55 protein-coding genes (1 of these 55 only partly in view) are annotated in these 56661 nt (G+C 70.5%); 47 read left to right on the top strand and 8 right to left on the bottom strand.

What is annotated here, in order from left to right:
• From ACFC1W_RS12635 to dapF, 15 genes are all read left to right on the top strand, one after another.
• Nucleotides 1-799, top strand: the final stretch of a protein-coding gene (locus ACFC1W_RS12635) for a ribonuclease J (RefSeq protein ID WP_241113087.1). 878 nt of this gene lie to the left of the window's left edge; 799 of the gene's 1677 nt are visible here — the last part of the coding sequence; its start codon lies beyond the left edge, outside the window; it ends in the stop codon at nt 797-799.
• A 74-nt stretch (nt 800-873) separates the two neighbouring features.
• A complete protein-coding gene (locus tag ACFC1W_RS12630; RefSeq protein ID WP_375993028.1) occupies nt 874-1371 on the top strand; it encodes a GNAT family N-acetyltransferase in 498 nt (165 codons plus the stop codon).
• Between the two features lie 64 nt (nt 1372-1435).
• The gene (locus ACFC1W_RS12625; protein WP_375993026.1) at nt 1436-4123 is read left to right on the top strand and encodes a DNA translocase FtsK 4TM domain-containing protein; all 2688 of its coding nucleotides are present in this window, start codon (nt 1436-1438) and stop codon (nt 4121-4123) included.
• Between the two features lie 53 nt (nt 4124-4176).
• Nucleotides 4177-4749 carry a CDP-diacylglycerol--glycerol-3-phosphate 3-phosphatidyltransferase gene (gene pgsA, locus ACFC1W_RS12620; RefSeq protein ID WP_375993023.1) on the top strand — a complete coding sequence of 191 codons (573 nt, stop codon included), beginning with the start codon at nt 4177-4179 and terminating at the stop codon, nt 4747-4749.
• Complete coding sequence (locus tag ACFC1W_RS12615; protein WP_375993020.1) at nt 4746-5222, top strand: CinA family protein; 477 nt, start codon at nt 4746-4748, stop codon at nt 5220-5222. Before pgsA ends, ACFC1W_RS12615 begins: the two co-directional genes overlap by 4 nt.
• A gap of 144 nt (nt 5223-5366) precedes the next feature.
• On the top strand, nt 5367-5675 hold the full coding sequence (locus tag ACFC1W_RS12610) for a helix-turn-helix domain-containing protein (RefSeq protein ID WP_191763071.1): 309 nt from the start codon (nt 5367-5369) through the stop codon (nt 5673-5675).
• Between the two features lie 21 nt (nt 5676-5696).
• Nucleotides 5697-5921 carry a DUF3046 domain-containing protein gene (locus ACFC1W_RS12605; RefSeq protein WP_375993017.1) on the top strand — a complete coding sequence of 75 codons (225 nt, stop codon included), beginning with the start codon at nt 5697-5699 and terminating at the stop codon, nt 5919-5921.
• A 384-nt stretch (nt 5922-6305) separates the two neighbouring features.
• Entirely contained in the window at nt 6306-7355 is a 1050-nt protein-coding gene (gene recA, locus ACFC1W_RS12600; RefSeq protein ID WP_191763067.1) for a recombinase RecA, read from the top strand.
• 1 nt (nt 7356) lies between these two features.
• Nucleotides 7357-8103 (top strand): regulatory protein RecX, encoded by a 747-nt coding sequence (locus ACFC1W_RS12595; protein WP_375993013.1) that lies wholly within the window; start codon nt 7357-7359, stop codon nt 8101-8103.
• A gap of 107 nt (nt 8104-8210) precedes the next feature.
• The gene (locus ACFC1W_RS12590) at nt 8211-9131 is read left to right on the top strand and encodes an ABC transporter ATP-binding protein (protein ID WP_375993011.1); all 921 of its coding nucleotides are present in this window, start codon (nt 8211-8213) and stop codon (nt 9129-9131) included.
• Entirely contained in the window at nt 9128-10006 is an 879-nt protein-coding gene (locus ACFC1W_RS12585) for an ABC transporter permease (protein WP_375993009.1), read from the top strand. Before ACFC1W_RS12590 ends, ACFC1W_RS12585 begins: the two co-directional genes overlap by 4 nt.
• A gap of 59 nt (nt 10007-10065) precedes the next feature.
• Nucleotides 10066-11616, top strand: a complete 1551-nt coding sequence (miaB, locus tag ACFC1W_RS12580; protein ID WP_375993007.1) for a tRNA (N6-isopentenyl adenosine(37)-C2)-methylthiotransferase MiaB — start codon at nt 10066-10068, stop codon at nt 11614-11616.
• Complete coding sequence (gene miaA, locus ACFC1W_RS12575) at nt 11613-12548, top strand: tRNA (adenosine(37)-N6)-dimethylallyltransferase MiaA (protein WP_375993004.1); 936 nt, start codon at nt 11613-11615, stop codon at nt 12546-12548. Before miaB ends, miaA begins: the two co-directional genes overlap by 4 nt.
• Nucleotides 12545-12967 carry a GNAT family acetyltransferase gene (locus ACFC1W_RS12570; protein ID WP_375993001.1) on the top strand — a complete coding sequence of 141 codons (423 nt, stop codon included), beginning with the start codon at nt 12545-12547 and terminating at the stop codon, nt 12965-12967. Before miaA ends, ACFC1W_RS12570 begins: the two co-directional genes overlap by 4 nt.
• Before the next feature lie 30 nt (nt 12968-12997).
• Nucleotides 12998-13870, top strand: coding sequence for a diaminopimelate epimerase (gene dapF / locus ACFC1W_RS12565; protein WP_375992998.1), 873 nt, complete (start codon nt 12998-13000; stop codon nt 13868-13870).
• A gap of 6 nt (nt 13871-13876) precedes the next feature.
• Here dapF and ACFC1W_RS12560 read toward each other — a convergent pair whose 3' ends face one another.
• Nucleotides 13877-14518 (bottom strand): class I SAM-dependent methyltransferase, encoded by a 642-nt coding sequence (locus tag ACFC1W_RS12560; protein WP_375992995.1) that lies wholly within the window; start codon nt 14516-14518, stop codon nt 13877-13879.
• A 91-nt stretch (nt 14519-14609) separates the two neighbouring features.
• Between ACFC1W_RS12560 and hflX the strand changes: the two genes are divergently transcribed.
• The gene (hflX, locus tag ACFC1W_RS12555; protein ID WP_375992992.1) at nt 14610-16127 is read left to right on the top strand and encodes a GTPase HflX; all 1518 of its coding nucleotides are present in this window, start codon (nt 14610-14612) and stop codon (nt 16125-16127) included.
• A gap of 62 nt (nt 16128-16189) precedes the next feature.
• Here the strand turns inward: hflX and ACFC1W_RS12550 are convergent, their stop codons facing one another.
• The gene (locus ACFC1W_RS12550) at nt 16190-18112 is read right to left on the bottom strand and encodes a S9 family peptidase (protein WP_375992989.1); all 1923 of its coding nucleotides are present in this window, start codon (nt 18110-18112) and stop codon (nt 16190-16192) included.
• 247 nt (nt 18113-18359) lie between these two features.
• Here ACFC1W_RS12550 and ACFC1W_RS12545 point away from each other — a divergent pair, with 247 nt between their 5' ends.
• Together ACFC1W_RS12545 and metE are read left to right on the top strand one after the other, a co-directional pair.
• Nucleotides 18360-19319 carry a methylenetetrahydrofolate reductase gene (locus ACFC1W_RS12545; RefSeq protein WP_375992987.1) on the top strand — a complete coding sequence of 320 codons (960 nt, stop codon included), beginning with the start codon at nt 18360-18362 and terminating at the stop codon, nt 19317-19319.
• Nucleotides 19316-21652 carry a 5-methyltetrahydropteroyltriglutamate--homocysteine S-methyltransferase gene (gene metE, locus ACFC1W_RS12540; RefSeq protein WP_375992984.1) on the top strand — a complete coding sequence of 779 codons (2337 nt, stop codon included), beginning with the start codon at nt 19316-19318 and terminating at the stop codon, nt 21650-21652. Before ACFC1W_RS12545 ends, metE begins: the two co-directional genes overlap by 4 nt.
• Here metE and ACFC1W_RS12535 read toward each other — a convergent pair.
• Complete coding sequence (locus ACFC1W_RS12535) at nt 21649-23079, bottom strand: hypothetical protein (protein ID WP_375992982.1); 1431 nt, start codon at nt 23077-23079, stop codon at nt 21649-21651. The genes metE and ACFC1W_RS12535 overlap by 4 nt on opposite strands.
• Before the next feature lie 57 nt (nt 23080-23136).
• Nucleotides 23137-23817, bottom strand: a complete 681-nt coding sequence (gene lexA, locus ACFC1W_RS12530; RefSeq protein ID WP_241113069.1) for a transcriptional repressor LexA — start codon at nt 23815-23817, stop codon at nt 23137-23139.
• Nucleotides 23818-24089: 272 nt separating this feature from the next.
• Between lexA and ACFC1W_RS12525 the strand changes: the two genes are divergently transcribed.
• The 7 genes from ACFC1W_RS12525 (at nt 24090) to ACFC1W_RS12495 (ending at nt 29986) form a co-directional block, all read left to right on the top strand.
• Nucleotides 24090-24476, top strand: a complete 387-nt coding sequence (locus ACFC1W_RS12525; protein WP_375992979.1) for a LysM peptidoglycan-binding domain-containing protein — start codon at nt 24090-24092, stop codon at nt 24474-24476.
• A gap of 115 nt (nt 24477-24591) precedes the next feature.
• Nucleotides 24592-25677 (top strand): histidinol-phosphate transaminase, encoded by a 1086-nt coding sequence (locus ACFC1W_RS12520; protein WP_375992976.1) that lies wholly within the window; start codon nt 24592-24594, stop codon nt 25675-25677.
• Nucleotides 25674-26282 carry an imidazoleglycerol-phosphate dehydratase HisB gene (gene hisB, locus ACFC1W_RS12515; RefSeq protein WP_375992973.1) on the top strand — a complete coding sequence of 203 codons (609 nt, stop codon included), beginning with the start codon at nt 25674-25676 and terminating at the stop codon, nt 26280-26282. Before ACFC1W_RS12520 ends, hisB begins: the two co-directional genes overlap by 4 nt.
• Complete coding sequence (gene hisH, locus ACFC1W_RS12510) at nt 26279-26929, top strand: imidazole glycerol phosphate synthase subunit HisH (protein WP_375992970.1); 651 nt, start codon at nt 26279-26281, stop codon at nt 26927-26929. Before hisB ends, hisH begins: the two co-directional genes overlap by 4 nt.
• A 55-nt stretch (nt 26930-26984) precedes the next feature.
• Nucleotides 26985-27731, top strand: a complete 747-nt coding sequence (gene priA / locus ACFC1W_RS12505; protein WP_241113064.1) for a bifunctional 1-(5-phosphoribosyl)-5-((5-phosphoribosylamino)methylideneamino)imidazole-4-carboxamide isomerase/phosphoribosylanthranilate isomerase PriA — start codon at nt 26985-26987, stop codon at nt 27729-27731.
• Nucleotides 27715-28518 carry an SseB family protein gene (locus tag ACFC1W_RS12500; RefSeq protein WP_375992968.1) on the top strand — a complete coding sequence of 268 codons (804 nt, stop codon included), beginning with the start codon at nt 27715-27717 and terminating at the stop codon, nt 28516-28518. The genes priA and ACFC1W_RS12500 overlap by 17 nt, the downstream gene beginning before the upstream one ends.
• A 79-nt stretch (nt 28519-28597) precedes the next feature.
• A complete protein-coding gene (locus ACFC1W_RS12495; protein ID WP_375992965.1) occupies nt 28598-29986 on the top strand; it encodes a pyridoxal phosphate-dependent decarboxylase family protein in 1389 nt (462 codons plus the stop codon).
• Between the two features lie 15 nt (nt 29987-30001).
• Here the strand turns inward: ACFC1W_RS12495 and ACFC1W_RS12490 are convergent, their stop codons facing one another.
• The gene (locus tag ACFC1W_RS12490; RefSeq protein WP_375993975.1) at nt 30002-30379 is read right to left on the bottom strand and encodes a DUF1844 domain-containing protein; all 378 of its coding nucleotides are present in this window, start codon (nt 30377-30379) and stop codon (nt 30002-30004) included.
• A gap of 204 nt (nt 30380-30583) precedes the next feature.
• On the opposite strand from ACFC1W_RS12490, the gene infC reads away from it, so the two are divergent.
• The 10 genes from infC to pheT all read left to right on the top strand — a co-directional run bounded on the left by infC (nt 30584) and on the right by pheT (nt 40100).
• Nucleotides 30584-31291, top strand: a complete 708-nt coding sequence (gene infC, locus ACFC1W_RS12485; protein ID WP_241113060.1) for a translation initiation factor IF-3 — start codon at nt 30584-30586, stop codon at nt 31289-31291.
• Nucleotides 31292-31359: 68 nt separating this feature from the next.
• Nucleotides 31360-31554 carry a 50S ribosomal protein L35 gene (gene rpmI, locus ACFC1W_RS12480; protein WP_191763019.1) on the top strand — a complete coding sequence of 65 codons (195 nt, stop codon included), beginning with the start codon at nt 31360-31362 and terminating at the stop codon, nt 31552-31554.
• 29 nt (nt 31555-31583) lie between these two features.
• The gene (rplT, locus tag ACFC1W_RS12475; RefSeq protein WP_191763017.1) at nt 31584-31967 is read left to right on the top strand and encodes a 50S ribosomal protein L20; all 384 of its coding nucleotides are present in this window, start codon (nt 31584-31586) and stop codon (nt 31965-31967) included.
• Nucleotides 31968-32069: 102 nt separating this feature from the next.
• The gene (locus ACFC1W_RS12470) at nt 32070-32870 is read left to right on the top strand and encodes a TrmH family RNA methyltransferase (RefSeq protein ID WP_375992961.1); all 801 of its coding nucleotides are present in this window, start codon (nt 32070-32072) and stop codon (nt 32868-32870) included.
• An 88-nt stretch (nt 32871-32958) separates the two neighbouring features.
• On the top strand, nt 32959-33750 hold the full coding sequence (locus ACFC1W_RS12465) for an amino acid ABC transporter ATP-binding protein (RefSeq protein ID WP_375992958.1): 792 nt from the start codon (nt 32959-32961) through the stop codon (nt 33748-33750).
• A 123-nt stretch (nt 33751-33873) separates the two neighbouring features.
• Nucleotides 33874-34788 (top strand): glutamate ABC transporter substrate-binding protein, encoded by a 915-nt coding sequence (locus tag ACFC1W_RS12460; protein WP_375992956.1) that lies wholly within the window; start codon nt 33874-33876, stop codon nt 34786-34788.
• Between the two features lie 71 nt (nt 34789-34859).
• The gene (locus ACFC1W_RS12455; RefSeq protein ID WP_375993972.1) at nt 34860-35516 is read left to right on the top strand and encodes an amino acid ABC transporter permease; all 657 of its coding nucleotides are present in this window, start codon (nt 34860-34862) and stop codon (nt 35514-35516) included.
• Nucleotides 35517-35574: 58 nt separating this feature from the next.
• Nucleotides 35575-36477, top strand: a complete 903-nt coding sequence (locus ACFC1W_RS12450) for an amino acid ABC transporter permease (RefSeq protein ID WP_375992953.1) — start codon at nt 35575-35577, stop codon at nt 36475-36477.
• Nucleotides 36478-36528: 51 nt separating this feature from the next.
• Complete coding sequence (gene pheS / locus ACFC1W_RS12445; protein WP_375992950.1) at nt 36529-37569, top strand: phenylalanine--tRNA ligase subunit alpha; 1041 nt, start codon at nt 36529-36531, stop codon at nt 37567-37569.
• Entirely contained in the window at nt 37569-40100 is a 2532-nt protein-coding gene (gene pheT, locus ACFC1W_RS12440) for a phenylalanine--tRNA ligase subunit beta (protein ID WP_375992948.1), read from the top strand. The genes pheS and pheT overlap by 1 nt, the downstream gene beginning before the upstream one ends.
• A 146-nt stretch (nt 40101-40246) precedes the next feature.
• Here the strand turns inward: pheT and ACFC1W_RS12435 are convergent, their stop codons facing one another.
• Nucleotides 40247-41377 carry an AAA family ATPase gene (locus ACFC1W_RS12435; protein WP_375992945.1) on the bottom strand — a complete coding sequence of 377 codons (1131 nt, stop codon included), beginning with the start codon at nt 41375-41377 and terminating at the stop codon, nt 40247-40249.
• A gap of 364 nt (nt 41378-41741) precedes the next feature.
• Between ACFC1W_RS12435 and ACFC1W_RS12430 the strand changes: the two genes are divergently transcribed.
• The 8 genes from ACFC1W_RS12430 (at nt 41742) to argH (ending at nt 51005) form a co-directional block, all read left to right on the top strand.
• Nucleotides 41742-42719 carry an NAD-dependent epimerase/dehydratase family protein gene (locus tag ACFC1W_RS12430; RefSeq protein WP_375992942.1) on the top strand — a complete coding sequence of 326 codons (978 nt, stop codon included), beginning with the start codon at nt 41742-41744 and terminating at the stop codon, nt 42717-42719.
• A gap of 343 nt (nt 42720-43062) precedes the next feature.
• Complete coding sequence (gene argC / locus ACFC1W_RS12425; RefSeq protein WP_375992940.1) at nt 43063-44112, top strand: N-acetyl-gamma-glutamyl-phosphate reductase; 1050 nt, start codon at nt 43063-43065, stop codon at nt 44110-44112.
• 55 nt (nt 44113-44167) lie between these two features.
• Entirely contained in the window at nt 44168-45325 is a 1158-nt protein-coding gene (gene argJ / locus ACFC1W_RS12420) for a bifunctional glutamate N-acetyltransferase/amino-acid acetyltransferase ArgJ (protein WP_375992937.1), read from the top strand.
• The gene (gene argB / locus ACFC1W_RS12415; protein ID WP_241113049.1) at nt 45322-46221 is read left to right on the top strand and encodes an acetylglutamate kinase; all 900 of its coding nucleotides are present in this window, start codon (nt 45322-45324) and stop codon (nt 46219-46221) included. Before argJ ends, argB begins: the two co-directional genes overlap by 4 nt.
• Nucleotides 46218-47432 (top strand): acetylornithine transaminase, encoded by a 1215-nt coding sequence (locus ACFC1W_RS12410; RefSeq protein WP_375992934.1) that lies wholly within the window; start codon nt 46218-46220, stop codon nt 47430-47432. The genes argB and ACFC1W_RS12410 overlap by 4 nt, the downstream gene beginning before the upstream one ends.
• Nucleotides 47429-48352 carry an ornithine carbamoyltransferase gene (argF, locus tag ACFC1W_RS12405; protein ID WP_375992932.1) on the top strand — a complete coding sequence of 308 codons (924 nt, stop codon included), beginning with the start codon at nt 47429-47431 and terminating at the stop codon, nt 48350-48352. Before ACFC1W_RS12410 ends, argF begins: the two co-directional genes overlap by 4 nt.
• A gap of 10 nt (nt 48353-48362) precedes the next feature.
• Complete coding sequence (locus tag ACFC1W_RS12400) at nt 48363-49565, top strand: heparan-alpha-glucosaminide N-acetyltransferase domain-containing protein (protein ID WP_375992930.1); 1203 nt, start codon at nt 48363-48365, stop codon at nt 49563-49565.
• A gap of 9 nt (nt 49566-49574) precedes the next feature.
• Nucleotides 49575-51005, top strand: a complete 1431-nt coding sequence (gene argH, locus ACFC1W_RS12395; RefSeq protein WP_375992928.1) for an argininosuccinate lyase — start codon at nt 49575-49577, stop codon at nt 51003-51005.
• A gap of 16 nt (nt 51006-51021) precedes the next feature.
• Here argH and ACFC1W_RS12390 read toward each other — a convergent pair whose 3' ends face one another.
• Together ACFC1W_RS12390 and ACFC1W_RS12385 are read right to left on the bottom strand one after the other, a co-directional pair.
• Nucleotides 51022-51621 carry a hypothetical protein gene (locus ACFC1W_RS12390; RefSeq protein WP_375992925.1) on the bottom strand — a complete coding sequence of 200 codons (600 nt, stop codon included), beginning with the start codon at nt 51619-51621 and terminating at the stop codon, nt 51022-51024.
• Nucleotides 51622-51766: 145 nt separating this feature from the next.
• Nucleotides 51767-52363 (bottom strand): DNA-binding protein, encoded by a 597-nt coding sequence (locus ACFC1W_RS12385; protein ID WP_375992924.1) that lies wholly within the window; start codon nt 52361-52363, stop codon nt 51767-51769.
• Nucleotides 52364-52519: 156 nt separating this feature from the next.
• Here ACFC1W_RS12385 and ACFC1W_RS12380 point away from each other — a divergent pair, with 156 nt between their 5' ends.
• The 4 genes from ACFC1W_RS12380 (at nt 52520) to ACFC1W_RS12365 (ending at nt 56086) form a co-directional block, all read left to right on the top strand.
• Nucleotides 52520-52870, top strand: coding sequence for a VOC family protein (locus tag ACFC1W_RS12380; protein WP_375992921.1), 351 nt, complete (start codon nt 52520-52522; stop codon nt 52868-52870).
• A 73-nt stretch (nt 52871-52943) separates the two neighbouring features.
• Nucleotides 52944-53891: an aldo/keto reductase gene (locus ACFC1W_RS12375; protein WP_375992918.1), complete on the top strand. Its 948-nt coding sequence runs from the start codon at nt 52944-52946 to the stop codon at nt 53889-53891.
• 38 nt (nt 53892-53929) lie between these two features.
• The gene (tyrS, locus tag ACFC1W_RS12370; protein ID WP_375992915.1) at nt 53930-55231 is read left to right on the top strand and encodes a tyrosine--tRNA ligase; all 1302 of its coding nucleotides are present in this window, start codon (nt 53930-53932) and stop codon (nt 55229-55231) included.
• 12 nt (nt 55232-55243) lie between these two features.
• The gene (locus tag ACFC1W_RS12365) at nt 55244-56086 is read left to right on the top strand and encodes a DUF4184 family protein (RefSeq protein WP_375992913.1); all 843 of its coding nucleotides are present in this window, start codon (nt 55244-55246) and stop codon (nt 56084-56086) included.
• Nucleotides 56087-56661 lie beyond the last annotated feature (575 nt).

Below are 56661 nucleotides of genomic sequence, written 5' to 3'. Positions count from 1 at the left end.
CGATCTGCCCGACGACCGCATCGTCTACATGTCGACGGGCTCGCAGGGCGAGCCGATGGCGGTCCTCAGCCGCATGGCCAACCTCGACCACGCGATCGAGCCCGGCCCCGGTGACACCGTGATCCTCGCCTCGAGCCTCATCCCCGGCAATGAGAACGCCGTCTACCGCGTGATCGACGGGCTGACCAAGCTCGGCGCGAACGTCGTGCACAAGGGCAACGCGAAGGTGCACGTGTCGGGCCATGCCGCCGCCGGCGAGCTGCTCTACTGCTACAACATCCTCAAGCCGAGGAACGTGCTCCCCATCCACGGCGAGTACCGCCACCTCATGGCCAACGCCCGACTCGCCCAGGACACCGGCATCGATCCCGACCGTACGATCCTCGCCGAGAACGGCACCGTCATCGACCTCAAGAACGGCGACGTGCAGGTCGCCGGTCAGCTGGACCTGGGCTTCGTCTACGTCGACGGGTCGACGGTGGGGGAGATCACCGACGCCGACCTCAAGGATCGCCGCATCCTGGGCGAGGAGGGCTTCATCTCGGTCATCGTCGTCGTGGACGCGTCGACGGGCAACATCATCTCCGGGCCCGAGATCCACGCTCGCGGCTTCGCCGAGGATGATTCCGTGTTCGACGCGGTCAAGCCCAAGATCGCCGCGGCGCTCGCCGAGGCGGCGAAGTCGGGTGTGCGCGACTCGCACGCTCTGTCGCAGGTCGTCCGCCGCACCATCGGCCGCTGGGTGAACCAGTCGCTGCGTCGCCGGCCGATGATCGTGCCGCTCGTCATCGAGGCGTGAACGACGAGCGGATGTCGCGTCCCGTGCCGCAGGGGCGGGACGAAGCATCCGCTCACCATCGCTAAACTCGCGTCATGCCACCCGCTGCCTTCCGCGTTCGCGAAGCCACGCAGGCGGACGGCACGTTCCTGGGCGACATGGTCGTCGAAGCGGCGAACTGGAGGCCGGGCGCGGCGCGGCCGAAGCACCAGCTGATCACCGACTCCGAGCACAGCCGCTACGTCACGGGGTGGAAGCAGCCGGGCGATGCCGGTTTCGTCGCGGTCGACGCGAACGACGAGCCGATCGGCGCCGCCTGGTACCGGATGCTGCCGCGCACGGACCCCGGATTCGGCTACGTCGGCACCGGCGTGCCCGAACTCATCATCGGCGTGCGACCGATCTGGCGCGCGCACGGCGTCGGCCGCGCCCTCCTGCAGCGGCTGTGCGATCACGCGCGGGCGCAGGGCTTCGCCCGCATCAGCCTGAGCGTGGAGCGCGGCAATTTCGCGACGACGCTGTACCGCAGCGAGGGCTTCGCGGTGACCTCCGCCGGCCACGGCCGCGACACGATGGTCAAGCGCCTGCGCTGATCGACCGGCCCGCTCCGCCGCGTGGTTCCGCGGAAAAGTCGGCGGTGCCGCTTACCGTGGGGGGATGGCCAGGAGCACCACCCCGACCAAGAACGGCCGCACGCCTGCGCGCGGGTCGTCCTCGTCGCGCGCCAAGAAGCCCGAACCGGCGCCGAGGCGGTACGTCGGCGACGCCGAGAAGCCGCCCGTCATCGTGCGCGCGTGGCTGGGGCTGGCTCACGCCACGGGTGCGCTGTTCCGGGCGTTCGGGCCCGAGACGCTCGAGAAGGACCAGCGCCGCGACGGCTTCCCGTTCCTGCTGGTGCTCCTCGCCGTCGCAGGTGCCGTCAACGAGTGGTTCTTCATCGGCAGCGACGTCGCGGCGACGATCAGCGCCTACTCCGTCGGCGGGCTCATCGGCCGAGAGGCGTTCATCCTGCCGGTGCTCCTGCTGTTCCTCGCGGGCTGGATGTTCCGGCACCCGTCGTCGGTGCACGACAACGGCCGCATCGGCATCGGGTTCGGCCTGCTGATCGTCACGATCGCGGGCTTCTGCCACGTCGCCGGCGGCCGTCCCCAGCCGAGGCAGGGGCTGCCGGCGCTCAGCGAGGCCGGCGGACTGTTCGGCTGGATGGTGGGCGAGCCTCTCGCCTTCGTCCTCACCGACGTCGGCGCCTACGTCGCGCTCTCGCTGCTGGCCGTGCTCAGTGTGCTGATCATCACCAAGACTCCGCCGAACCGCATCGGCCGCCGCCTGGGCGAGCTCTACGCGTGGATGTTCGACGCCGAGCCGCGCACCGCGCAGACCGACGCGGATGCCGCAGCATCCGTCTCCGACGACGACGGCGCCGATCCCGCCCTGCCGTGGTGGCGGCGCAACAGGACCGGACGCGAGCAGGATCCCGAGGGCACCCTCGGGTCCGACGACCTCACGGCGCTCCTGACGCCGGGAGCCGTGCAGGGCGGCTTCGACCAGGTGCTCGAGCCGCCGGCTCCGCGGGTTCCGCCGGTCGCGGCCGACGCACTCACCGAGGTCATCGATCCCTCCGTCGTCGCCGCGGCGTCGAAGGCGTCGAGCACCTCGCTCCGCGACGACAGCGTCGATCCGCTCGAAGACGGCGTCCTGCCCGGGCTGACGGGAATCGGCTCGGATGCCTCGCCTGCGGCGCCCAGCGCGCCCTATCGGCTGCCGTCGGTCAACGCCCTCGCCCAGGGCACGCCCCACGTGGCGCGGTCGCAGGCCAACGACGACACCGTCAAGGCGATCACGAGCGTGCTGGAGCAGTTCTCCGTCGATGCGCGCGTCACCGGGTTCTCGCGCGGACCCACGGTCACGCAGTACGAGATCGCGCTCGGCCCCGGGGTGAAGGTGGAGCGCATCACCGCGCTCACCAACAACATCGCGTACGCCGTCGCCTCGAACGAGGTGCGCATCCTCGCGCCTATCCCGGGCAAGAGCGCGATCGGCGTCGAGATCCCCAACACCGACCGCGAGATCGTCACCCTCGGCGACGTGCTGCGCTCGCAGAACGCACAGCAGTCGACGCACCCCATGACGATCGGCGTCGGCAAGGACGTCGGCGGCGGCTACGTCGTGGCCAACCTCGCCAAGATGCCGCACCTCCTGGTCGCCGGCTCGACAGGCTCGGGAAAGTCGAGCTTCGTGAACTCGATGATCACGAGCCTGCTGATGCGTGCGAAGCCCGCCGACGTGCGCATGGTGCTCATCGACCCCAAGCGCGTCGAGCTCACCTCGTACGCGGGCGTGCCGCATCTCATCACGCCCATCATCACGAACCCCAAGAAGGCGGCTGAGGCGCTGCAGTGGGTCGTGAAGGAGATGGACATGCGGTACGACGACCTCGCGTCGTTCGGCTTCCGTCACATCGACGACTTCAACAAGGCGGTCGTGGCGGGGGAGATCACGCTTCCTGCGGGCAGCGAGCGCGTGCTCAAGCCGTACCCATACCTGCTGGTCGTGGTCGACGAGCTCGCCGACCTCATGATGGTGGCTCCGCGCGACGTCGAGGACTCGATCGTGCGCATCACGCAGCTGGCCCGTGCCAGCGGCATCCACCTCGTGCTGGCCACGCAGCGGCCGTCGGTCGACGTCGTGACCGGCCTCATCAAGGCCAACGTCCCGTCGCGCCTCGCGTTCGCGGTGACAAGTGTCACCGACTCGCGCGTCATCCTCGATCAGCCCGGCGCCGACCGTCTGATCGGTCAGGGTGACGGCCTGTTCCTTCCGATGGGGGCGTCGAAGGCGCTGCGCGTCCAGGGTGCCTGGGTCAGCGAGCAGGAGATCGAGAAGGTCGTCAAGCACGTCACGGCCCAGGCGCGCCCCGAGTACCGCAACGATGTGCAGGTGGCGGCCGAGAAGAAGGAGATCGACGCCGACATCGGTGACGACCTCGAGCTGCTGCTGGCGGCGGCGGAGCAGATCGTGTCGACGCAGTTCGGCTCGACCTCGATGCTGCAGCGCAAGCTCCGCGTCGGGTTCGCCAAGGCCGGACGCCTGATGGACCTCCTCGAGTCCCGCGAGATCGTCGGCCCGTCCGAGGGCTCGAAGGCGCGCGACGTCCTCGTCACCCCCGACCAGCTGCCCGCTGTGCTCGCCCGCCTGCGCGGCGACGACGTGCCCGAGGCGCCCGCCGCGGCAGGCCCCGCGGCCGACCCGTACGGGGCCGATGCCGTCGACGCCCAGTTCGACGGCTACCCGGTCGTCGAGAGCGAGGGCGACGAGGATGCGTGGGGCCTGACCGGCCGCGAGTGATCGGCGTCGCCCGGCGCACGGGCCGCGCCGTCCGGCGGCGATAGGCTCGGCGCATGGCGATCCCGAGACAGCTCCCCAACACGATCACGATCGTGCGCATCCTGTGCGCGCCGGTGTTCCTGTGGATGCTGCTGGCAGACGGTGGGTCGGACGGCCCACTTCGCTGGTGGGCCGCGGTGCTCTTCATCGTCGCGATCGCCACCGACGGCGTCGACGGCTATCTCGCGCGCAGGCACCACATCGTCACCGACCTGGGCAAGCTCCTCGATCCGATCGCCGACAAGGTGCTCACCGGGTTCGCCTTCATCGGGCTGTCGATCCTCGCGGAGCTGCCGTGGTGGATCACGATCATCGTGCTCATCCGCGAGGTCGGCATCACAGTGCATCGACTCATCGTCGCGAGCGATCACGTCGTCGCGGCGGCGTGGATGGGGAAGCTGAAGACGCTCGCGCAGGGGATCGCCCTTTCGCTCGCGCTGCTGCCGCTGTGGACGCTCGTCGGAGAATGGATCTTCTGGGTCAACGGCATCACGATGACCATCGCCGTGCTGCTGACGATCGCCAGCGGCATCGACTACGTGGTCACCGAGGCGCGCGGCGCACGAAAGGCCAAGGGATCGGCGTGACGCTCGCCTCCGACGTCCTCGACGCGCTGGGTCGCCGGGGCTGGACGATCGGCACGGCGGAGTCCCTCACCGGTGGGCTGGTCGTCGCCTCCCTCGTCGACGTGCCCGGTGCTTCCCTGCACGTGCGCGGCGGCGTGGTGGCCTACGCCACCGATGTGAAGGCCAGTGCGCTCGGTGTCGATGCGGCGCTCCTCGCCGACGCCGGACCGGTCGATGCGAGAGTTGCGCAGCAGCTCGCCGCCGGCGCGCGGCGGGTGCTCGGCGCCGACGTGGGCGTGGCCACGACCGGAGTCGCGGGGCCTGATCCGCAGGGCGACCACCCCGTGGGCACGGTGTTCGTCGCGGTCGAGACGCCGGAGGGGAGCGCTGTGTCGGCCTTCCTCCTGGAAGGATCCCGGGCCGACATCCGGACCGAGTCGGTCCGCCGGGCTCTCGAACTCGTGCTCGCGGAGCTGAGCGCGACCGGTCGATGACGTCGGAAATACACCGGGTTTCTTCTCGGTTACATTCGGTGATTCCCACCCATTCCCCAGTTCGCGGGATTAGATTGGCATCATCCGGTGCGGTACTGTTATCCACCCCGGACAGCGGAATCACAAGTGAGGAGGGGGCCCACCATGATCCTGGTACGTCAAGAGATCGGCGAAGTGCTTCGTGATTTCCGCCAGCAGAAGGGTCGCACCCTCCGTCAGGTCGCGAGCCGCGCGAGCGTCGCCCTGGGCTATCTGAGCGAGGTGGAGCGCGGTCAGAAAGAAGCCTCCAGCGAGATCCTCGCGTCCGTGGCCGAGGCGCTGGACGTCCCCATCTCGACCATCATGCGCGAGGTCGGCGATCGAATCTCCGTGCTCGAGGGTCTGCAGACCTTCCCCGACGTCGTGCCCGACGACCTGGTCGCCGCGGTCGACGCCGAGCTGTCGCTGCGCTGAGCGCTTCGGGTTCTCCGACGCATGAGGCGCAGTGAGTTCGAACGCGCCGTGCGCGATGAGTTCGGCAGCCGCGGGAGCGCGCTGATCGCGGATCTGGTGCTCTCCGGCGTCGGCTCGCGCACGGCAGCGGAGGCTCTCGGCGCCGGCGTGCCACCGCGCGAGGTCTGGCTCGCCCTGTGCGAGGAGACGGACGTGCCCGCCGATCGCCGTTATGGCGTCGGACGCCTCGAGCCCAAGCGCCGCTGACCCTTCGCGGGCACCCCGCTTCGCGGCGTGTTGTCGCCCTTCGATACGCCGTGCTTCGCTCGGCTACTCAGGAACCGGCAGGTGCCGCTTCGCGGCGTGTCATCGCCCTTCGATACGCCGTGCTTCGCTCGGCTACTCAGGAACCGGCAGGTGCCGCTTCGCGGCGTGTTGTCGAATGTCTGTTCGATACCGGCGTAGGCTCCTGCACAGCAGGTGTCGAAGGATGTCTGTCCACGTCGGCGGATGAGCGAAGACGGATGTCGGAGCCCAGCCCTAGCGTGAACAGCGTCGAACGACACCTCACGCCTTGTCGCAGCATCCATCCCACCGGGGCCGGATCGCGACAGCCTACAGGCGACGGAACGCGAGCAGAAAGAGCACGTCATGCCCTCAGCAGTTGACCGCGAGAAGGCCCTCGAGTCGGCCCTCGCCCAGATCGACCGGCAGTTCGGAAAGGGCTCGGTCATGCGGCTGGGCAGCGACGAGCGCGCACCCGTCGAGGTCGTCCCCACCGGGTCGATCGCCCTCGACGTCGCGCTCGGCATCGGCGGGCTTCCCCGCGGCCGCATCATCGAGATCTACGGCCCGGAGTCGTCGGGTAAGACGACGCTCACGCTTCACGCCATCGCGAACGTGCAGCGTGCCGGCGGCATCGCCGCCTTCATCGACGCTGAGCATGCGCTCGATCCCGACTACGCGCAGAAGCTCGGCGTCGACATCGACTCGCTGCTCGTGTCGCAGCCCGACACGGGTGAGCAGGCGCTCGAGATCGCCGACATGCTCGTGCGCTCGGGTGCGATCGACCTCGTCGTGATCGACTCCGTCGCGGCCCTGGTGCCGAAGGCCGAGATCGAGGGCGAGATGGGTGACTCCCACGTCGGTCTGCAGGCGCGTCTCATGTCGCAGGCGCTCCGCAAGCTCACCGGTGGCCTGAACCAGACCAACACCACCATGATCTTCATCAACCAGCTGCGTGAGAAGATCGGCGTCTTCTTCGGCTCGCCCGAGACCACCGCCGGTGGAAAGGCGCTGAAGTTCTACGCTTCGGTCCGCCTCGACATCCGCCGCATCGAGACCCTGAAGGACGGCACCGACGCAGTCGGAAACCGCACGCGCGTCAAGGTCGTGAAGAACAAGATGGCCCCGCCGTTCAAGCAGGCCGAGTTCGACATCCTCTACGGCGTCGGCATCTCGAGAGAAGGCAGCCTCATCGACTTCGGGGTCGAGCACGGCATCGTCAAGAAGTCGGGTGCCTGGTACACCTACGACGGCGAGCAGCTCGGTCAGGGCAAGGAGAACGCCCGTAACTTCCTGATCAAGAATGCCGACACGGCGGCCGAGATCGAGTCGAAGATCAAGGCGAAGCTCGGCATCGGCCAGCCGAAGGCCGTCGAGGCGCCGGCTGACGATCTGGCCGCGCGCCGTCCGGCCTGACATGCGTCACGATGACGGGGGCGAGCGCGAGACGCTCGCCCCCGTGATCCCGCTGTTCGGCGGGCCGCCGCCTTCCGCCCCTGCCCGGTCGGAAGCCACGGCGACCGACGCCACGGCGACCGACGCCACAGCTCCCGCCGACCTCGTGGCCGCTGACCCAGATGCCGACGACACGGTCGGGGAGGACCCGAGGGCGTGGCATCCGACATGGGCCGACGACCGACCCCGGCTCGACCAGGCGGGTGACGGTGCTGGCGCGGACGAACTCGAGCTCGCCGAGAAGGCGCTGCTGAAGAAGCTGCGCACCCGGTCGCTGTCGGTCTCGGAGGCCCGAGGCGTCCTGCGTGAGTACTCCCTCCACCCCGATGCAGTCGAGCACCTGATCGCGCTGATGGACGAGTACGGCTACCTCGATGACGCAGCGCTGGCTGAGCAGCTGGTCCACGCCGGCGCCGAGCGCAAGGGCCAGGGCCGGCAGGCGATCGCGCAGACGCTCGCGAAGCGGGGCATCCCGCGCGATGTGGCAGACGCGGCGCTGTCGGCGCTGCCCGACGATGACTTCGAACGCGCGCTCGAGTTCGCGCGCGGCAAGGCGCGGTCGCTGCAGGGCCTCGACCGCGACACCGCCGTGCGGCGGCTGACCGGTCAACTGGCACGGCGCGGGTACGGCGGTTCGATCGCGCTGTCCGCCGCGCGTGCGGCGCTCGACGACGCTCCTGGCGGATCGCGCGGGGTTCGCTTCCGCTGAGCGGGCCGTCGCAGCGCAGGACACGGCCCGTGGCGAGGGCAACGCACGCTCTTGGCGCGGAGCCGTGGGGATGACGATATGTTCGGATCCGAGGCGGAGGGAGTGACATGGCGGTCGAGGTCCGCGGCCTGACCAAGCGCTACCGCGAGAAGGTCGCCGTCGACGACATCTCGTTCTCGGTCGCGGACGGCGGGGTCTTCGCGTTCGTCGGCACCAACGGCGCAGGCAAGTCGACGACGATCGGATGCCTCACGACAGTGCTCCCCTTCGACGCGGGGACCGTCGTCGTGAATGGCCACGACGTACGCCGTGAAGGCGACCGCGTGCGTGAGTCGATCGGCGTGGTCTTCCAGGAGTCGCTGCTCGATCCGCTGCTGACCGCCCGGGAGAATCTGCGGTTGCGCGGGCGCCTGTCGCGCATCGCGCGCGACCCGCTCGATGCCCGGATCGACTACGTGTCCGCTCTCATCGGGCTCGATGGATTCCTCGATCAGCGGTACGGGCGGCTGTCGGGTGGCCAGCGCCGGCGCGTCGACATCGCACGCGCGCTCCTCCACGAGCCCGCGGTGCTGTTCCTCGACGAGCCCACCGCGGGGCTCGACCCCGGCAGCCGTGCGCTCGTCTGGCGGACGCTCCATGAGCTGAGCGCCCGTGGCGATCTCACCGTCTTCCTGACGACGCACTATCTCGAAGAGACCGAAGAGGCGGCGCGCGTCTGCATCATCGACGAGGGCCGTATCGTCGCCGACGACACCCCCGCCCGCCTGCGGGCTCGTCACAGCCGCAGCATCCTGAGCATCACCACGAACGATCCCGAAGCGCTGGTCGCATCAGCCCATGCGGTCGGTGCCGAGCCCGTCCGTCACGGCGACGTCGTGGTGATCGGCGTCCCCGATGCCGATGTGGCCCGCGCCCTGCTCGCCGCCCACGGAGACCGCGTCCGCGACTTCGAGTTCCGGCACGGCCGCATGGACGATGTCTTCCTGACGCTGACGGGAAAGTCGACCGCGGGAGGGGACGCGGCATGAGCGTCGTATGGGCGATCGTCCACCGCAACCTTCGGCTCTTCTTCCGAGATCGCCTGAACGTGTTCTTCTCGCTCCTGGGCGCGGTCATCCTGTTCGGCCTCTATACGCTGTTCCTCGGCAACCTCCAGACCGCAGGACTCGCGGACTCGCTGCCCGGGGCGTCGACGGCCGACGTGCAGTCCTTCGTCGACAGCTGGATGTTCGCGGGCATCCTTCTCATCACGACCGTCACGACGGGCCTCGGCGGGCTCGCGGTGCTCGTCGACGACGACCAGTCCGGCCGGTTCCGCGACTTCGTCGTATCGCCGCTCCGGCGCAGTCAGTTCGTGCTCGGCTACTTGCTGTCCGCTGTCGCCGTCGCGCTCGTGCTGTCGGTGTTCGTCCTGGTGGTCAGCATCCTCTACCTCGGGGTGCTGCGCGGCACCTGGCTCGGCGCCGCAGCCATCGCGCGCAGCTTCGCGATCGTCGCGCTCTCGTGCGTCGCCTTCACGGCGTTCTCGGCGCTCATCGTGTCCTTCGTCCGTACCAACGGCGCGTTCTCGGGGCTCGCCACGATCGTCGGCACGGTGCTCGGCTTCATCGCCGCGGCGTACATCCCGATCGGCGTCTTCCCCGAGGGCGTCGCCAACGTGGTCGCGGCGCTGCCGTTCGCACAGGCGGGAATGCTGCTGCGCCGAGAGTTCTCAGACGAGACGTTGGCCGTGATCACCGCCGATGCTCCCGGCGCAGAGGAACCGCTGCGTGCCATGTACGGGCTGGATCTCTTCATCGGGGACTGGGAGGTCCCCGGCTGGATCGTGATCGTCGTCCTGATCGGAATCTCGGTCGTGTGCACGGCGGTGTCCGCCGGACGCATGCGCGGACGCATTCGCTGAGGCCGCGCCCGACGGGACGGAACGGCCTCTCATCCGCGGATCGTAGAATGGCACGCATCATGACCATGCCGTCCCCACTCCCGACACTCATCGCGCCCTCCGACGCGGCGCGCGACGCCGACGGCAAGGCCCGCACCTATGAAGTGCGCACCTTCGGCTGCCAGATGAACGTGCACGATTCCGAGCGGCTCTCCGGCTCGCTCGAGAGCGCGGGTTACGTGCGCGCCGAGGTCGGCGAGGAAGCCGACGTCGTCGTCATCAACACCTGTGCGGTGCGTGACAACGCGGCCGGCAAGCTCTACGGGACGCTCGGCCACTTGAAGTCGCGCAAAGACAAGCACGAGGGGATGCAGATCGCCGTCGGCGGCTGCCTCGCCCAGATGGACAAGGACACGGTCCAGGAGAAGGCGCCGTGGGTCGATGTCGTCTTCGGCACGCACAACATGGGGTCGCTTCCAAGCCTGCTCGAGCGCGCACGTCACAACGGCGAGGCCGAGCTCGAGATCCTCGAGTCGCTCGAGATCTTCCCGTCGACCCTTCCCACCAAGCGCGACAGCGTCTACAGCGGCTGGGTGTCGATCTCGGTCGGGTGCAACAACACCTGCACGTTCTGCATCGTGCCGAGCCTCCGCGGCAAGGAGAAGGACCGTCGCCCCGGCGACATCCTCAACGAGATCCGTCTCCTCGTCGAAGACGGCGCGATGGAGGTGACCCTTCTCGGCCAGAACGTCAACTCGTACGGGGTGGAGTTCGGCGACCGTCAGGCGTTCGGCAAGCTGCTGCGCGCGGCCGGCGAGATCGGTGGCCTCGAGCGCATCCGCTTCACCAGTCCTCATCCCGCAGCCTTCACCGACGACGTCATCGACGCGATGGCTGAGACGCCCGCCGTCATGCCGCAGCTGCACATGCCGCTCCAGTCGGGCAGCGACCGCATCCTGAAGGCCATGCGCCGCTCGTACCGCAGTGAGAGGTTCCTCGGCATCCTCGACCGCGTGCGCGCGCGCATCCCGAACGCGGCCATCTCGACCGACATCATCGTCGGCTTCCCGGGCGAGACCGACGAGGATTTCGAAGACACGATGCGGGTGGTCGAGCAGGCGCGGTTCGCGAGCGCGTTCACGTTCCAGTACTCGATCCGCGAGGGCACCCCGGCGGCGACCATGCCCGACCAGGTGCCGAAGGCCGTCGTGCAGGAGCGCTACGAGCGCCTCGTCGCGCTGCAGGAGCGCATCTCGCTCGAGGAGAACCAGAAGCAGGTGGGGCGCGAGCTGCAGGTGCTCGTCTCGACCGGCGAGGGCAAGAAGGATGCCGCGACCCACCGCCTCACCGGCCGTGCCGAAGACAACCGGCTCGTGCACTTCGAGGTGCCCGAGGGATCCGACCTCCCGCGTCCGGGCGACGTCGTCTCGGTGGTCGTGACGCACGCCGCGCCCTTCCACCTGCTCGCCGACAGCCCCGACGGGGCGCCGCTGCGCATCCGGCGCACGCGCTCCGGCGACGCGTGGGACCGCACGCAGGCCGAGTCGTGCGGTGTCCCGGCTCCTGTCGGCGAGACCGGTGCGCCGCGCGCCGTCTCGCTGGGCCTCCCGACGCTGCGCATCGGAGTGTGACCGCGGCCGCGCACCCCCGCCCGCCGCGTCTGTGGGCGGTCGTCGGCGCGACGGGAACGGGCAAGACCGCACTGTCGCTCGACCTCGCCGACGCGATCGTCGCACGCGGCGGTCGAGCCGAGATCGTCAATGCCGACGCGATGCAGCTGTACCGCGGCATGGACATCGGCACCGCCAAGCTGCCGGAATCGGAGCGGCGCGGCATCCCTCATCACCTCTTCGACGTTCTGGACCCGACCGAGGACGCGGCCGTCGCCTGGTATCAGACGACGGCCCGAGCCGCGATCGACGAGATCCACGGCCGCGGTGCCGACGCCATCCTCGTCGGCGGCTCGGGCCTGTACGTCTCGAGCGTGCTGTTCGATTTCCGGTTCCCGCCGCGGGATCGGGCCGTGCGCGAGCGTCTCGAGGCCGAGCTCGAGGCGCAGGGTCCGGGCGCGCTGTTCGCCCGCCTGCGCGAACTCGACCCGGCCACGGCGGAACGCGTCGACCCCCGCAACGGGCGCAGGGTCGTCCGCGCGCTCGAGGTCCTCGAGATGGGGGAGCGCACGCACGGCGCCGCGCTGCCTGACGAGCCCGTGCTCTGGCGCGAGGACACCGTGATCATCGGCGTCGCCGTTCCCCGCGACGAACTCGTCGCACGCCTCGACGAGCGGGTACAGGGGATGTGGCGCGACGGCCTCCTCGCCGAGGTCGAGTCGCTGCGCGATGCCGGGCTCGAGCGCGGCGTCACGGCACGACGGGCGATCGGCTACGCGCAGGCTCTGGCCCAGCTGCACGGTGGGATGACCGAGGCCGAGGCTATCGCCGAGACGCAGGCGCTCACGCGCCGCTACGCGCGTCGGCAGGTGTCGTGGTTCAAGCGCTACGCCGGCGTCTTGTGGACGACTCCGGGAGCGGATGCCGCAGACCTGGCAGACTCGACAGCATGACTGTCGCGATCCGGGCCTTCCAACTTCCCGACACCGAAGCAGTCGTCTCGCTGTGGCAGGCGACCAAACTCACCCGGCCGTGGAACAACCCCTACCAGGACATCAGCCGCAAGCTGAAGGTCCAGCCCGAGCTGTTCCTCGTCGCGGTCGACGGCGCCGACATGGTCGGAACCGTGATGGCCGGCTACGACGGCCACCGCGGCTGGCTCTACTACCTCGCGAGCGATCCGGCCCGGCGCGGGCAGGGCATCGCGCGTTCGCTCGTCGAGCGGGCGGAGACGCTGCTGCTCGACATGGGATGCCCGAAGGTGCAGCTCATGGTGCGGCCCGACAACGACATCGCGCAGGGCTTCTACGAGGCGCTCGGCTTCGAGACGTTCGAGACCTGGGCGACGGGCAAGCGCCTCATCGCCGACTGACCCGGAGCTGCGCGCCCATAGACTGGGACGATGCCGCAGACTATCGCGTTCACCAAGGGTCACGGCACCGGCAACGACTTCGTGATCGTGCCCGATCGCGACGGTGAACTCGATCTCTCCGACGACCAGGTCGCCGTGCTGTGCGATCGGCGGTTCGGCATCGGCGGCGACGGGATCCTGCGCGTCGTGCGCGCTGCCGCCGTCGATGAGGGCGCCGAGGCCGCGGCATCCGGTGTCGAGTGGTTCATGGACTACCGCAATGCGGACGGCTCCCGCGCTGAGATGTGCGGCAACGGCATCCGCGTGTTCGCCCGCTATCTGGCCGAGGTCGGCTGGGCGTCGCTCGACGACGGTCCGCTTCGGATCGCCACACGCGCCGGCGTGAAGACCCTCACCCGCAGCGACCTCGGTTTCGAGGTCGACCTCGGACCGTGGCGCATCGAACCGGACGATGTGCTCGTCCGCGCGCGAGGCATCGGCGCGCCGCGTCCTGGCCTCGGCATCGACGTCGGCAACCCCCACATCGTGGTGGCCCTGCCCGACCACCGCGAGCTCGAGGCCCTCGACCTCGGAGTGCTCCCGCAGCTGCACCCCGAGCCGCCGCACGGCGCGAACGTCGAGTTCGTCGTGCCGAGCGACCCGCTCGTGCGCGACGGCGTCGGTTCGATCCGCATGCGCGTCTTCGAGCGCGGCGTGGGAGAGACGCTCAGCTGCGGCACCGGGGTCGCGGCCGCTGCGCTGGCGGTGCGCCACTGGGCAGGACCCGCGGCTCCCGACCACTGGGCCGTCGAGGTGCCCGGCGGCACGCTCGGAGTGCGCACGCCCGAGATCGACGGCGAGCGTCACGTGCTGCTCTCCGGACCGGCGACGCTCGTGTACTCGGGTGAGGTCACCCTCGCCTGAAGCGGTTCAGGGCAGGTCGATCGGCTCACTCGGTGGCGAGCCGTGGCGGCGCACCTTGATCACGCGGAAGCCGCGGCCGGTCGCCGCGCGCTGCACGCTGTAGCCCCGCTCGAAGGTGGCAGCGAGCCAGCGCTGGAGCGAGTCGGATCCCAGATTGCGCTGCACGACGAGCCACGCGTCGGCGCGCTCGTCGAGCCGCGGGATCCAGCGCTCGAGCAGGCCGTGCAGCTCGTGCTTGCCGACGCGGATCGGCGGATTCGAGCGGATCGTGCGGAACACGACGTCAGCGGGAACATCGTCGGGCAGCACGGCGTTGACGTTCGGGAGGCCCAGCGCCTCGGCGTTGCGTCGCACCAGGTCGAGAGCGCGTTCGTTCACGTCGACCGCCCATACGGTCGCGTGAGGGGACTCCAGGGCGAGGCTCAACGCGATCGGTCCCCAACCGGACCCGAGATCGAGCAGGTTCCCGCCGGGTGGCGGCGGGGGAGTGTTCGACAGCAGCACGCCGGTGCCCGAGTCCACATGGTCGGGGCTGAACACACCGCTCGCGGTCGTCACCTCGACCTCGCGGCCGGCGAGCGTGACGCGGACGCGACGGAGATTCTCGGGACTGGCGGGCGTAGCACTGAAGTAGTGGTCGCTGCCCATGGCTGACGAGCCTAGCGGAGGACCAGACTAGAATTCACGGATGCCTCGAACTGGCCGATGAGCGCTGGAAACGGCATCCCGGAAGGAACACATGACGGATACGACAACACCTCGAAGCACGGACGAGACGCCGGTGGACCCGGTGGATCGCGTGCTGGCGCGCGCGGAAGCGCGCTCGGGGGTGCGTGTGTTCGGCGCCGCGCAGGCGCTCCAGGACGAAGCCACGGTCGCCCCCGCCGACACCGACGGCGAGCAGTGGGATCGCGAGGAGCGCGCCGCGCTGCGCCGCGTGCCCGGACTGTCCACCGAACTGGAAGACGTCACCGAGGTCGAGTACCGGCAGCTGCGACTCGAGAACGTCGTGCTGGTCGGCGTGCACGCGCAGGGTGAGCAGGAGGACGCCGAGAACTCGCTGCGCGAACTCGCCGCGCTCGCCGAGACCGCCGGTGCCGTCGTGCTCGACGGCGTGCTGCAGCGGCGCCCGCATCCCGATCCCGCGACCTACGTGGGCCGGGGCAAGGCGCAGGAGCTGCGTGATATCGTCGCCGCCGTGGGTGCCGACACGGTCATCGCCGACACCGAGCTCGCGCCGAGCCAGAGGCGTGCGCTCGAGGACGTCGTCAAGGTCAAGGTCATCGACCGCACCACGGTCATCCTCGACATCTTCAGCCAGCATGCCAAGAGCCGCGAGGGCAAGGCGCAGGTCGAGCTCGCGCAGCTCGAGTACCTGCTGCCGCGTCTGCGCGGATGGGGTGACTCGATGAGCCGCCAGGCGGGCGGCCAGGTCGGCGCCGGCGGCGCCGGCATGGGCTCACGCGGACCCGGTGAGACGAAGATCGAACTCGACCGCCGTCGCATCCGCACCAAGATGGCGCAGCTGCGCCGCCAGATCCGCGAGTTCGCGCCCGCGCGCGATGCCAAGCGCGCCGAGCGCAAGCGCCACACCATCCCCTCGGTCGCGATCGCCGGATACACCAACGCCGGCAAGTCGAGCCTGCTCAACCGGCTCACGAGCGCCGGAGTGCTGGTGGAGAACGCGCTGTTCGCGACGCTCGATGCCACGGTCCGCCGCTCCGAGACGACCGACGGCCGCGTCTACACGCTCACCGACACGGTCGGGTTCGTGCGCAATCTGCCGCACCAGCTCGTCGAGGCGTTCCGCTCGACGCTCGAGGAGGTCGGCGAGGCCGACGTCATCGTGCACGTCGTCGACGGCTCGCACCCCGACCCGGCGGCTCAGCTGGCGACGGTGCGCGATGTCATCGGCGATGTCGGCGGACGCGACATCCCGGAACTCGTCGTCTTCAACAAGGCCGACCTCATCGGCGATGACGAGCGCCTGCTGCTGCGCGGCCTCGAGCCGAAGGCGCTCTTCGCGTCGTCGCGCACCGGCGAGGGGATCGAGGAGCTGCGCGCGGCGATCGAGGCGGCGCTGCCGCTTCCCGCCGTCGAGATCGACGTGCTCGTACCCTACGACCGGGGGGACCTGGTGTCGGCCATCCACGAGCAGGGCATGATCCTCGATCAGCAGCACGAAGAGGGCGGCACCGCGGTGCGCGCCCGGGTCGGCGAGCACCTCGCCGCACGGCTCGCGCCGTTCGTGCGCTGAGGCGTCTCGTCGTGTCGCTCCGCTCCTCGCTCGACGGTGGGGCGTAGCGGGACGACACGTGCTCAGTCGAGCTCGAGCGCGGGCAGGCCGTCGGGCTCGAACCCGAACACCCGGCCGAGGAAGGCCACCTCGGCTTCGAGCTGGCGCACGACGGTCTCGGCACGGCGGAACCCGTGCCCCTCGCCTTCGAACGCCAGGTACGCGTGCGGCACGCCGTTCTGGCGGAGGGCGTCGCGCACGGCCTCGGACTGCGAGGGCGGCACGACGCGGTCGTCCAGCCCCTGTTCGATGAGCAGGGGCGTGCGCAGCCGGTCGAGCCGTGACAGCGGCGAGCGGGCTACGTACAGCGCCTCGGCCTCGGGCAGCGGCCCGACCATGCTGTCGAGGTAGCGCGCCTCGAAGTCGTGGGTGTCTTCGGCCAGTCGTCGCAGGTCGGCGACGCCGTAGCGGCTGATCCCCGCGGCGAAGGCGTCGGACAGGGTCAGCGCGCACAGCACCGTCCAGCCGCCGGCGGACCCGCCCGCGATCGCGAGGCGGTCCGCGTCGGCAGCGCCCTCGGCGGCGAGACCGCGCGCGGCGGCGATCACGTCGTCGACGTCGACGACGCCCCACTGTCCGAGCAGGCGTTCGCGGTACGGGCGTCCGTATCCGCTCGAGCCGCCGTAGTTGACGTCGAGCACGCCGATCCCGCGGCTCGTGAAGTACGCGATCTTGGTGGATGCCGCGCCCCCCACGTGCGATGTCGGCCCCCCGTGCACGAACACCAGGTACGGCGGGCGCTCGTCGGCGCGCGCAGTGACGCCGGGGTTCGTGGGCGGGTAGTCGAAGGCGTGGACCGGGCCGCGCGGGCCGTCGACCGTGACGGCCCGGGGGCGCGGCATCCATTCCTCGCCCCACGCCGTGCGGCCGCCGACGAGCAGCCGGGCGGCGCCGGGGTCGTCGACGTCGATGTCCCACAGGCCGGTGCCCGCCGCTCCCGCGCCGCTGAGCAGGAGTCTGCCGCCTCGGACGTCTTCGATCGACATGCCGGCGACGGCGTCGACGGGAAGCGGCCGCACCTCGCCGTCGGTCCCGATCAGGACGAGCTCATCCGAGCCGTTCGTGCGCACCGCGACGATGCGGCCGTCGTCGAGGACGGCGAACCACCGCTGGCCGAGCACCCACAGCGGACCGCCCGTGTCGGCGTCGGCGGGGGCGACGTCCTCGCAGTGCAGGTCGGCGGTCAGCCGCAGCCGCGTCAGGTTCCAGCGGCCGGTCGGGTCGTCGCTGAACACGATGTCGTCGTCGCTCACCCAGATGGGCTGGAGCGGCGCGGTGGCGCCTGAGGTGACGGTCGTCCACTCGGCGACGAGACCGCCTTCGAGGCGTCCCACGCGCAGCTCCGCGCGGTCCCAGGGCATGTCGGGATGGTTCCACGCGACCCAGGCGAGACGGGTGCCGTCGGGCGACAGAGCGGGATGCGCGAGGAAGTCGCTGTCCTCGACGAGCGAGCGGAGGCGTGCAGCATCCTCCACCGCGCTTCCGTCGACGGGGATCTCGACGATGTCACGGTGCGGAGCCGCCTCGTCGCGATGCGTCTCGCGCACGGCGAGCAGGCGCCCGCCCTCCCAGGTGAGTCCGCCGAAGCGCATGTCGCCGGCCAGAGGGGTGAGCGCTCTCGGGCGCTCGCCGGGGGCGGCCTTCCACACGCGCTGATCCGCCTTCTCCACGAAGACGAGGGCGTCGCCGGCGACGGTGGTCCAGGCGCCGCCGCCGTACTCGTGCACGCGCGAACGCGCGCTCCACGGCGCGTCGATCACATCGGAGACCTCACCGGATGGCGCCATTCTGCGCACGGCGGTGCGACCGGCCTCCGCAGGCACGGACTCGCCCCACCACACCTCGTCGCCCACGAACCGCGCCCCCTCGATGCGGGGCGATGCGGCCGACACCGCCTCGGCCGACAGCGGGGAGGGCCAGGATCCGTAGGGCAGTTCCGTCGTCACGAGACCACGCTACGGCGAAACAGAAGGTCACAGGGAGGGGGTTGCGTGCGGCGCTCGGCTAGCTTGGACCCATCGTCGCCCGGTCGTCCGAGTCGGACGGTCCCCGAGAGAGATCGCGGGGCCGGGCAGGGAGCGACAGCCGAGCCCGGCACCCGCCCGCGATGACTCCGCGCCGCCGGACACCCCGAGCGTGCGCGCGTCCGCGGCCGTCCGGCCATCCCGTCCGTCCCGACCCGAGAAGCACGATATGTCGATCGACCTCAGCACACCTCCGGTGCCGTTCTCGTTCGAGGTCTACCCGCCCAAGTCCCCGGCGGGAACACTCGCCCTCCACGACACCATCCGGCAGCTGGCGGCGGCGCGCCCTCGATTCATCTCGGTCACCTACGGCGCCGGCGGATCCACCGGCGGGCGCTCGCTCGACCTGCTGCGCTTCATCCTCACCGAGACCGAGGCGTCCCCGCTCGCCCACCTCACATGCGTCGGCAACACGTATGCGGGGGCCACTGCGCTGATCCGGGAGTTCCTGGATGCCGGGGTCACGAGCTTCCTCGCACTGCGCGGCGACCCGCCCGTCGGCGTCCGCGAGGACGAGACGTTCCTCGGCGACCTCGAGAGCTCGGCACAGCTCGTCCAGCTCATCGACCGCGTGCAGGCGGAGCGCGCGCCGTACACCGAGCGCGAGATTCCGGGCGTCCCCGGCGCCGTCCAGGTCGAGTCGCGCACCAAGGTGGACATCGCCGTCGCGGCTTTCCCCAACGGGCACCCGCGGTCGCGGCATCCGCGCGAGCACATCGATGCGCTGCTCGCCAAGCAGGCGGCCGGCGCGACGCTCGCGATCACGCAGCTCTTCTTCCACGCCGACGACTACCTCGCGTTCGTGCAGCGTTCACGCGACGCCGGCGTGACGATCCCCATCCTCCCGGGCATCATGCCGATCACCTCGCCGTCGCGGCTGCGCCGCGTGCTCGAGCTCAGCGGCGAGGAACTGCCCGCCGAGCTCGCGATCGCGCTGGAGGTCGAGCCCACCGCTGACGGGCAGCGCGCACTCGGGATCGAGTACGCCGCCGCACTCGCCCGCGATGTCATCGCCGGGGGTGCTCCCGGCGTCCACCTGTACGCCTTCAACAGCCACGAAACGGTGCTCGCGGTGCTGCGCGACGCCGGGATCCTCACCCACCCCCTCGAAAAGGAAGTCGCACGATGACCGACACCACACCCGCCTTCCCCCGCGGCACGATCCTCGGCTACCCCCGGATCGGTCCCCGTCGCGAGCTCAAGCGCGCCGTCGAGGCCCACTGGGCCGGCACGACCGACGCCGCCACGCTCGAGCAGACCGCAGCCGACCTGCGCCGCGCGACGCGCGAGCGCCTCGCCGAACTCGGTCTCGGTCGTGACGACTCGTCGATCCCGGAGTCGTTCTCGTACTACGACCAGGTGCTCGACGCCGCGGTCGCCGTCGGCGCACTGCCGGAGCGGTTCGCCGACCTTCGCGACGCCGACGGCACGATCGGCCTCGGCGCGTACTTCACCGCCGCCCGCGGCGCCGGTGAGAACGCGCCCCTCGAGATGACGAAGTGGTTCGACACCAACTACCACTACCTCGTTCCCGAGATCGGCCCCGAGACGGTGTTCGCACTGTCGAGCGACCGCTTCTCGACGCAGGTCTCGGAGGCCAAGGCCGACGGCTTCACCGTGCGCCCGGTCATCGTCGGCCCGGTCACCCTGCTCGCGCTGGCGAAGGCGACGGATGCCGCGCCCGAGGGCTTCGACCCGCTCAGCCGTCTCGACGACCTCCTGCCCGTGTACGCCGAGCTCCTCGCCGCGCTGCGCGCCGCGGGAGCCGAGTGGGTGCAGCTCGACGAGCCCGCCCTCGTCAGCGAGAGCCTCCCGGCGACGCCGACGGCGCTCGCCGATGCGGCCGCACGCGCATACGCCGTGCTCGGCGGCGCGTCGGACCGCCCCTCCATCCTCGTGACGGCCGGCTATGCCCAGCTCTCGCCCGAGGCGTGGACGGCGCTCGCCGCAGCGCCCGTCGAGGCGCTCGCGATCGACCTGACGCGCGGCTCGGCACCGGCCGCCGCCGACGGTCTCGCCGGCAAGACCCTCGTCGGCGGTGTGATCGACGGCCGCAACATCTGGCGTGGCGACCTCGCCGCGGCGTGGACGAAGCTCGCGGCCCTCGAGGCGCTCGGCGCGGCGCAGATCGCGGCCGGCACGTCGACGTCGCTGCAGCACGTCCCGCACGACGTCGACGACGAGGCTGCGCTCGACCCTCGCCTGGTGTCGTGGCTGGCCTTCGCCGACCAGAAGACCGGGCAGGTCGTCACGCTGGCGCGCGGCCTCGCCGAGGGCGCCGAGTCGATCGCCGACGAGGTGGCCGCGGCATCCGCTGCCCTCGCCGACCGGCAGAGCGCGCCCGGCGTGCGGGACGGCGCCGTGCGCGAGCGCGCCGCCGCTCTGACCGCGGTGGACTTCGACCGCGGTGACTACGAGGCCCGTGTCACCGCTCAGGAGGCCGCGCTAGGCCTGCCCGTGCTGCCGACCACCACGATCGGCTCGTTCCCGCAGACCGGCGACATCCGCCGCGCGCGTGCGCGGCACGCCAAGGGCGAGATCACCACGGAGGAGTACGAGCAGTTCCTCCGCGACGAGATCGCCCGGGTCGTGACGCTGCAGGAGGACCTCGGGCTCGACGTGCTGGTGCACGGCGAGGCCGAGCGCAACGACATGGTGCAGTACTTCGCAGAGAACCTCGACGGGTTCGACGTGACGCAGAACGGCTGGGTTCAGTCGTACGGCTCGCGGGCGACACGTCCGTCGATCCTGTGGGGCGACGTGTCACGGCCCGCGCCGATCACGGTGGCCTGGTCGACGTTCGCCCAGTCGCTCACCGACAAGCCGATGAAGGGCATGCTGACAGGGCCGGTCACGATCCTGGCGTGGTCGTTCGTGCGCGACGACCAGCCGCTCGCCGACACCGCCAACCAGGTGGCCCTGGCGCTGCGCGACGAGATCGCCGACCTCGAAGCCGCCGGCATCGGCGTGATCCAGGTCGACGAGCCGGCGCTGCGCGAGCTGCTGCCGCTGAAGAAGGCCGATCAGCCGGCGTACCTCGAGTGGTCGGTCGGCTCGTTCCGACTGTCGACAGCGGGAGCGGCCGTGGCCACCCAGGTGCACACGCACCTCTGCTACTCGGAATTCGACGTCGTCATCGACGCGATCGCCGCGCTCGACGCGGACGTGACGTCGATCGAGGCCGCGCGCAGCCGCGGCGAGGTGATCGGCGACATCGCGGAGTCGGGCTTCACGCACGGCGTCGGCCCGGGCGTCTACGACATCCACTCTCCGCGCGTCCCGTCGCCCGCCGAGGTCGCCGAGCTGCTCGACCGCGCCGCGACCGAGCTGCCGCTGCGGCAGGTGTGGGTGAACCCCGACTGCGGTCTGAAGACCCGCGGCTACGACGAGACCGTCGAGTCGCTGCGCAACATCATCGAGGCGACGCGCACGATCCGCGCGAAGGTGGGTGCGGCGGTCTAGTTCTTCGCGTCCTGCGAGAGCGGATCGGATGCCGCGGCCACCTCGGCCGCGGCATCCGTGCTCACCGGCTCGGGCTCGATGATGTCGCTCTCGACCACGATGTCGCCGTCGTCGGGGTGCTCCTCGTCGCGGCGCTGCAGCAGCTCGAGGATCCACGCGACGGCGAACGCGACCACGATCACGAGCACGACGTCGCCGAACGACAGCGGCCGCAGGGCGAAGAGCCACAGCACGGCGAGGACGGCGATGATCGTGCGCACGAGCACACGTGAGCGTGCGAGCCAGGCGCCGAAGCCGCGGGTGTCGAGCCCACGGGCGGCGAGCTGCCGGCGGGCCGAGGAGTTGACGGAGCGGACCGCACTGCGGGCGCCCTGCGCGGCGGCGGAGCGGCCCATCGCCCAGCCGAGCAGCGCGACGAACACGCCGAGGACGCTCAGCACGATCGCCGTCTGCGTCATCGCGCCGACGACCTGCGCGTAGATCACGCCGAGCCCGTCGGGGGAGAGGCCGAGGTCGGAGGCCACCGTGCCCATCACGGTGTCGCCGACCGAGAGACCGATCGCGAGCGCGCCGGCGCCGATCGCGATGGCGAGTCCCGTGCCGAGCACGGCGAGGCTGCGCCGACGGGCCAGGGCGATTCCGAGCCCGAAGAGAAGGATGGTGAGGACCGGGAGCCACCAGCCGAGTGACGTCGCGAGGGCGTAGCCGGTGCGGATGGCGGCGAGGTTGTCTCCCTTGCCTACGATGACGACCCTGTCGATCTCGGGGATGAGCTGTGCGGCGCTCACGCCCCGGTCGACCAGACGCTGTTTGACGGCGTCGACGACGGCGCCGAGCTGGATGCCGACACCTTCATCGGTGCGCACGACAAGGCCCCCGCCGTCCGACGTCGCCGCCGTGGTGAGGGCGCGATGGGCGGCGCGGGTCGCGGTGGCCCACACGTCGGAGAACGCATCGGACTCCACGACGCGGGTGACCGCCTCGTTGACCAGATTCTCGAGGCCGCTCGCCGCCGGGGCCTCGAGCAGGCCGAGGGCCTGGGCGGCCCGGGGCGGGAGCCCCAGGTCGGCGATGCCGTCGAACACGTTGGCCGTCAGGGTCTGGAAGTCGACCTGGTCGTTGATCGCCTCCATCGCCTCGTCGATGACCATCGCCTGCACGGCGCGGTCGTCGACGAGCGGAGCAAGGGTCGCGACGAACGCGTCCTCCTCGACCAGCTGGACCCGCGCCCACGCCGTCACGATCGACACCGGGACGAGGATGGCGGCGATGACGATGCACAGCGCAGAGACCCAGGCCCGCCATCGTCCGCCGGAAGGGGCCGGCGTTGCGGCGGCGCTCTCGGCCGCGAGCCGTGCGTTCTCCCGTTCGAGCTCGCGGATGCGTGCTTCGAGCGTGTGCGCGTCAGCGGTGTCGATGTCGCTCATGCCGCCATTGTGGCGGACGCCGGCTCATCGCGCCGGAGTTTCACCCGCCGGGGGTGATCAGACGGCGCGGAGGACCGCCACGACCTTGCCGAGCACCACGGCCTCGTCGCCCAGGATCGGCTCGAAGGCCGAGTTGCGCGGCAACAGCCACGTGTGCCCGTCGCGCTGGCGGAACGTCTTCACCGTCGCCTCGCCGTCGAGCATCGCGGCGACGATCTCGCCGTTGTCGGCTGTGGCCTGTGAGCGCACGACGACCCAGTCTCCGTCGCAGATGGCGGCGTCGATCATCGAGTCGCCCGACACCTTCAGCATGAACAGGTCGCCCTTGCCCACCAGCTGGCGGGGGAGCGGGAAGATCTCCTCGACCTGCTGCTCGGCCGTGATCGGGACGCCGGCCGCGATCCGGCCGACGAGGGGCACGAGCGCTGCGTCGCCCACCGCGGGGGCTGCGTCGTCGGGGTTCTCGGTGGAGGCGCCCGGCAGGTCGATGAGCACTTCCATCGCGCGCGTCTTGCCCGCGTCGCGTCGCAGGTAGCCGCTCAGCTCGAGCTGGTTGAGCTGGTGCGTCACGCTCGAGAGCGACTTCAGCCCGACCGCGTCGCCGATCTCGCGCATGCTCGGCGGGTAGCCGTGGCGCGCGATCGAGCGCTGGATGACCTCGAGGATCGCGAGCTGCTTGTCGCTGAGGCTCTTGCGGCGTCGCGTCTGCGGCCTCTCGCGCCCGGTGGCGTCGCTCATGTCCGGCTCCTGTCTCGCCGCCCCGGAGGGGCTCCGGAAGTGCAGCGGTCTTCGAATGTCGGAGGCCCGTGGTGGGGTTCTCGTATCGAAACCGTATCCGGATCCGACGCTCGAAGGGAACACCGCGACCGCGTGTCGCGTTCGAGAGATCGCACCCGGATCGGCCCCTTGACATCGTAGAACATCGAAGATAACTTCGGTACAGAGATTCGCATCCTCTGCTCCCGGCCGAGCGGCGGGTGCGAATCTCTCCCCAGCAGGAGGAGCAGAACATGAGCACCATCGGCATCACGTCGCCCGCTTTCCCGGGTTCCGCCTTCACGCGCCCCGCACGTTCCACGCGCCTGCGCCTCACGCTCCGCGGTCGTCGCGTGCTCGCGACGCTCGCTGCGATCCCCGCCGTCGTCGCGATCAGTCTCGCGATGATCTCGGGCGGCAGTGCTCTCGCCAGCCGCGACGCGGGCACACCGGCGCAGTCGTTCTCCACCGTCACCGTCTCCTTCGGCGACACGCTGTGGTCCATCGCCGAGACCGTGGCCCCCGAGGCAGACCCCCGCGACGTGATCGACGCGATCGTCCGCCTCAACGCGCTCGAGGGCGTCTCGCTCGAAGCCGGGCAGAGTCTGGCGATCCCGGCCGAGTACGACTCGAGCCGCTGACCTCGGTCCGGCGGTGCGGCTCGCGGCAGCGGGCGGCGCCGAGCCCCGCATGCCGAGCCGTCTCGCGCCGACACACGCGGCGGGTGGGCGGTACCGCCCCCGTAGCATGGGAGGGGTGAGTCCACGTCTCGAAGACCTGCCCTTGCGCGACGACCTCCGCGGAATGACGCCCTATGGCGCTCCGCAGGCGCCGCTGCCCGTCGCGCTGAACGTCAACGAGAACACGCATCCCGTCCCGCAGGACGTGGCCGACGACATCATGGACTCGATCGCACTCGCGCTGCGGGACGTCAATCGCTACCCCGACCGCGAGTTCACGGCACTGCGCGAGGGCTTCGCCGACTACCTCGGCCACGGGCTGACGAGCGAGCAGATCTGGGCCGCGAACGGCTCCAATGAAGTGCTGCAGCACGTCCTGCAGGCCTTCGCCGGACCTGGCCGCACCGCGTTCGGGTTCGCGCCGACCTACTCGATGTACCCGCTGCTCACTCGCGGGACCGGCGCGACGTGGGTCGCCGGAACCCGTGCCCCCGACTACAGCGTCGACGCCGCGGACGCGGCGGCGCAGGTGGCGGATGCCGCGCCCGACGTCGTCTTCCTGTGCGCGCCCAACAACCCGACCGGCACTCCGCTCGGCCTCGACGTGATCGAGGCGGTCTACGACGCGACCGAGGGCGTGGTCGTCGTCGACGAGGCGTACTTCGAGTTCGCGCCGCGCGAGGAGCGGTCGGCGCTCACCCTCCTTCCCGGCCGGGAGCGGCTCGTCGTGTCGCGCACGATGAGCAAGGCCTTCGCCTTCGCCGGGGCGCGCGTCGGATACCTCGCCGCCGACCCGACTCTCATCGACGCCCTGCGCCTGGTGCGACTGCCGTATCACCTGAGCGCGCTGACGCAGGCCGCGGCATCCGCTGCTCTTCGTCACGCTCCCACGATGCTGCGCATGGTCGACGAGATCGTCGCGCAGCGCGATCGCATCAGCGCCACCGTCGAGGCGCTCGGCTACACGCCGCACGAGACGTGGACGAACTTCGTCCTGTTCGGCGGAGTGGCCGACCCCGCGACGACGTGGCAGGCGCTCTACGATCGCGGCGTACTGATCCGCGACGTCGGGATCCCCCACCACTTGCGCGTGACCGCGGGCACCGAAGAGGAGACCACCGCGTTCCTCGACGCACTGGCCTCGGTAGAATCGACATCATGAGCGCCGCTCCGCGTACCGCGTCCCTGCGACGCTCCACCAGCGAATCGACCGTCGAACTCGAGCTCGACCTCGACGGCACCGGCCGCAGCCGGATCGACACGACGGTGCCGTTCTTCGACCACATGCTGACGGCGTTCGCGAAGCACTCGCTGACCGATCTCACCGTCCGCGCATCGGGTGACACCGAGATCGACGCGCACCACACGGTCGAAGACATCTCGATCGTGCTCGGGCAGGCGATCCGCGAGGCCCTCGGCGACAAGTCGGGCATCTCGCGCTACGGCGACGCGCTGGTGCCTCTCGACGAGGCCCTCGCGCAGGCGGTGGTCGACATCAGCGGCCGCCCCTACCTGGTCCACGAAGGTGAACCGGTCGGTTTCGAGCACCACCTCATCGGCGGCCACTTCACGGGCTCGCTCGTGCGTCACACGTTCGAGGCGATCACGTTCAACGCCGCCCTCACGGTGCACGTGCGCGTGATCTCGGGCCGCGATCCCCATCACATCGCCGAAGCGGAATACAAGGCGTTCGCCCGTGCTTTCCGCCAGGCCAAGGCGCTCGACCCGCTGGTCGAAGGCATCCCCAGCACCAAGGGCGCTCTGTGAGCTCGCAGCCGCTGGTCGCGGTCCTCGACTACGGATCGGGCAACGTGCACTCGGCCGTCAAGGCGCTGGCCGCCGCCGGTGCCGACGCGCGCCTGACGTCCGACCGCGACCTCGTCCTCGAGGCCGACGGGCTCGTGGTGCCCGGCGTCGGCGCCTTCCGTGCGGTGATGGAGTCGCTCAAGGCCAGCCGCGGCGACGAGCTGATCGGCCGCCGGTTGTCGGGCGGGCGCCCGGTGCTCGGCATCTGCGTCGGCATGCAGGTGCTGTTCGAGCACGGCGTCGAGCGCGGCGTCGACACCGCGGGCATGGGGGAGTGGCCGGGAGCCGTCACAGAGCTCGATGCGCCGGTGCTGCCGCACATGGGGTGGAACACCGTCGACGCGGGCGAGGGGTCCCGCCTCTTCCGCGGGATCGAGGACGAGCGGTTCTACTTCGTCCACTCGTACGGGGCGCAGAAATGGCTGCTCGACGTGCAGCCGCCCTTCCCCGAGCCCACGCTCACGTGGTGCACCTATGGCCGGCCGTTCCTCGCGGCGGTCGAGAACGGCCCGCTGTCGGCGACCCAGTTCCACCCCGAGAAGTCGGGGGATGCCGGCATCCGGCTTCTCGCGAATTGGATCGACGGGCTCGGCGGGGCTACCCTCTGAAACCGTGCCGTCTGCGGGAGCGAACTCCTTCCGAGACCTTCCCGCACAAGGAGCCATGAACGATTTCGCCTCAATGCCTGAATTGATCCTGCTGCCCGCGGTCGACGTCGCCGGCGGCAAGGCCGTGCGCCTCACCCAGGGGGAGGCGGGGACCGAGACGAGCTACGGCGACCCCGTCGACGCGGCCCTCGACTTCGCACGCCAGGGCGCGCAGTGGATCCACCTCGTCGACCTCGACGCCGCCTTCGGACGCGGCAGCAACGCCGGCGTCATGCGCAAGGTCATCAAGCAGGTCAAGGGCGTTCAGGTCGAGCTCTCAGGCGGCATCCGCGATGACCGCACCCTCGAGGCCGCCCTCGACAGCGGCGCGGCGCGCATCAACCTCGGCACCGCGGCGCTCGAGAACCCCGAATGGGCCGCCGATGTGATCGGCCGATACGGCGACGTCATCGCGGTCGGTCTCGACGTGCGCGGCACGACGCTCGCTGCCCGCGGCTGGACGCGCGACGGCGGCGACCTGTGGACCGTGCTCGACCGCCTCGAGGCGGCAGGCTGCAGCCGCTACGTCGTGACCGACGTCACCAAGGACGGCACGCTGCAGGGCCCGAACGTGGACCTCCTCCGCGAGATGACCACGCGCACCCCGAAGCCGATCGTCGCCTCGGGCGGCGTGTCGAGCCTCGACGACATCGCGGCGCTGCGCGAGCTCGTGCCGCTCGGCGTCGAAGGCGCCATCGTCGGAAAGGCCCTCTACGCCGGCGCGTTCACGCTGGCCGAGGCGCTGGATGTCGCCGGACACTGACCCGCACGGTCACGCGCACCCGCACGCGGGTGACGCCGCGCATGCCGACTCCGCCGGTGTGCCGTGGGAAGGGCGAAGCTTCCACTCCAACCCCCACTCCGGCGACGACGGCTCGGCCGACCCGGCGCTCCTCGCCGCGCTGCTCGCCTTCCGCGACGGCACGGGCAGTCAGGCCGCGGTCGTCGACGCCTACCGCTCGGCGCGCCTGCTGATCCCGCTGCTGGCCGAGAAGGGCGATGAGGGCATCGGCGCTCACGGGCTCCCGGTCGACAAGACCCAGGAGCTGTCGATCGTCACCGTCGCGGCACCCGACGGACGCCGGGTGCTGCCGGTGTTCACGTCGGTGCAGACGATGGGACGATGGGATGCCTCGGCCCGGCCGGTGCCGGCCGACGGTCCACGCACGGCGGCCGCGGCATCCGCCGACGACACCGACCTCATCGTGATCGACCCGGGTTCGCCCACGGAGTTCGTGATCCGTCGCCCCGCGGTCTGGGCGATCGCCCAGGGGCACGCCTGGGAGCCGAGCTTCGCGTCGCCGGAGGTGTTCTCGGGGCTGCAGCAGAGCGTCGGCGGCGAGCTGGCCGTGATCGACCTGGCCATCGAACCCGGCGACCCCGACGCGCGGCTGCGCGGCCCGGAGCTGGTGGTGCGCCTGCAGCTCATCCACGGCCTCGACCAGGCCGAGCTCGACGCCGTGCTGTCTCGCCTCGCGTCGCGCTGGGCGGCCGACGACCGCATCGCGGTGCTGGTCGACTCGCTTACGGTCAAGCTCGTCCGGGCCTGAGGGTCGGGACCGGTCCCGCGACTCCGCCCGCACTTGCGGAGCGGGGCGGGGCGGCGGAGGATCGGCTCCGGAGGTGCCCATGGACGGGACGGCGGACGAGTACCGCGAGGCGCTCGACGCCGCGCACCGGCACGCGCTCGAGTGGCTCGCGTCGACGGCGGAGCGGCCCATCCGCCCCGATCTCGACGCCGAGGGCATGCTCGGGCGCCTGCGCCGCGAGCTTCCCGAGGAGGGGCTGGATGCCGCGGCCGTGGTCGACGAGCTCGCCGAGGCGGCCGAGCCCGGCCTCATGGCGATGGGGTCGCCGCGGTTCTACGGGTTCGTGATCGGCGGCGCCTATCCCGCGGCGCTCGCCGCTGACTGGCTCGTGTCGGCGTGGGATCAGAACACCGGCTCGCGTCAGCCGACGCCGGCGACCGCGGCGCTCGAGGAAGTCGCCGCGACCTGGCTGCTCGATCTCCTCGGGCTGCCCGTCGGCAGCGGCGTCGGCTTCGCCACCGGCGCCACGAGCGCGAACCTCGCCTGCCTGGTCACCGGTCGCGACGCGGTGCTGCGCGCCCGCGGGTTCGACCCGGTGTCGGAGGTGCGCGCTGCGCCGCGCGTGCGCTTCCTCGCCGGCGGTGCCGTGCACACGTCGGTCGTGCTCGGCGGACGGCTCTCGGGCATGGGCGCGCCCCAGACCGTCGGAGCCGACGCCGAGGGACGCATCGACGTCGACGGGCTGCGCCGTGCCCTCGCCGAGGAGGACGCGCCGACCGTCGTGGCCCTCCAGGCGGGCGACGTGCACTCGGGCGCGTTCGACGACTTCGCATCGGCGATCGCCGTCGCGCGCGAGGCGGGCGCCTGGGTCCACGTCGACGGGGCGTTCGGGCTGTGGGCGGCAGCGAGCCCGCGCTTCGCCGCGCTCACCGCGGGTCTCTCCGACGCCGACTCGTGGGCGACCGACGCGCACAAGACCCTGAACGTGCCGTACGACTGCGGGGTGGCGATCGTGCGCGATGAGGCGGCGATGACGGCATCCCTCGGCGCGCACGCGTCCTATCTGCCCGCCGTGGCCAGCGTCTCCGACCCCTATGACCGCGTTGCCGAGCTGTCCCGCCGGGCTCGGGGGGTTCCGGTGTGGGCGGCGCTGCGCTCGCTCGGACGGAAGGGCGTCGTCGGCCTGGTCGACGGACTGGCGGATGCCGCGACTGGCCTCGCGGCGGGATTCCGCGCGATCGACGGGCTCGAGGTGCTCAACGACGTCGTGTTCACGCAGGTGTGCCTCGCCGCACGCGACGACGGCGCGACCGTCGCGCTGGGGGAGTGGCTGCGCGACGAGGGGACCGTGTGGGCATCCTCTTCGCGATGGCAGGATCGCGCGGTGGTGCGCTTCGCGGTGAGCAATCGGGGGACGGATGCCGCGGCCGTGCGCCGCACCGTCGACGCGGTGGCACGCGGGGTCGCCGCGGTGGGGATCAGAAGCTGAGGAGCGCCGGCATCGTCAGTTGACCGGGCCTGTCCACTTCTCGCCGGGACCCTTGCCGATCGGATCGGGGATCGTCGAGGCCTCGCGGAACGCGAGCTGAAGCGACCGAAGCCCGTCGCGCAGGGAGCGCGCGTGCATGTCGCTGATCTCGGGTGCGCCGGCCGTGATGAGGCCCGCGAGAGCGTTGATGAGCTTGCGGGCCTCGTCGAGGTCGGTCTGCGTCGCGGGGTCGTCGGCGAGTCCGACCTTGACGGCAGCGGCGCTCATGAGGTGCACGGCGGCGGTGGTGATGACCTCGACCGCGGGGACGTCGGCGATGTCGCGGGTGGCGGCCGAGGCGGCTCGCTCCTGTTCCTCCCAGCGGGCGTGGCGGTCGTCGTCGGAGGGCGGAATCGTGGTCACGCGTTTCTCTCTGCTAAACTCGTGCGGGCTCCGGTGCGTTCTGCACCGGATTGAAAGAGGATCACATCCCACCCGCGCTTGCCGTTCAAGGCTACCGGGTCACGCACTCCGCCCCGACCGTTCAGCGGCCGGGGTAGCCGCTTGAAGCGGGAACCGGGTGCAGAAGGCCGGCGTTCGAGCGTCGTGCCGGGTGGAATGAGTGACTCTTCCACCCGCGACGCACCCCGTGTCGCGGTGGCCATCACCCGCACGAAGGAGCTCCGCATCAGCGATCCCCGCACCAACGACCGCATCCGCGTGCCCGAGGTTCGCCTCGTCGGCCCGAACGGAGAGCAGGTCGGCGTCGTCCGCATCGAGGTGGCGCTGCGCCTGGCTCAGGAAGCCGACCTCGATCTCGTCGAGGTGGCCCCGAACTCGAAGCCCCCCGTGGTCAAGATCATGGACTACGGCAAGTTCAAGTACGAGGCTGCGCAGAAGGCCAAGGAAGCGCGTCGCAATCAGGCCAACACCGTCCTCAAAGAGGTCCGGTTCCGTCTGAAGATCGAGGCCCACGACTACATCACCAAGCTCAAGCGCGCCGAGGGCTTCCTGCAGGCGGGCGACAAGGTCAAGGCGATGATCCTCTTCCGCGGACGCGAGCAGTCGCGTCCCGAGCAGGGTGTGCGCCTCCTCCGCAAGTTCGCAGAGGATGTCGCCGAGTTCGGCACGGTCGAGTCGAACCCCACGATCGACGGCCGCAACATGGTGATGGTCGTCGCGCCGCACAAGAACAAGTCCGAGGTCAAGACGGAGCAGAACGCCCAGCGCGCTGCCAACAAGGAAGCCGCGCGGTCCGCCCGCACCGGCGCCCCCGTCTCCGACGACGAGACCGAAGCTCCGTCCGAGCCGGCCACGGCCGAGTAGGACCCACAGACTCCCGCACCGCGGGACACCGACTCCCGCTGCGCGGGATGGAAACGAAGGAAGAAGAGATGCCGAAGCAGAAGACCCACTCGGGTGCCAAGAAGCGCTTCAAGCTCACCGGTAAGGGAAAGCTGATGAAGCAGCAGGCGAACATGCGCCACAACCTCGAGGGCAAGTCGTCGCGCCGCACGCGTCGCCTCAACCAGGAGCAGGTCCTGGCCCCGGGTGACGCCAAGGTCGCCAAGAAGCTCCTCGGCCTCTGAGCGCCGACGCACGATAGGAAACAACAGAAATGGCTAGAGTCAAGCGGGCGGTAAACGCCCACAAGAAGCGTCGCGTCATCCTCGAGCGCGCCTCCGGTTACCGCGGACAGCGTTCGCGCCTGTACCGCAAGGCGAAGGAGCAGGTCACCCACTCGCTCGTCTACGCGTACCGCGACCGTCGCAAGCGCAAGGGCGACTTCCGCCGCCTGTGGATCCAGCGCATCAACGCTGCGAGCCGCCAGAACGGCATCACGTACAACCGCTTCATGCAGGGCCTCGGCCTCGCGGGCGTTCAGGTCGACCGCCGCATGCTCGCCGAGCTCGCGGTCAACGAGCCCGCCGTGTTCGCCTCGCTCGTCGAGACGGCCAAGAAGGCGCTGCCCGAGAACGTCAACGCTCCGAAGAGCGCCTGACACTCGAACAGGTTCACGAAAGGGGCGTCCTCCACTCGGAGGGCGCCCTTTTCGCGCGCGTGCGCGGCGCATCCGTCGCGGCCCGAACCCTAGACTGAAGCCGTGCTCGAGAACCCTCGCTCTCCGCGCGTCCGCGCCGTCGCGAAGCTGACGAAGCGCAGCGCGCGCCAGGAGACCGGACTGTTCCTGCTGGAGGGTCCACAGGCGGCCCGGGAGGCGCTGGCGTACCGGCCCGACACGCTGGTCGAGATCTTCGCGACCCCGACGGCCATGGAGCGTCACACCGACCTCCGTGACGCGGCACGAGGCGCGGGCCTGGAGGTCGTCTTCACGACGGAGGACGTGCTCGACGCGATGGCCGACACCGTGACGCCGCAGGGCATCGTTGCGGTCGCCCGCCAGTCGCCCACGTCGGTGCGCGAGGTCTTCGCCGCCTCGCCCCGTCTGGTCGCGATCTGCGAGGAGGTGCGCGACCCCGGCAACCTCGGCACGATCATCCGGGCGGCCGACGCCGCGGGCGCCGACGCCGTCGTGCTGACCGGGCGCACGGTCGACCCGTACAACCCCAAGGTCGTGCGCGCGACGACCGGCTCGCTGTTCCACCTGCCGGTCGCCGTGGGCGTCGATCTGGCCTCGGCGGTCGAGAAGGCGCACGCGGCCGGCGTGCGCGTCATCGCGGCCGACGTCGGCGGCGGCGACTTCCTGGCTTCGCGGGAGCTGCTCGCCGAGCCGACCGCGTGGCTGTTCGGAAATGAGGCGCGCGGTCTCGACGAGACCGCGCTGGCGCTCGCCGACATATCGCTGCGACTGCCGATCTACGGCGCGGCCGAGTCGCTCAACCTCGCGACCGCCGCCAGCGTGTGCCTCTACGAGACGGCGTTCGCCCAGCGCGCCGCCGTCTGACCACTCGGTGTTCCCGCGCTGTTACAACACGGTAAAGACGCGGCGCGCTGGGTGGCAGAGCAGTCGTCGCCGGTCCTAGGGTGGCGCTATGACGATGCCGGAAGACAGCGCGCCGAAGACGTCGAACATCAACGTCCGTCGCGGCGATCCCCTCGTGCAGATCACCGATGTGCAGAAGCACTACGGCGAGTTCCAGGCGCTGAAGGACATCGATCTCACGGTCAACCGTGGCGAGGTGGTCGTGGTCATCGGTCCGTCGGGATCGGGCAAGTCGACCCTCTGCCGGACGATCAACCGCCTCGAGACGATCACGAGCGGAACGATCATGATCGACGGCAAGGAGCTGCCGAAGGAGGGGAAGGACCTCGCGGCGCTGCGTGCCGACGTGGGCATGGTGTTCCAGTCCTTCAACCTGTTCGCGCACCTGTCGATCCTCGACAATGTCACGCTCGGACCGATCAAGGTCAAGGGCATGAAGAAGGCCGAGGCTGAGAAGCTCGGCACGCAGCTGCTCGACCGTGTCGGTGTCGGCCACCAGGCGGCCAAGCTGCCGGCACAGCTCTCCGGCGGCCAGCAGCAGCGCGTCGCCATCGCGCGGGCGCTCGCGATGCAGCCCAAGGTCATGCTCTTCGACGAGCCGACGAGCGCGCTCGACCCCGAGATGATCAACGAGGTGCTCGACGTGATGGTCGGCCTCGCGCAGGACGGAATGACGATGATCGTCGTCACGCACGAGATGGGCTTCGCCCGCAAGGCGGCCGACCGCGTCGTGTTCATGGCCGACGGGCAGATCGTCGAGGAAGCGACGCCCGAGGAGTTCTTCACCCATCCGAAGAGCGACCGCGCGAAGGACTTCCTCTCGAAGCTCCTGACCCACTGATCCGGGTCAGGTCACGGCACCCAGGGAGGGAACCGAAGCACCACCAGCGCACGATCACTCCGCACGGACCCGAAACGTCGGACATACGGAACCAGTACGCACACACAGCAACCAGGAGGAACCATGCGTAAATCACGGATCATCACCGGCATCGGCATTTCTGCCATCGCCATCCTCGCCCTCACCGCGTGCAACAGCGGCACACCCGGTGCGGACCCCTCGGAGCCCGGCGACGGCGGCGACGGGGAGACGACCGCGCTCTGGGAGGTCGCCTCGGACGTCTCGCTCGAGGGCAGCCCGACCTTCGACGCCATGACCGAGCGCGGCGGCGTCGTCGTCGGCGTCAAGAACGATCAGCCCGGCCTCGGCTACGAGGACGCCGCGACCGGTGAGCGCACCGGGTTCGACGTCGACATCGCACGCTGGGTCGCGGCATCCCTCGGATTCGACGAGGACCAGATCGAGTACGTCACCATCCCGTCGGCCAACCGCGAGCAGGCGCTCGTGAACGGCGACATCGACTACTACGTCGGCACCTACTCGATCACCGACACCCGCAAGGAGCTGATCGACTTCGCCGGTCCGTACTTCATCACGGGCCAGGGTCTGCTCGTGTCCGCCGACAACGAGGACATCACCGGACCCGACGACCTCGAGGGCAAGATCGTCTGCTCGGTGACCGGCTCGACGCCGCTCCAGCGGATCCGCGACGAGTACAACCCCGGCGACACCGTCGAGTACGACACGTACTCGCAGTGCGTCGAGCAGCTCAAGGCGGGCTCCGTCGACGCGATCACGACCGACGAGGCGATCCTCGCCGGCTACGTGGCGCAGGACCCCGACAACCTGAAGATCGCCGGTGAGCCTTTCAGCGAGGAGCGCTACGGCATCGGCGTCGCCAAGGGCGACACCGCCATGGTCGAGCACATCAACACGCTGCTGACCGACGGCGGCGACGTGTGGACTGCGCTCTTCGACGAGCACCTCGCGCCGGCCGGCATCACGGGCGAGCAGCCCGAGGTCGACGCGGTCATGTGACACCCGGCGGTGGCGGCCCCTCACGGCGCCGCCACCGCCCGTCGCGGACTTGATACGAGAGGAGTGGGCCGCTGAACGTCATCACCGACAACTGGGATGTCTGGGCCGAGGGTCTGATCGGCACGCTGATCCTGTTCTTCGGGGGAGGGCTCCTCGCGCTCATCCTCGGGATCATCGTCGGCGCGATGCGCGTCTCGCCGATCCCCGTCGCACGGAGCGTCGGGTCGCTCTACGTGAACACGATCCGCAACACCCCGCTCACCCTCGTCTTCTTCGCGTTCGCCTTCGCGCTGCCGCCGCTGCTCGGACTCCGACTCACCGCGGATGTGTCGCTGACGCTGGCGGTTTGCGCGCTCGGCATCTACACGGCGACCTACGTCGCCGAGACGATCCGCTCCGGCATCAACACGGTGCCGGTCGGGCAGGCCGAGGCCGCCCGCGCCGTCGGCCTCACCTTCGGCCAGGTGATGACGCTGGTCGTGATGCCGCAGGCCTTCCGCTCCGTTATCCCGCCCATGATGAGCGTGTTCATCGCTCTCCTGAAGAACACGACCGTGGCCGCCGGCTTCGGCGTGGTGAACCTCGGTGCCGCCCGCAACTACCTCAGTGAGCGCGGTGCCAACCAGATGCTCGTGATCATCTGGGTCATGATCATCTTCGTCGCGCTCGTCCTGCTGCTCTCATGGGCCCAGCGAGCGCTCGAGAACAAGTGGAGGGTGGCGCGGTGAGCACGCGGTACGCGTCCGGCGCGCGCCAGCGCGCCGGTCTCCCGAAGGGGGAGATCCTATGAGCTCCGTTCTCTATGACGTCCCCGGTCCCCGGGCCATTGTCCGCAACCGCATCCTGGGCGTCGTCACCGTCGTCGTCGTCGCGGCGATCCTCGGCTTCTTCCTGTGGCGGCTCTACGACACCGGCCAGTTCACCGCCGAGAAGTGGCAGGCCTTCACCTACACCAACGTCTGGGTCCAGATCGGACTCGCCACTCTCCGCACGCTCGCCGCGTTCGCCGTTGCGGCCGTCGGCGCGCTGATCCTCGGCTTCACGCTCGCGATCGGCCGCATGTCCGATCATGCATGGATCCGCGTCCCGGTCGGTGCGATCGTCGAGTTCCTCCGCGCCGTGCCCGTCCTCGTCTTCATGTTCCTCCTGTACTACGGCCTTCCCGTCATCGGCGTGCGGATGGCCCCGTACTGGGCGGTCGTCATCGCGCTCATCGCCTACAACGGCTCGGTGCTGGCCGAGGTCATCCGCGCCGGCGTGCAGTCGCTTCCCCGCGGTCAGCAGGAAGCGGGCTACGCGATCGGACTGCGGAAGTCGGGCGTGATGCAGCTCGTGCTGCTGCCACAGGCGATCCGGGCCATGATGCCGGTCATCATCGCCCAGCTCGTCGTGACGCTGAAGGACACCGCACTCGGCTTCATCATCACGTACCCCGAGCTGCTGTTCTACGCGCGCTTCATCGGGTCGCAGTCGTCGCTCGACTCGCCGATCATCCCGGCGACGATCATCGTCGGTGCGATCTACATCGGCCTGTGCCTCATCCTGTCGTTCGTCGCGAACACGGTCGAGAAGCGACTGCGCCGGTCGTCCGCCGGCGTGAGGATCGCCCAGGCCGAGCAGCCGACGCAGGAGATCACCGACACCGAACTCATCGTCACCCAGCGTGGAGGCAGGGGAGCCGGGATCTGACGCGCCGGAAGCGGCGGGGCGGGGCATCCGCCGTCGGTAGACTCGGTTCTCGTGTCTGATGCTCACGAGATCACTCCCGAGGCGGTGGAGTCCGCCGTGCAGGCGGCGCTGGACGCCGTCTCCGCAGCCGGCGACACGGCCGCTCTGAAGGCCGCCCGGTCCGCCCACAGCGCCGAAGGTTCGCCGCTCGCGCAGCTCAACGCGCAGCTGCGCAGCGTGCCGAACGAGAAGAAGGCCGAGTTCGGCAAGCTCGTGGGCCAGGCACGCGGGCGCGTGAACCAGGCCTTCGCGGCGCGCGAGGCGGAGCTCGCCGAGGCCGAGACCGCCGCCCGGCTCCAGGCCGAGCGCGTCGACATCACGGCGCTGGCCCAGCGGGCGCGCGTGGGGGCGCGGCATCCGATCTCCCTCCTGCAGGAGCAGATCTCCGACATCTTCGTCGGCATGGGGTGGGAGATCGCCGAGGGTCCCGAGCTCGAGCACGAGTGGTTCAACTTCGACGCGCTGAACTTCGACGAGGACCACCCCGCGCGCCAGATGCAGGACACGTTCTTCGTCGACCCGGTGGAGCGTCACCTCGTGATGCGCACGCACACGAGCCCTGTACAGGTGCGCTCGATGCTCGAGCGCGATCTGCCGCTGTACGTGCTGTGCCCGGGGCGTGTGTACCGCACCGACGAGTTCGACGCGACGCACCTGCCCGTCTTCACGCAGTTCGAGGGCATCGTCGTCGACAAGGGCATCACGATGGCCCACCTCAAGGGCACCCTCGACCACGCCGCCAAGGTGCTGTTCGGTGCCGAGGCGAAGACGCGGTTCCGCGCCAACTACTTCCCCTTCACCGAGCCGTCCGCCGAGCTCGACCTGTGGCACCCGACCTTCAAGGGCGGCGCGCGATGGATCGAGTGGGGCGGCTGCGGCATGATCAACCCCAACGTGCTGCGCGCAGCGGGGATCGACCCCGAGGAGTACTCGGGCTTCGCGTTCGGCATGGGCATCGAGCGGACGCTCATGTTCCGCAGCGACGTCCAGGACATGCGCGACATGGCCGAAGGTGATGTCCGCTTCAGCGAGCAGTTCGGAATGGTGGTCTGATGCGCGTCCCGCTTTCGTGGTTGCGTGAGTACGTCGACGTCCCAGCGGATGCGACGCCCGAGGATGTCCTCGCGGCGCTCGTGAGCGTCGGCTTCGAAGAGGAGGACGTGCACCGCTTCGAGTTGCAGGGTCCGATCGTCGTGGGAGAGGTGCTCGACTTCGTCGAGGAGCCGCAGTCGAACGGCAAGACGATCCGCTGGTGCCAGGTGCGGGTCGCGCCCGAAGGCGAGACCGCGGCCGACGGCGGCGACGCCGTGCACGGCATCGTCTGCGGTGCCCGCAACTTCTTCGCCGGTGACAAGGTCGTCGTGACGCTGCCGGGCGCCGTGCTGCCCGGACCGTTCCCGATCGCCGCGCGCAAGACGTACGGCCATGTGTCGGACGGCATGATCGCCTCGGCGCGTGAACTGGGCCTGGGCGACGAGCACAGCGGCATCCTGCGCCTCGTCGAGCTCGGCATCGACGCGCCCGTCGGCACCGACGCAATCACGCTGCTCGGGCTGGACGACGTCGCGATCGAGATCAATGTCACACCCGACCGCGGCTACGCCCTGTCGGTGCGCGGTGTGGCCCGCGAGTACGCCCACGCCACCGGGGCCGCGTTCCGCGACCCGGGCGATCGCGAGTGGGGCGAGCTGCAGCATCCCGCTTCCGGCTTCGCCGTCGCCGTCGACGACGCCAACCCCATCCGCGGCCGTGTGGGCGCGTCGGAGTTCGCCGTGCGCATCGTGCGCGACGTCGATCCCACCAAACCCACGCCGGCCTGGATGATCGCGCGCCTGAATCTGGCGGGCGTGCGGTCGCTCGGCATCCTGATCGACATCACCAACTATGTGATGCTCGAGCTCGGCCAGCCGATCCACGGCTACGACCTCGACAAGCTGCAGGGCGGCATCACGGTGCGCCGCGCGACCGCGGGCGAGAAGCTCGAGACCCTCGACGGCAAGGTGCGCACGCTCCATGCCGAGGATCTCCTCATCACCGACGAGTCCGGTCCGATCGGTCTCGCCGGCGTGATGGGCGGCGGCACGACCGAGATGAGCGACGCCACCCGCAACGTGCTCATCGAGGCGGCGGTCTTCGACACCGTCTCGATCGCGCGCACCGCCCGGCGGCACAAACTGCCCAGCGAGGCCTCCCGCCGCTTCGAGCGGGGCGTCGACCCGCTCATCCCGTTCGTCGCGGCCCGCCGCGTGGCCGACCTCATGGTCGAGTACGCGGGCGGCACGCTCGACACCGAGGTGGGCGGAGCGCTGTTCACCACCGTCGAGATCGCGGGCATCGACCTGCCGCGCGGTTTCGTCGAGAAGCTCATCGGGGTCGACTACACGACGGGCGAGATCGTCGCCGCGCTCGAGATGATCGGCTGCGAGGTCTACGACACCGGCGACCACTGGTCCGTGCACCCGCCGTCGTGGCGACCCGACCTCACCGACAAGTGGACGCTCGCCGAGGAGGTCGCCCGAATCGAGGGCTACGACCGCATCCCGTCGATCCTGCCCACGCCGCCGTCGGGCCGCGGCCTGGCGCCCGCCCAGCAGGGGCGCCGTCGCGTCGCGAACGCGCTCGCGGCCGCCGGCTACGTCGAGACGCCGTCGTTCGGCTTCACGACCGAGGAGCTCAACGATCTGCACGGCTCGGCCTCGGGCGACAAGCTGCCGAGCGTGAAGCTCGCCAACCCCCTCGACGGGCAGGCGCCGTTCCTGCGCCGCTCGCTCGTGCCCGGCCTGCTGCAAGTCGCGCACCGCAACGTCGCACGCGGCCTCACCGACCTCGCACTCTTCGAGACCGGCGTGGTCTTCCTGCCGAAGCCGGGTGTCGCGTACGGCACGACGCACGTGCCGCCGCTGGCGGTGCGACCGGATGCCGCGACCCTGGCCGAGCTCGATGCGTCGATCCCGCCGCAGCACCGCTTCGTCGCGGTCCTCCTCGCGGGCAACCTCGTCGCGAAGCAGCCCGGCACCGCACCTGTCGCCGCGGAGCTCGGCGACGCGCTCGACGCGGTGCGCGCGATCGGCGCCGCGGCCGGCGTGTCGATCGACGTCGCCCAGGGACAGCGCGCCGCGCTACACCCCGGTCGCACCGGAGCGCTGTCGGTCGCAGGCACCGAGGTGGGCTACGTCGGCGAGCTGCTGCCCGCTGTGGCCGAGGCATCCGATCTGCCCGGTCGCGTGATCGTCGCCGAACTCGACCTGGATCTGGTCCTCTCCCTCGCCGGTGAGCGTGTCGTCGCGGCGTCGCTGTCGGGATACCCGGCCGCCACGCAGGACGTGTCTCTCGTGGTCGCCGCCGACCTGCCGGCCGCCGAGGTGCGCGCGGCCCTCCGGGAAGGAGCGGGCGAGCTGCTCGAGTCGCTGCGCCTCGTCGACGACTACCGCGGTCAGGGCATCGAGGCGGGCACGAAGAGCCTCACGTTCGCGCTGCGCTTCCGTGCTGCCGACCGCACGCTCACCGCCGCTGAGGCGACCGAGGCGAAGCTCGCGGGCGTCGCGGCGGCGGCCGAGCGCTTCGGAGCGACCCTGCGCGAGTAGCGCGGGGGTCCCGGGTCGGACAGGTCAGCGGCTGCCCCAGTTTCACGCGGAGGTTGGGCGGCGCATCCGCGGCTGCCCCGTTCCACGCGGAGGTTGGGCGGCGCATCCGCGGCTGCCCCGTTCCACGCGGAGGTCGGGTGGCGGCATCAGCGGCTGCCCCAGTTCCATGCCGGGCGGTCGAGCACGCCCTGACCGGCGATGCGCGTGCCGTCGGGGTGCGCTTCGAGGCGGTGCGTGAGCGCTCCGGCGTGCTCCAGCGGTGCCGAGAGTCGCTCGGCGTGCGTCACCACGAGCACTTGAGAGCGAGCGGATGCTTCGGCTACGAGCTCGGCGAGCGGGTCGAGCAGTTCGGGGTGCAGGCTGGCCTCGGGCTCGTTCAGCACGATGAGCGGGGCGGGACGCGCGGGCAGCAGCGCGGCGCACAGAAGCAGGTAGCGCAAGGTGCCGTCGGAAAGCTCGCCGGTCTCGAGCGGCCGCAGCAGGCCCGGCTGGCGCATCACGAGGCGGAATCGCCCGTCGGATGCCTCGACGCCCACCTGCGCGCCCGGGAAAGCCCGTGCGACCGCGGCGTCGAGGGCGCGGCCGTGCCCGGCGTCGTGGATTGTGGCCCAGACCGCGGCGATGTTCTCGCCGCCGTGCGCCAGCGTGGGGGAGCGGGTGCCGACCTGCGGCTGGCGAGCCGGTGCGTCGACGTCGACGCGGAAGTGGTCGTAGAACCGCCAGCCGCCGAGGGTGCGCCGCAGCGACAGCAGCTCGGGTGCCGTGTCGCCGTCGGCGAGGTCGGTGACGATGCTCTCGAATGGCGCGAGCTGCTGCGAGAGGGCGACCCAGGTGCCGTCCCGGACGCGGGTCGCACCGCGCAGGCGGTCGATGAGCAGCGTCGCCGGCTTCGCCACGGGTCCGGCGAACACCTGCTCGCGCTTGAGCTCGGGGTCGCGTGCGAACAGGCTGCGCTGATCGGCCTGCGGGATGCCGAGGTCGACGAGGTAGCCCAGCTCGTCCGAGGCGAACCCCAGTCGCACCGCGATCGGGCCCGAGCGCACGGTGCCCTGTGTGCCGCCGTGCTCGGGGCCGGCCCACAGCAGCGACGGCAGGCCGCCCTCGCGGGCGACCGAAGCGACCAGCGCTCCGGTCGCCGTCGCGGCGAGGAGCCGCAGGGCGCGGTAGAGGTTCGACTTGCCGGACCCGTTCGGCCCGGTGATCACGGTCAGCGCGCCGAGCGGCAGCACGACGTCGCGGAGCGAGCGGTAGCCCGAGACGGCGACGGTGGTCAGCATCCCGCCATCCTGGCAGGGGCCTCCGACGCGTGGGCGGTCGTCCGGCGGGGATGGGTCGCAACTTCGCCTGGCGGGGCCGGCCGAGTGCGCGGGTGGTGCGCAGTGACTCCGCCTCGCGGGGGCGGGACTCACCGGCGGGGCGTGTCGTAACTCCGCCTGGCGTCGGGCTGGCGGCGCAACAACGGCCGAAAGCGCGGAGGCTCGGGCCCCGCACGGGAAAGCCAGGCGGAGTTACGGCACACACCGCGCACGGGCGGGGAGCCCACGCCGCCGCGGGCAGGCGGAGTTACGGCACACGACCCCGCGCGGTCCGCTGTGAGCGGAGATGCTCGCCGCCGACGGACCGGTCTGGTTGGGTGGGGGCATGACGGACGTACTGGTGCTGGGTGGTACAGGCTGGCTGAGCGGGCGCATCGCGGAGAAGTGGGCGGATGCCGGGGCATCCGTCACGTGCCTCGCCCGAGGCGGGCGACCCGCACCGTACGGCACGCACCTCGTGACGGCGGACCGCGACGAACCGGGGGCGTACGACAAGATGGCATCGCGCGACTGGGACGAGGTCGTCGACATCTCGTCGAAGCCGGTCCACGTCGCCGCCGCGCTCGACGCTCTCGCCGAGCGCGCGAAGCACTGGACATACATCTCCACGGTGTCGGTGTACGCAGAGAACGACGAGCCGGGCGCGGACGAATCGGCCGATGTGCTGGCGCCCGCAGGACCCGACGAGGAGGAGGACTACGGTCGCGCGAAGGCGCGGGCCGAGGCATCCGTCCGTTCCGTCATGGGACACCGCGCGGCGATCGTGCGACCCGGCCTCATCGTCGGGCCCGGCGACCCGACCGACCGGTTCGGGTACTGGGTCGGGCGGTTCGCGCTCGCCGGGGGCGACGATGTGCTCGTCCCCGATGCCGCGAGCCGCGGGGAGCAGGTCATCGACGTCGACGACCTGGCCGAGTTCGTCCAGAGCGTCGGGCGCGAGCGGTGGACAGGCATCGCGAACGCGGTGGGCGATCCGGTGCCGCTCGATCGTCTGCTCTCCGAGGCGCGGGAGGTCGCCGGGCACTCGGGGCGTCTCGTGACGGCGACGGACGACTGGCTCGAGGCACATGGCGTCGCGTACTGGATGGGCCCGCGCTCGCTCCCGCTGTGGCTGCCCGCAGGCATGCCGGGCTTCTGGACGCGCTCGAACGCGGCGTACCGCCTGCTCGGCGGCCGCCTGCGCCCCCTCACCGAGACACTGCGGCGCACACTGGACGACGAGCGCGAGCGCGGGCTCGACCGCGAGCGGCGCTCCGGGCTTTCCCGCGTCGACGAGCTCGCCCTGCTCGCCACGCTGGGGTAGGGGCGCGAGACATCGCATCCGCGGCGAGCCGTCGTCTGCCGCACGTCTCGTCGCAGGAACGTCGTCTCGCGAGGGGTGCCACCCGCGGCGCGTCGTCTTGTCGCCGCCCAGGCCCGCCACGCGGTGACACCGGATTTGCGGATGCTGCGGCCCGGCGGCTATCGTCGCGGCATGCCTTCGGCCATCCAGGGACTCGTGACGCTCGCTCCGAGCGCCGCCCCTGCGCGCCGACGCCGTCTGGGCGAGCGCCGACTGTAGGCGACCCTGCACGCCGTCCTCCCGGACGTCTGCGAGCGGGCGTCGCCGTCTCCGGCCCCCGCACCCAGACTCTAAGGTGGAATCCATGACATATTCGGTCGCCGTCTCCGGCGCATCCGGCTATGCGGGCGGCGAGATCCTGCGGATCCTCGCCGCGCATCCCGACGTCGAGATCCGCACCGTGACCGCGCACTCCAACGCGGGACAGCCGCTCATCCAGCACCAGCCGCACCTCCGCTCGCTCGCGCACCTCACGCTCACCGAGACGACGCCCGAGATCCTCGCCGGGCACGACATCGTGTTCCTGGCGCTCCCGCACGGGCAGTCGGGGCAGTACACCGACGCACTCGGCGACGCTGCCCTCGTGATCGACGCCGGGGCCGATCACCGCCTCGAGTCGGCCGCCGACTGGGACACCTTCTACGGCGGCGACTTCCACGAGCCCTGGGTCTACGGCGTGCCGGAGCTCCTGACAGGCGGCGTCAAGCAGCGCGCGCGGCTGGTCGGGGCATCCCGCATCGCCGCCCCCGGCTGCAACGCGTCGACCGTCTCGCTGAGCCTCGCACCGGGCGTCGCCGCAGGCGTCATCGACGCCGGCGACATCGTCACGGTGCTCGCGGTCGGACCATCGGGCGCCGGCAAGGCCCTCAAGCCGAACCTCCTCGCGAGCGAGATCCTCGGCACTGCCAACCCGTACGCGGTCGGCGGCACGCACCGGCACATCCCCGAGATCCGGCAGGCGCTCGCCGCCGCCGGCGCGCCGGCCGACGGCATCCGCATCTCGTTCACGCCCGTCCTCGTGCCGATGGCCCGCGGCATCCTCGCCACCTCGACCGCCCCCATCGCGAACGACGCCACGGATGCCGAGATCCGCGCCGCGTGGGAGTCCCCGTACGGTGACGAGACGTTCGTGCAGCTGCTGCCCGCGGGCCAGTTCCCCCGCACGGCCGACGTCGTCGGAGCCAACACCGCGCTGATGGGCCTCGCGATCGACCGCGCGGCGAACCGCGTCGTGGTCGTCACCGCCGTCGACAACCTCGTCAAGGGCACGGCCGGAGCCGCCGTGCAGTCCATGAACATCGCGCTCGGCCTCGCTGAAGGCACGGCGCTCTCTGTGAACGGGGTGGCCCCATGACCAACGTGAGCCGAGAGACTCTGTCCGGCGTACGGGGCGAGAACGGAATCATCCCGTGAGCGTCACCGCACCGAAGGGCTTCGAAGCGGCGGGCGTCGCCGTCGGCCTGAAGTCGACCGGCAAGCCCGACGTCGCGGTCGTCGTCAACCGCGGACCGCTCAAGGTCGGCGCGGCGGTGTTCACGTCGAACCGCGCGAAGGCCAACCCGATCATCTGGTCGGAGCAGGCCGTCAAGGACGGCGTCGTCGAGGCCGTCGTCCTGAACTCGGGCGGCGCGAACTGCTTCACCGGCTCGTTCGGCTTCCAGACCACGCACCAGACGGCCGAGAAGGCCGCCGAACTGCTCGGGGTGAGCGCCGGCGACGTGCTGGTCTGCTCGACGGGCCTCATCGGCACGGGCGACGAGACGTTCCGCGCGAAGGTGCTCGCAGGCACCGAGCAGGGCATCGCCGAGCTGTCCGCCGACGGCGGGGAGGCGGCATCCCTCGCCATCATGACCACCGACTCGCGTCCCAAACGAGCCGCCGTCACTCGTGACGGATGGTCCATCGGGGGAATGGCGAAGGGGGCCGGGATGCTGGCGCCCGGCCTCGCCACCATGCTCGTGGTCATCACGACCGACGCCGTGCTCGATGCGGCTCAGGCCGACGCCGCACTGCGAACGGCGACGGGCCGCACCTTCGACCGCCTGGACTCGGACGGCTGCATGTCGACGAACGACCAGGTCACGCTGCTCGTGAGCGGTGCCTCGGGCATCACACCCGACCTGGACGACTTCGCGGCAGCGCTCGCCGAGGTGAGCGCCGACCTGGCGAAGCAGCTGCAGGGCGACGCCGAGGGCGCGAGCCACGACATCACGATCGAGGTGCGCGGCGCCGCATCCGAGGAGGATGCGGTCGAGGTCGGGCGGTCGGTCGCCCGCAACAACCTCTTCAAGGCCGCGATCTTCGGCAACGACCCGAACTGGGGGCGCGTGCTCGCCGCGATCGGCACGACAGCCGCGGCGTTCGACCCGTACGACGTCGATGTCTGGATGAACGGCGTGCGCGTGTGCTCGCAGGGCGGTCCGGACGCTCCGCGCGAGGACGTCGACCTCACCCCGCGGGCCACGGATCTGGTGATCGACCTCAAGGTGGGCGAGGCGACCGCGACGATCCTGACGAACGATCTCACCCACGACTACGTCCACGAGAACAGCGCGTACTCCTCATGACCCAGATCCAGGACACCGATCCCGACGAGGCCAGCGTCAAGGCGGCCACGCTCATCGAGTCGCTGCCGTGGCTGCAGCGCTTCAGCGACCAGGTCGTCGTCATCAAGTACGGCGGCAACGCGATGGTGTCCGACGAGCTGCAGGACGCCTTCGCCGCCGACATCGCGTACCTGCGATACGTCGGCGTCAAGCCCGTCGTGGTGCACGGCGGCGGCCCGCAGATCTCGTCGATGCTCGACCGCCTGGCGATCCCGAGCGAGTTCAAGGGCGGCTACCGCGTCACCTCGACCGAGGCGATCTCGGTCGTGCGCATGGTGCTGACCGGGCAGATCAATCCGCAGCTCGTCGCCAAGATCAACGCGCACGGCCCGCACGCGGCCGGGCTCAGCGGCGAGGACGCCGGCCTCTTCGGCGGCCGCCGTCGCGGGGTCGTCATCGAGGGCGTCGAGCACGACCTCGGGCGCGTGGGCGACGTCGTCGAGGTCGACCCGCAGCCCGTGCTCGATCAGCTCGCCGCAGGGCGGATCCCCGTGGTGTCGAGCATCGCGCCCGACCTCGACCACCCGGGGCACTCGCTGAACGTGAACGCGGATGCCGCGGCATCCGCCCTCGCTGTCGCTCTCGGTGCAGCGAAGCTCGTCGTCCTCACCGACGTCCCCGGCCTCTACGCCGACTGGCCGAACCGCGACTCGCTCGTGTCGCACCTGACCTCGACCGAGCTGCGGGCGATGCTGCCCTCGCTCGAGTCGGGAATGATCCCGAAGATGCAGGCCTGCCTGGAAGCCGTCGAGGGCGGCGTCGAGACGGCGGCGATCATCGACGGGCGGGTGCCGCACTCGGTTCTCGTGGAGATCTTCACCAGCAAGGGAATCGGAACAGAGGTGGTCCTCGGATGACGTGGCAGGATGACGCGGGGCGCGACCTCGTCCGGAGTTTCGGCGAGCGGATGGCGATGTTCGTCCGCGGCGAGGGCTCGTACCTCTGGGACGCCGACGACAAGCGGTATCTCGACTTCCTCGCGGGCATCGCGGTCGACTCGCTCGGCCACGCCCACCCGGTGTTCGTCGACGCGATCAGCCGCCAGGCGGCGACGCTCGCGCACGTGTCGAACTACTTCGCGACGCCGCCGCAGCTCGCCCTCGCAGCCCAGCTGAAGCGCCTCGCGGAGACCGGCGACTCCGGCCGCGTGTACTTCGGCAATTCCGGCGCCGAGGCAAACGAAGCGGCGTTCAAGCTGGCCCGTCTGCATGGTGGCGCCGAGCGGCCGCGCATCCTCGCGCTGAAAGACGCGTTCCATGGCCGCACGATGGGCACACTGGCGCTGACCGGCAAGCCGTACATGCAGGAGCCGTTCCTGCCGATGACCCCGGGCGTCGAGTTCATCGACTCCACCGTCGAGGCGCTCGAGGCCGCGATCGACGATCGCGTGGCCGCGCTGTTCGTCGAACCCGTCAAGGGCGAGGCCGGCGTGATCGACCTTCCCGACGGCTACCTCGAGGCCGCGCGCGCGATCACCGAGCGTCACGGGGCGCTGCTCATCGTCGACGAGATCCAGACCGGTGCAGGTCGCACCGGCGCCTGGTTCGCGTTCCAGCACGCCGGCATCACCCCCGACGCGATCACGGTCGCCAAGGGCATCGGCGGCGGGTTCCCGATCGGCGCGCTCATCACGTTCGGGGCCGCGAGCGAGCTGTTCTACCCGGGCACGCATGGCTCGACGTTCGGCGGCAACGCGCTGGGCACGGCCGTGGCCGGCGCGGTGCTGGGCGAGATCGAGCGGGCCGGACTCGTGGCGAACGCAGCCGAGCGCGGCGACCAGCTGCGCGCGGCGATCCTCGGCATCGACTCGGCGCTCATCGGATCGGTGCGCGGACGCGGTCTGCTGCTCGGCATCGCGCTCACGCATCCGGTCGCCAAGGCCGTCGTGGCCGCGGCCCAGGAGCACGGCCTCGTGATCAACGCCCCCAACGACGAGACGATCCGCCTCGTGCCGGCCCTGACGATCGGCGACGTCGAGCTCGACGAGTTCGTCGAGCTGTTCACGGCGTCGGTGCGCACCGTCGAGGACGCCCTGCTGCTCGAGAACCCCACGGAGGTCCACGCATGACCCGCCACCTGCTGCGCGACGACGACCTGAGCCAGGCCGAGCAGGACGAGATCCTCGACCTGGCGGTCGCGCTCAAGAAGGACCGCTGGAAGCTCAAGGCGCTCGAGGGCCCGCAGACCGTCGCCGTGATCTTCGACAAGTCGTCGACGCGCACGCGCGTGTCGTTCGCCGTCGGCATCGCCGACCTCGGCGGCTCCCCGCTCATCATCTCGACCGCCAACAGCCAGCTCGGTGGCAAGGAGACTCCCGCCGACACGGCGCGTGTGCTCGAGCGCCAGGTGGCAGCGATCGTGTGGCGCACCTACGCCCAGTCGGGGCTCGAGCAGATGGCGGAAGGCACCCGCGTGCCCGTCGTCAACGCGCTGAGCGACGACTTCCACCCGTGCCAGCTGCTCGCCGATCTCCTCACCATCAAGGAGCACAAGGGCGAGTTGAAGGGACTGACGCTCGCGTTCTTCGGCGACGGGATGTCGAACATGGCGCACTCGTACGTGCTGGCCGGTGTCACGGCGGGCATGCACGTGCGCGTCGCGTCGCCCGAATCGTACGCGCCGCGCGACGACGTGATCGCCGACGCCGACCGTCGCGCCGCCGAGACCGGCGGATCGGTCACGCTCTACACCGACCCCAACGAGGCCGCGGCCGGTGCCGACGTCATCGTGACCGACACCTGGGTGTCGATGGGCAAGGAGGAGGAGAAGCTGGCGCGCCTGCGCGACCTCGGTGCGTACAAGGTGACGCAGGAGCTCATGGCGCTGGCCAAGGACGACGCGATCTTCATCCACTGCCTCCCCGCCGACCGCGGGTACGAGGTCGACGCCGAGGTGATCGACGGACCGCAGAGCGTCGTGTGGGATGAGGCCGAGAACCGGCTCCACGCCCAGAAGGCCCTGCTCGTCTGGCTTCTCCGCCAGGACTGAGCGCGTCGCGGTGGAGGGCGCCGGGTCGCCGGACGGACAGCGCGAGCAGCGCGAACCGAGCGTGCAGGCCGCGTCCGAAGGCCGGCCCGACAGCGCATCGGGCGGTTGGCTGGCGTCCCGATGGGAGCGCCTGAACGGACCGCAGCGCATCGCGGGGGTCGATCTCGCGCGCGGTCTGGCCGTGCTCGGCATGTTCGCGGCGCACCTGCTCTGGATCACGGAGCCCTTCGACTGGGCGGATGCCACGACCTGGATCGCCGTCGTCGACGGGCGCTCGTCGATCCTGTTCGCCACGCTCGCGGGCGTCTCGATCGGCCTCGCGACGGGCGGCCGCACGCCGCCGGCAGGCGAGCGGCTGCGGAAGGCGCGACTGCGGCTCGTCGTGCGCGCGGTCCTGATCTGGCTGATCGGCATCTTCCTCGTCCTCACCGGCGTGCCGGTGCACGTGATCCTGCCCGCCTACGCGCTGCTCTTCTTCCTCGCCGTCCCGCTCCTGACCCTCCGCGCGCGGACGCTCCTGCTCGTGGCAGCGGTGCTCGCCGTCGTCATGCCCGTCGTGCAGGTCGCGCTCGACGATCTCCCGCTGTGGCAGACGATGCCCGGCGTCGCGCTGTTCCGCGCGATCGGATGGCACTACCCGTTCACGACCTGGATCGTGTTCCTCCTCGCCGGGCTCGGCGTCGCACGCGCCGGCATCCTGCGCACCTCCGTCCAGCTGTGGATGCTCGGCGCCGGTGCCGCGCTCGCCCTCATCGGATACGGAGCGGATGCCGCGATCGCAGGCCACGACGAGGATCCGGCGTCGTTCGCCGAGGCGCTGTGGACGGCCGAACCGCACTCGACCGGGTTGCTGGAGGTCATCGGGTCGGGCGGGTTCGCGCTCGCCGTGATCGCGGCGTGCCTGCTGCTTTGCGGCACGGCGCTCGTCTGGGCGGTGCTCCCGCTGCGTGCGGTCGGCGCCATGCCGCTCACGGCGTACGTCGGTCAGCTCGTGGTGTGGTGGCTGGTCGCGCTCGCCGTGCTCGACCGAGGGGGTGATCTGGCGGGCTTCCGGGCGCTCGAGCCCTTCTGGCCGCTCGCGATCACGACCGTCGTCGTGTGCACCGTGTGGGCTCTGCTGGTCGGGCGAGGTCCGCTGGAGTGGGTCGTCGACCGTTCCGCACGCCTCGTCGCCGACGTCACGCCGCGGGGCGACGACCTGAGGCCTCGGTAGGCTGGTCCGGTGAGCGACACCAAGGGCGACGGGACCAACGAGGGCGCGCTGTGGGGCGCCCGATTCGCGACGGGGCCGTCGCCGGAGCTGGCCGAGCTGAGCCGCTCCACGCACTTCGACTGGGACCTCGCGCTCTACGACATCGCGGGTTCGCATGCCCATGCCAAGGCGCTCGCGGCAGCGGGCTACCTCACGGCTGAGGAAGAGCGCGCGATGCACGACGGCCTCGACGCCCTCGCGCGGTCGGTCACCGACGGCACGCTGCGCCCCGCCGAGTCCGACGAAGACGTGCACGGCGCGCTCGAGCAGGCACTGATCGGCGAGGTCGGGGCTGAGCTCGGCGGCAAGCTCCGCGCCGGCCGGAGCCGCAACGACCAGATCGCGACGCTCGTGCGGATGTACCTGCTCGACCATTCGCGCACCATCGCGCGCGACATCCTCCGCCTCGTCGACGCCCTGGTCGCGCAGGCCGAAGCGCACCCGGATGCCGTCATGCCGGGACGCACGCACCTTCAGCACGCGCAGCCCGTGCTGCTCGCGCACCACCTCCAGGCACACGCCTGGCCGCTCGTGCGCGATCTTGAGCGCCTGGGGGACTGGTCCGTCCGTGCCGCCGTATCGCCGTATGGCGGCGGTGCGCTCGCCGGATCGACTCTCGGCCTCGACCCGCAGCTGGTCGCCCGCGAGCTCGGTCTCGCGCGCCCGGCCGAGAACTCGCTCGACGGCACCGCCGCCCGCGACGTGGTCGCGGAGTTCGCCTTCATCACCGCGATGATCGGCATCGACGTGTCGCGGCTCGCCGAGGAGATCATCCTCTGGAACACCCGCGAGTTCCGTTTCGTCACGCTCGACGACGGCTACTCGACGGGCTCGAGCATCATGCCGCAGAAGAAGAACCCCGACATCGCCGAGCTTGCGCGCGGCAAGTCCGGCCGCCTCATCGGCAACCTGACCGGCCTGCTCGCGACGCTCAAGGCCCTGCCGCTCGCGTACAACCGCGATCTTCAGGAGGACAAGGAGCCGGTGTTCGACTCCGTCCGCACGCTCGAGACGCTGCTGCCGGCGTTCGCGGGCATGATCGCGACGCTGCGGTTCCACACCGACCGCATGGCAGAGCTCGCCCCGCAGGGATTCTCGCTGGCGACCGACGTGGCCGAGTGGCTCGTGAAGCGGGGCGTGCCGTTCCGCGATGCGCACGAGATCTCAGGCCACCTGGTGCGCGTCTGCGAGGAGCACGGCATCGAGCTGCACGAGGTCACCGACGCCCAGCTCGTCGGCGTCTCGCCGATGCTGACTCCGGAGGTGCGCGAGGTGCTCACCGTCGAGGGCTCGGTCGCGAGCCGCACGGGTGCGGGTGGCACGGCTCCGGTGCGGGTCGCCGAGCAGCGCGCGGAATTGGTCGAGCGGATCCAGTCCGCCGCGCACGTGCTCGGCATCTAGTACCGACGAGCCGCGGTCACCAGATCGCGAGGCGCACGAGGCCGCCCACGACGCATGCCCAGAGCAGGCTCGCGAGGGTGCCGATGATGAAGCGCTCCCGCGCCTCGGCGGCGGCGAGTTCGGAGAAGCGTCCGATGCCCTTCACGGCGACGACCACGGCGAGCGCCTCGGGAAAGCCGACGATGATCGCGATCGCCACGCCGAGTCGCTCGAGGTAGCCGATCGTCGTGCCGCCGCGGAGCACCTCGCGCGCGGGGGCGTCGTCGGCGACGATCCCCGCCACGGTCGCAGGGCGCAGCAGGATTCCGCCGTTGTCGCCTTCGGGCACGCGCCCGTGCGTCGCGACCTCGAGCACGCGCCGTGTCACGGGGCTTCCTCCCGCGGCCGCGAGGGCGGTGCCGAGAAGTGCGATGAACACCGCGATGAACGGCGGCACGTTGAACGGAGCGACCACGACCACGAGCAGGGCGAGGATGACGAGTCCCCCCGCGATCAGCAGCGGGATCTCGCGTGGGCGGCGGGTGGTGAGCACGACGAGGATCAGCGCGGCGCTCAGGGTGACGAAGAGGAACAGCGACAGCGCGAGGGGGAGGAGCAGATCGGGGGGGATGACCATGCCGCTCAGTCTCGCACGCGGGTCGGACGGCCGACCGGCTATTCGAGGACGTGGGCATACCTCTGGAGGTTCGCCGAGGAGGACGTCCCCGCGTCAGCATCGGCGGACGATCAGCTCCTCGACGTGGTCGACGAACTCAGGCGCGCTACCGGCTGACCTGGTCGTCGAGCCGCGCGAGGAGTCGTCGCACCGCCGGCACGGCGGCCTCCTCCGTACGGAGCCCCGCGTTGCGTGCGCGCAGGCTGACCGCGGCCTCCGAGATGCCGAGTCGCCGCGCCGCATCGCGCTGGTTCAGGCCCTCCGCCAGCAGATCGTGCACTTCCCAGCCTTCGGCGGTGCGGCGGTCTCGCAGTTCGATGAGGAGACGGAGCAGGGCCTCGGGATCCTGTCCTTCCGGGCCGGCGGTGAGCGCGACACGGGTGGGTGCGCGCTTCGCGCGGTCCACCGCGTCGCGCGCGTTGACGAAGGCTGGACCGCGTGCGGCGCGGACGTTCGCCGGCAGCGGCTCCTCGACCACGCCGACGCCGATCCCCACGCTCCACGTGCCCAGCCGGGTGAGCTGCAGGACGATCTCGAGGGCGCCGGCGGCGTCGGCGATCGCGGTCTGGATCTCGTCGCCCGCGGTCCGTTCGGGGGCGAGCGAGAGTCGCGGCCCGGCCGCGGCGCTGATCGCGTGGATCCCTGCGGGAACGAGGTCGTCGTTCGCCTGACTGTCTCGCTGGTCCGCCGTCACCACGAACATGACATCTCCTTTTGCCTCAGGGCTGAAGTGGAATCAGTTTAGCCTGTGCACATGATCAACATAAGCTCCTATGCTAAAAAGTGATTGATTAAGTGTGAGTGCTTATCCCGAGAATCGGTCTTCCCTCTGTCCGATGCTCGTGGGAGCGTGGTCGCCATGGCGAAGATGGAGCACTTCGAGATCCCGGTCGATGACATCGCGCGAGCGCAGGCCTTCTATCGGGGCGTCCTCGGGTACGAGTACGAGCCGTGGGGCGACGAGATGGGCATGCTGCGACAGCCCGATGGTGAAGGCGTGAACGGCGACCTCCACATGCGCGGCCCGACTCCGCACCCGACCGTGGTGTTCACTGTCGACAAGATCGAGGATGCCGTCGCTCTGGCGGTCTCCCACGGCGGAGAGCAGCTCGGCGAGATCGAGCCGATGGGCGAGACGGCACGATACGTCTACCTCAAGGACTCCGAGGGCAACATCATCGGCCTCTACGACGAGATCTCCGCTGCCTGACGCGCGGCGAGCTCGTCATGGCTCCGAGGATTGGACTTGACCTGGAGCGGACTCCAGGTTGCAGGCTGGATTCATGACCCCTTCGACCTCTCCCACATCCGCCCTCGTCCTCGGCGCCATGATGTTCGGCACCGCCGTCGACGAGAAGACGTCCTTCGCGCTTCTCGACCGCTTCGTCGAACGCGGCGGCGTCTGGATCGACACCGCTGACTGCTACGCCTTCTGGGCATCGGACGAGGGGCGGGGAGGGGCGAGCGAGCGTGTCCTCGGGCGCTGGCTGGCCGCGCGGCCGGGCGTGCGCGAGCGCGTGAAGATCGCGACCAAGCTCGGTGCGGAACCGCTGTGGGCGGATGCCTTCCCGATGCGCCGTGAGGGTCTGTCGAGGCGCGCGGTGCGCGAGGCGTTCGCCGGCAGCCGCGAACGACTCGGACTCGAGTCGGTCGATCTGCTGTGGTTGCACATGGAAGACCGCGCGACGCCGATCGAGGAGACCGTCGAGGCGCTGGCCGAACTGACCGAGAGCGGACGCGTCGCGCGGGTCGGAGCATCCAATCACCCCGCCTGGCGGGTCGAGCGCGCTCGCGCCCACGCGCGGCACCTCGGCGCGACGCCCATCGACGCCCTGCAGCACAACAGCACGTACCTGCGGCCGCGTCCCGGCACGAACCCGACCAATCACCCGTTCGGCGTGCTGAGCGACGAGCAGCGCGACTACGCCCAGACGCACGGGCTCGAGGTGTGGGCCTACACGCCGCTGCTCTCGGGTGCCTACGACAACCCGGCCAAGCCGATCTCCGACATCTACGACCACCCGGGCACGACGGCGCGGCTCGAAGCCCTCGACGAGGTGGCGGCCGAGCTCGGCGCCTCGCGCGGACAGACGGTGCTGGCGTGGCACGTCGCTCGCGGCATCCGTCCCATGCTCGGCGGCAGCAAGCTCGAGCAGCTCGATGTCGCGATGGACGCCGTGCGGCTCGAGCTCTCATCCGAGCAGCTCGCGCGCCTCGACGAGCCCGCCTGAGAACAGGACGGGGGTGCCGCGCTGATAGCCTGGCACGCGTGTCGAACAGCTCTGTGAGCGCGACCGCCCCCGCCAACGACCCGTCGTTCGAGAACGTCTGGGACGAGCTGGTGTGGCGCGGACTCGTGCATGTGTCCACCGATCAGGAGGCGCTGCGCGCCGTTCTCGCCGGCGATCCGATCACGTATTACTGCGGCTTCGACCCGACCGCGCCGAGCCTGCACTTGGGGAACCTCGTGCAGCTGCTCACGATGCGCCGGCTGCAGCTCGCCGGCCACAAGCCGCTCGGCCTCGTCGGCGGTTCGACCGGGCTCATCGGCGACCCCCGCCCGACGGCGGAGCGCACGCTCAATGAGCGCGAGACCGTCGAGGAGTGGGTCGGCTACCTCCGGGCACAGGTCGAGCGCTTCCTGAGCTTCGAGGGCGAGAACGCCGCCCGCATCGTGAACAACCTCGACTGGACGGCGCCGCTCTCGGCGCTCGACTTCCTGCGCGAGATCGGCAAGCACTACCGCGTCGGCACGATGATCAAGAAGGACGCCGTGGCGGCACGCCTCAACTCCGAGGCCGGCATCAGCTACACAGAGTTCAGCTACCAGATCCTGCAGGGCATGGACTACCTCGAGCTGTACCGTCAGTACGGTTGCGTGCTGCAGACCGGCGGCAGCGACCAGTGGGGCAACCTCACGAGCGGGACCGACCTGATCCATCGCGTCGAGGGCGTACATGTCCACGCGATCGGCACGCCGCTGATCACCAACAGCGACGGCACCAAGTTCGGCAAGAGCGAGGGCAACGCCATCTGGCTCGACCCCGCGATGTGCAGCCCGTACCGGATGTACCAGTTCTGGTTGAACACCGACGACGCCGACGTGATCGCGCGGCTGAAGATCTTCACGTTCCTCACCCGCGACGAGATCGAGGAGTACGAGCGACTGGTCGCGGCCGAGCCGTTCCGGCGCGAGGCTCAGCGCCGCCTTGCCCGCGAGGTCACGACATTCGTTCACGGAGCGGATGCCGCAGCCGCGGTGATCGCGGCGTCCGAGGCGCTGTTCGGCCAAGGCGACCTGACGGTTCTCGACGCCGGGACGCTGCGCGAGGCGCTCGAGGAGCTGCCGAACGCCACGGTCGCATCGGGCACCGGCGTGCTGCAGGCGCTCGTCGACACCGGACTCGTCTCGAGCCTCTCCGAAGGGCGGCGCGCGATCGCTCAGGGCGGCGTGTCGCTCGACGGTGTGAAGGTCGACGAGTCGGCTCTCGTGACCGGTGACCTGCCCGGCGGGGTGTCGGTGCTGCGCCGCGGCAAGAAGACGCTCGCCGGCGTCTTCGTGAACGGCTGATCCCGCAGCGGCATGCCGTTCACGCCGAGCCATGCGGTCGTCGCGCTGCCGTTCATCCGGACGCCGCTGGTGCCGGCCGCCATCGCGATCGGTGCGATGGCACCCGACCTGCCGCTCTTCGTGCGCGGGCTGCCGCTCCACTACGGCGTGACGCACGACCTCGTGTGGCTCCCGGCGACGGTGCTGCTCGCGCTCGTTCTGCTGCTCGTCTGGCGAACCGTGCTGCGACCCGCGGCGCGTGAGCTCTCGCCGGGCCCGCTCGCCTCGCGTCTGCCCGCAGAGTGGGATCGGGGCGCCCTCGACGGCGCTCGCGAGACGCTCGCCGTGACGCGGGTCGACTCGGACTGCGGCGGTGGGCGCTGGCGTGTTCGCTGGGCCGGCATCCTGCTCCTCGTGCTGTCGCTGAGCATCGGCGTGGTGAGCCACATCGTGTGGGACCTGTTCACCCACGAAGGACGCGGGGGAGTGGCGGCGATCCCCGCCCTCGCCGAGCAGTGGGGTCCGCTGCTCGGACTCAAGTGGCTGCAGCACGGATCGAGCGTCGTGGGCCTCGCGATCATCGGCGTGTGGGGACTGCTCTGGCTGAGGAGAGCGGATGCCGCGCCCGCGGTCGATCGCGCGCTGCCGTCATGGCTGCGGGTGACGTGGTGGGCCTCGCTTCCGATCGTGCTGATCGGCGCGTGGTTCGCCGGCCTCGCGATGCTCGGACCACTCACGACGGAGTTCACGATGCAGCACCTGGCGTACCGGGTGCTGCCTCCGGCGTGCGCGGTGTGGGGGGTGCTGACCGTCGTGCTCTGCGTGGTGGTTCAGCTGCGTCGTGCCGACGCGCGGAAGCAGTCCGTCGCGAGCTGAACCGCCCGGCGAACAGGGGTTCTTCTCTCACGCGCGTGAGCGCGTCCACCCGCGACACGCCCGGGCTGCGCCGCCGATTCGACGTGGGGGCGGGGCTCGCGTAATGTTCTTGTTGTTCGCCCCAAAGGGTAGAGCGGAAGGCCGGAAGGCCTGGCTCCCCTCAAGCAGCGAACCACCCCCACCACCATGATCCGCTTCGGCAGATCTCCGGCTCGCCGGACCGGTGGGAGCCTCGCTCCGAGGGGTCCTGTCAAGTTGACGGGATCGCGACGGCGAGATAAGATTGTGAAGTTGCCCAGTTGGTGCGGCGGGTCAGGGATCCGTCGTGCGCTGGAGCGTCCGATCCTTGAGAACTCAACAGCGTGCACTTGTCAAATGCCAATTAACCTCGTCGGTCATTTTTTGATCGTTTGAGATTCCTTTGGATCAAGTCCAGCCTCTTTTTGGGGTTGGCGTATGGATTGTCAGTGATGGCATCCTTTTGGTCAGTTTCGAACTCGCTGCTCGACTCGTTTTCCCGGGTTGTGGTGGCAAACATTTTTTATGGAGAGTTTGATCCTGGCTCAGGATGAACG

Origin of the sequence: Microbacterium sp. NPDC056003, assembly GCF_042274785.1 — a bacterium.
GTDB lineage: Bacteria > Actinomycetota > Actinomycetes > Actinomycetales > Microbacteriaceae > Microbacterium.
This window is presented reverse-complemented; position numbering and strand designations above follow the sequence as displayed.

Coding starts and splice junctions, on each gene's coding strand:
- ACFC1W_RS12630 (WP_375993028.1), top strand. CDS start 874: ATGCCACCCGCTGCCTTCCGCGTTCGCGAAGCCACGCAGGCGGACGGC.
- ACFC1W_RS12625 (WP_375993026.1), top strand. CDS start 1,436: ATGGCCAGGAGCACCACCCCGACCAAGAACGGCCGCACGCCTGCGCGC.
- pgsA (WP_375993023.1), top strand. CDS start 4,177: ATGGCGATCCCGAGACAGCTCCCCAACACGATCACGATCGTGCGCATC.
- ACFC1W_RS12610 (WP_191763071.1), top strand. CDS start 5,367: ATGATCCTGGTACGTCAAGAGATCGGCGAAGTGCTTCGTGATTTCCGC.
- ACFC1W_RS12605 (WP_375993017.1), top strand. CDS start 5,697: ATGAGGCGCAGTGAGTTCGAACGCGCCGTGCGCGATGAGTTCGGCAGC.
- recA (WP_191763067.1), top strand. CDS start 6,306: ATGCCCTCAGCAGTTGACCGCGAGAAGGCCCTCGAGTCGGCCCTCGCC.
- ACFC1W_RS12595 (WP_375993013.1), top strand. CDS start 7,357: ATGCGTCACGATGACGGGGGCGAGCGCGAGACGCTCGCCCCCGTGATC.
- ACFC1W_RS12590 (WP_375993011.1), top strand. CDS start 8,211: ATGGCGGTCGAGGTCCGCGGCCTGACCAAGCGCTACCGCGAGAAGGTC.
- ACFC1W_RS12585 (WP_375993009.1), top strand. CDS start 9,128: ATGAGCGTCGTATGGGCGATCGTCCACCGCAACCTTCGGCTCTTCTTC.
- miaB (WP_375993007.1), top strand. CDS start 10,066: ATGACCATGCCGTCCCCACTCCCGACACTCATCGCGCCCTCCGACGCG.
- ACFC1W_RS12570 (WP_375993001.1), top strand. CDS start 12,545: ATGACTGTCGCGATCCGGGCCTTCCAACTTCCCGACACCGAAGCAGTC.
- dapF (WP_375992998.1), top strand. CDS start 12,998: ATGCCGCAGACTATCGCGTTCACCAAGGGTCACGGCACCGGCAACGAC.
- ACFC1W_RS12560 (WP_375992995.1), bottom strand. CDS start 14,518: ATGGGCAGCGACCACTACTTCAGTGCTACGCCCGCCAGTCCCGAGAAT.
- hflX (WP_375992992.1), top strand. CDS start 14,610: ATGACGGATACGACAACACCTCGAAGCACGGACGAGACGCCGGTGGAC.
- ACFC1W_RS12545 (WP_375992987.1), top strand. CDS start 18,360: ATGTCGATCGACCTCAGCACACCTCCGGTGCCGTTCTCGTTCGAGGTC.
- metE (WP_375992984.1), top strand. CDS start 19,316: ATGACCGACACCACACCCGCCTTCCCCCGCGGCACGATCCTCGGCTAC.
- ACFC1W_RS12535 (WP_375992982.1), bottom strand. CDS start 23,079: ATGAGCGACATCGACACCGCTGACGCGCACACGCTCGAAGCACGCATC.
- lexA (WP_241113069.1), bottom strand. CDS start 23,817: ATGAGCGACGCCACCGGGCGCGAGAGGCCGCAGACGCGACGCCGCAAG.
- ACFC1W_RS12525 (WP_375992979.1), top strand. CDS start 24,090: ATGAGCACCATCGGCATCACGTCGCCCGCTTTCCCGGGTTCCGCCTTC.
- hisB (WP_375992973.1), top strand. CDS start 25,674: ATGAGCGCCGCTCCGCGTACCGCGTCCCTGCGACGCTCCACCAGCGAA.
- priA (WP_241113064.1), top strand. CDS start 26,985: ATGAACGATTTCGCCTCAATGCCTGAATTGATCCTGCTGCCCGCGGTC.
- ACFC1W_RS12500 (WP_375992968.1), top strand. CDS start 27,715: ATGTCGCCGGACACTGACCCGCACGGTCACGCGCACCCGCACGCGGGT.
- ACFC1W_RS12495 (WP_375992965.1), top strand. CDS start 28,598: ATGGACGGGACGGCGGACGAGTACCGCGAGGCGCTCGACGCCGCGCAC.
- infC (WP_241113060.1), top strand. CDS start 30,584: ATGAGTGACTCTTCCACCCGCGACGCACCCCGTGTCGCGGTGGCCATC.
- rpmI (WP_191763019.1), top strand. CDS start 31,360: ATGCCGAAGCAGAAGACCCACTCGGGTGCCAAGAAGCGCTTCAAGCTC.
- rplT (WP_191763017.1), top strand. CDS start 31,584: ATGGCTAGAGTCAAGCGGGCGGTAAACGCCCACAAGAAGCGTCGCGTC.
- ACFC1W_RS12465 (WP_375992958.1), top strand. CDS start 32,959: ATGACGATGCCGGAAGACAGCGCGCCGAAGACGTCGAACATCAACGTC.
- ACFC1W_RS12460 (WP_375992956.1), top strand. CDS start 33,874: ATGCGTAAATCACGGATCATCACCGGCATCGGCATTTCTGCCATCGCC.
- ACFC1W_RS12450 (WP_375992953.1), top strand. CDS start 35,575: ATGAGCTCCGTTCTCTATGACGTCCCCGGTCCCCGGGCCATTGTCCGC.
- pheT (WP_375992948.1), top strand. CDS start 37,569: ATGCGCGTCCCGCTTTCGTGGTTGCGTGAGTACGTCGACGTCCCAGCG.
- ACFC1W_RS12435 (WP_375992945.1), bottom strand. CDS start 41,377: ATGCTGACCACCGTCGCCGTCTCGGGCTACCGCTCGCTCCGCGACGTC.
- ACFC1W_RS12430 (WP_375992942.1), top strand. CDS start 41,742: ATGACGGACGTACTGGTGCTGGGTGGTACAGGCTGGCTGAGCGGGCGC.
- argC (WP_375992940.1), top strand. CDS start 43,063: ATGACATATTCGGTCGCCGTCTCCGGCGCATCCGGCTATGCGGGCGGC.
- argB (WP_241113049.1), top strand. CDS start 45,322: ATGACCCAGATCCAGGACACCGATCCCGACGAGGCCAGCGTCAAGGCG.
- ACFC1W_RS12410 (WP_375992934.1), top strand. CDS start 46,218: ATGACGTGGCAGGATGACGCGGGGCGCGACCTCGTCCGGAGTTTCGGC.
- argF (WP_375992932.1), top strand. CDS start 47,429: ATGACCCGCCACCTGCTGCGCGACGACGACCTGAGCCAGGCCGAGCAG.
- ACFC1W_RS12390 (WP_375992925.1), bottom strand. CDS start 51,621: ATGGTCATCCCCCCCGATCTGCTCCTCCCCCTCGCGCTGTCGCTGTTC.
- ACFC1W_RS12385 (WP_375992924.1), bottom strand. CDS start 52,363: ATGTTCGTGGTGACGGCGGACCAGCGAGACAGTCAGGCGAACGACGAC.
- ACFC1W_RS12380 (WP_375992921.1), top strand. CDS start 52,520: ATGGCGAAGATGGAGCACTTCGAGATCCCGGTCGATGACATCGCGCGA.
- ACFC1W_RS12375 (WP_375992918.1), top strand. CDS start 52,944: ATGACCCCTTCGACCTCTCCCACATCCGCCCTCGTCCTCGGCGCCATG.
- ACFC1W_RS12365 (WP_375992913.1), top strand. CDS start 55,244: ATGCCGTTCACGCCGAGCCATGCGGTCGTCGCGCTGCCGTTCATCCGG.